A 57671-nucleotide genomic window follows, 5' to 3' on the forward strand; every position below is an offset into this window, starting at 1 on the left:
CTTGATGTTCCGATTGATATTAATGTTCCGCTTGAGCAAAAGGTTCATTTAAAATTTGATGCGCCAGTACGGACGGTATTAAAAGAAAATCTCCATATTCCTCTAAAAGCAAGATTGGATACTAATATTCCAATTGAGGGTAATTTGAATGTTCCTGTTAAAACAGCACTAAATGCTTCGGTCGATGTGAAAAATACATTGCCTGTGAAGATTGCAAATGGTGAGTTGAAAATTCCTCTGTCCACTATGCGATTAAATCGGGTAGTGGGTTCAGAAACATCGCAGACAACAACTGATCAATAGGGTGAATAGTAATGTTTCGTTCACTCAAAAGTATGTTAATCAGTTTTTTCTTAATGATGATCCTTGCTGCTGTTATGTTTTGGGTATATCTCAATATTCAAGCTAATTTAGTTGTTTCGGCTCATAATGCAGATATTACTTTACCTGACTCTTTAGAAACAAAGATTCAAGTTGGCAATACTTTACAGGTCCAATCTATTGGTAAACTTGATACAACATTAGATATAGACCGCCAATTGACTTTACCTTTAAAAGGGAAATATCTGGCAGATTTAAGTTTTGCTGTAGAGACACCAATTACAGTGAGTGTTGACTATTCAACAACTTTAAAAATTGATCAGGTTATGCCTCTTGAAACTACGACTGACCTCGTCTATCAAAGTAAATTTTTGCCAAAATTTCCACTTAAGCTAGATATTCCCATCAAGTTGGATGTTCCTTTTAATTTAAAACGTAGTTATACCATTCCAGTTAAAATTGTTTTTGATGGTCCTGTTTATTTTGAATTTGATGAGCCAGTAAATTTATCGGTTAAACATCGATTTAACCCAAGTCTACAAGTGAATGACCCTATGGAAATGGGGAATGTCTCTTCATTTAATGCGATCATGTATAATTCGGTTCCAAAAACAAAAGCAAATCTTGATATGCAAATGACCTTGCCATTACGTAATGTCCATCCTTAAAAATTAAATAGTTATTCTGCATTTTATGTTGGGTAAAGCCCGTATTTGTAAATCTAAAATGCTTTTGATGACTTAAAGATAAAAACAGACCGTTATAAATGGGAATTGTCCCATTTTCTATTCGAGAATTTTATGAAAATATGGCAGAATAGGCGGTTTTAGAGTTTTTAGAGGATTGGCAGATGCGCTTTGTTGATGAAGCAGTCATTACCGTAGAGGCTGGCGACGGTGGCAATGGCGTAGCCAGTTTTCGCCGTGAAAAATTTGTACCATTTGGTGGCCCAGATGGTGGTGATGGCGGACGTGGTGGAAGTATCTATATTCAAGCTGATGATGATACGAGTACGCTAGTCGATTACCGTTACACACGTAAGTTCCGTGCTGAACGCGGAAAGAATGGTGCAGGCGCTAACTGTACCGGACGTGGTGGTGAAGATGTGGTTTTAAAAGTACCCGTTGGTACAACAATTGTTGATACAGATTCAGGCGATATTATTGGCGATTTGGTTGAAGATGGCCAAAGAATTCTGGTTGCAGGTGGTGGTGATGGTGGTTTAGGGAATACCCACTTTAAATCATCAACTAACCGTGCTCCGCGTAAATGTACGACAGGCATCAAAGGTGAATTTCGTGAAATTCGTCTTGAATTAAAAGTATTGGCAGATGTTGGTTTATTGGGTATGCCAAATGCTGGTAAATCAACCTTTATTCGTGCTGTAAGTGCTGCAAAACCAAAAGTAGCAGATTATCCATTTACAACCATGGTTCCAAACTTGGGTGTTGTAGATGCTGACCGTCATCGTTCATTTGTAATGGCCGATATTCCTGGTTTGATTGAAGGTGCAGCGGAAGGTGCAGGTTTGGGAATTCGTTTCCTTAAACATTTAGCACGTACGCGTATCCTTTTACACATTATTGATGTGCAACCAATTGACGGTTCGGATCCTGCGCATAATGCAAAAGCAATTATGAATGAGTTAGCTAAGTTTTCTCCTACTTTGGCTAAACTTCCGATTGTTTTAGTACTGAATAAACTGGATCAGATTGCTGAAGAAAGTCGTGAAGAGTGGTGTCAGCATATTCTAGATGAACTAGAGTGGACTGGGCCTGTCTTTAAGACATCAGGTCTATTAAGTGAAGGTACAAAAGACGTTGTGTATTACCTCATGGATCAGATTGAACAACAACGTGAACGCGAAGTTGAAGATCCTGAATATGCAGCAGAAGTAAGAGCTTTCCGTGAACAACTAGAAGTTGAAACACGTGAACAAACCATTGCGGCAAAAGAAGCATATCGTGCTATGCGTCGAGCACAACGTCTTGAAGGCATGTTGGGCGATGATGATGATTTTGACGATGATGAAGACGACAATGATGTAGAAAGCATCTACGTTCGTGACTAAAAAACCGAGGAAAACATGATAGAAGTGGTCGATGGGCAACGTCAGCTCAGTGAGTGTAAACGAATCGTTGTTAAAATCGGATCATCTTTACTCACAGCCAATGGGCAAGGTTTAGATTTGAATGCTATTTCGCATTGGGCGAAACAGATTGCAGATCTACACAATGCCGGACACGAAATTATTCTAGTGTCTTCTGGAGCTGTGGCTGAAGGTATGGTTCGTATGAAGCTTGCAAGTCGACCCACCGATCTACCCAGTCTACAAGCCTGTGCTGCGATTGGGCAGATGGGTTTAATTCATACTTGGTCTAGTGTGCTTGAAGAACATGGTATTCGTACTGCTCAGGTTTTACTCACCCATGATGATCTAGCGGACCGCCGTCGTTATTTAAACTCATGTGATGCTTTGCAAAACTTGATTGATTGGCGTGTGATTCCAGTTATTAATGAAAATGATACGGTATCTACCGACGAGATTCGCTTTGGTGATAACGATACTTTAGCTGCGATGGTTGCAGGTCAGGTTCATGCAGAATTGTTGATCATTTTAACTGATCAGCAGGGTATGTTTGATTCAGATCCGCGTCACAATCCCGATGCTAAATTACTCTCTACTGTTCGTGCCATGGACGATGTTTTATTCGAAATGGCTGGCGGTGGTGGTGTGCTCGGCAGAGGTGGTATGGTGACTAAGGTTCGTGCCGCACGTTTAGCTGCTAAATCGGGTTGTCCAACGCTCATTGCGAGTGGTGAAAGTGATAATGTCTTGTCACGTGCGATGGCAGGTGAAATGCTAGGTACGTTGTTTACTACAGATAAAGACCGTATGACTGCTCATCAACAATGGCTCGCTGCTCATTTACAAACGGCAGGCCGTCTTGTAATTGATGATGGCGCTGTTGAAGCGATTAAATTAAAACATCGCAGTTTGCTCCCTGTTGGAGTTAAAACTGTTGAAGGACATTTTGATCGTGGCGATGTGGTTGAATGTGTAGATAAACAAGGTAAACGTATTGCAGTAGGTCGAGTGAATTTCAGTTCACGATCTGCTGAAATTATTAAAGGCTTAGCCTCAGATAAGGTTTATCAAGTGTTAGGTGAAGCTCGTTCACTTGAAATGATTCATCGTGATCATATGGCAATTTATTAAGTTATGTTTAAATAAAAAAGCTCGCTTTATGCGAGCTTTTTTTCTGGCGTTAAACGAGGTAGCACGTGGTCTTCACCCACCATATAGGGGTGTGTCGCGAGACTGAGCATATCTAGGTCTTCTGAGCTATTACCATACGCATAAACTTGATGGTAATGCTGGAGCGTATATTGCTGATGTATTCTTAATTTCTTTTGTTCACTACTACAATCTGGGGTGGAGTAGTAACCTGTCATCATGCCGTTTTTAATTTGAGTTTCAGTACAAATTAATTCGATATTTAGTAGTTTGCAAAGTGGAGCAAGATAGACATCAATTGAAGCTGAAACCAGCACCACTCGATCACCACGTAACTGATGATGTTGTAATTGTGTGAAAAGTTCAGGTGAAAGCGAAGAGACTAACTCTTGTGCATATTCTTCACCTAATCTTTGTAGTTCAATTGCAGGGGTATTTTTGAACATGCTGCGAAATAACTTGGCACGCATAGCATGAGCTGGATAAAAGTTAAGATAGTAGGCTTGAATCCATGGTAGGATTTTCAAACCTTGTTTAACAATATGGCGCTTAGACAAAGCATAAAAGATGAAACCTGTAAAACTATCTTTACTACACAAGGTTCCATCAAAATCGAACAGGGCGAGACTTTTTATAGTCTTATGCGTTTCGCTCGTTGCATACATGATTCATATCGTCCGTTTACGCGGGTTGCATACCAGTTGGTATTATAGTCACGACTTAATTTTGGCCCAGAAATGACCACTTGTGGCATCATTGCATAGATAGGTTCTTTACCTGTCTTTGCTTTATAAAGTTTCGTCAGAGCAATATAGGTTTGAGTACTTTCAAACTTTTTCTCTTTTTCTAATTTAAGGTCATCACGAATTTGACGTGGGGTAACCAATACATTATTTTTTGCAAATACTGTAATCAGTTCTTTTTCTGACTGGCTTTGAGTCGGACGCGGATCACCATCTTTTGTGTAAAGAAGTAGATCACCATCAAGACTGATTTCAGTATCTGTTAGGTCATTTAACATGCTTTGAAAAGCAGCATTACGGCTAGAATACATACCTGAGTTATAGTCTGCAAATCGATAAATGGCTTTATCATAGTCTGCTGGATAAACCATTAAACGATGAATACCATAATATAAACCGCCATATTCAGTATATAAGTCATCACGAAGTGCAGCGGTATTCATGCTTGAGCGTTTATTGGCTTTCGCATAGTTAATATGAACTTGCATAGAACCCAAGGTGGTAATAGGGTTCATTTTCTCGCCAATATCTTGCCCAACCAATTTGGCAGCACCTGTTAATGCACTCACATGGTAATGCTTAGCCATAAAATCGAAAATTTCTCGGTAAAGTAAGTCGAGGTCTTTCTCTGTTTTAACCTTGCGCATTTGACTCATATAGTTGTTATCGGGAGAAGGCTGAGTTCTTAGCACTTCTTCAAAATAACCGGCAATTGTTCCACCAATGGTTTTACCAAGCTTATCTTCAAACTTTTCATTTAAACGTGTGCTAACTTCTTCAACTGCTTTTTGGCCTAATCCCGGTACTTGAGGGTTGGCAACAAAGTTAGATTCTTGATCTACTACAGCCACAATACTACAGACATTTTTCTTGGTTTTAGGAATATCCAAGTCTTTCATAATGTCGTCAATATCTTTAGCCCATGACTCACGATCATGTACACGCGATGGGATTAGACGTTTAATCTGTTGGCTTTCTAATTCAGGCTCATCATTATTTGACCACCAAGCTTTATCTCCACAAGCAGCTAAACTCATGCACACGGCAACCATACCGAATGATTTTAATAAAAAACGGGAAGACAACGGTTTGTTCATGGCGAGGAAAGCACCTGCATAAAAAGATGAGCCGATTAAGCGGATGAAGTATACTATGTTGATCATCAATTGTATGAATATATATGTATATTGGTCCCTATCAACTGTCAAATAATTTAATTGTTGCTCCTATGGCGGGGGTTACTGACCGTCCATTTAGAACGCTCTGCAAGTATTTTGGCGCAGGCCATGCAGTCAGTGAAATGATGACTGCCGATAAGACTTTGCGGATGAGCAAAAAGAGCCTCTACCGTGCAAATTTTGACGGCGAACTCGCTCCAATTTCTGCTCAAATTGCAGGTTCTGATCCTGAGCAATTAGCAGAAGCTGCACGTTATCAAGTGGCAAATGGCGCACAAATTGTTGATATCAATATGGGATGTCCAGCCAAAAAAGTATGTAATAAACTTGCTGGTTCAGCATTATTACAAGATGAAGACTTAGTGGCTCGAATTCTTGATGCAGTGGTTGCTGCTGTTGATATTCCTGTGACTTTGAAAACCCGTTTGGGCTTTTTAAATGGTCAGGAAAATATTTTAAGAGTAGCAAAAAGGGCAGAAGAAGCGGGGATTGCTGCACTGGCCTTACATGGTCGCACCCGTGAAGACATGTATTTAAATACAGCACGTTATGATTTGATCAAACATGTCAAAGAGTTAATCAATATTCCACTTATTGCGAATGGTGATATTGATAGTCCTGAAAAGGCAAAATATGTACTCGATTATACAGGTGCTGACGCAATCATGATTGGTCGTGCTGCTCAAGGTCGACCATGGATTTTCCGTGAAATTGCTCATTATTTAAAAACTGGAGAGCACTTAGCCGCACCTAATATTGAAGAGGTAAAGCATGTGTTACTTGGACATTTATCAGAACTTTATCAATTTTATGGTGAATATTCTGGATGTCGTATTGCACGTAAACACATTGCTTGGTACACAAAAGGATTACGCTCAAGTAACGAATTCCGCCAAAATATGTATAAAGTTGAAAGTACTGCTGAACAAGCATTAGTGGTCGAAAACTATTTTAATCAGCTATTAGCTGAAGGCAATTTGATGAGTGATGTGCAAGTTGAGCAAGTTAACTTATTAGAAACACATTAAAGAAAAAGCCAGTATATGTTTACTGGCTTTTTTTAATTTACTCATCTTCTAGCATTTCTACCACTAACTGATTAACTAAATCGGCAGCAGCTAATTCACGTATTTGTGAGACATTACTACCCGCCCAAAAAGCACCGAAGCCATAGTCTTTATTTTTGCTTGCAATTGCATTGAGTTGCTTGGCCAAATCATAGGTATATGGATATTCGGGTTGAGGAGGGCGATTAGGTAAATCAATTTGTGTGTGCCAATGGTTGAGTAATCCACGGGCCGGACGTCCAGAAAGACTGGCACTAATTTGCGTCACAGACTCATTAAATAAAGCTTTACGATATTCGACAGATGCATTTGAAGATAAACATTGAACGAAAGCAGTTCCGAGTTGAACAGCTGTAGCTCCTAAACTCAACATATGTCGTGCTTGTGCGCCGTTCATAATACCACCAGCGGCTACCACAGGTCGTTTGCAATGTTTGACAATAAGATGTACTAAATCACTCGTTTTAATTGCTGCATCAAAAGTCTTATTAAAGATTCCACGGTGTCCGCCTGCTTCAATCCCTTGAGCAATAATAATATCAATACCAGCCGCTTCAATGGCTTGTGCTTCAACTAAATTGGTAGCAGAAACCATAGTGACAATTCCGGCATCTTTTAATGCCTGAATTTGATGGGGATGGGGAATACCAAAATGAAAACTGACAGCTTTTGGTTTCGTATCTAATACGACATTTAGAAAATCATCGTTATCAAGAAAACTTGGATAAATACAGTTTAAGTTTTGAGGAGGCTGTTCTCCGAACTTTTCAAACTGTGGCCGTAAATATTCAATCCATTGTGCTGAGGTTTGAGGATTAAGTTGTTCGGGTTGATGGCAGAAAAAATTAACCTGAAATGGTTTTTCTGTAAGTGTTTGAGTTTTTAAAATCTGTTCTCGAGCACTTTGCGCGGTATTTGCTCCCAGCCCTAATGACCCAAGTCCCCCTTGATTAGAAACTTCAGCAGCAAGTTCAGGGGTAGACACACCTGCCATAGGGGCAAGAAAAATAGGATGTTTAATTTCAAGTTGTTGTAACAGGGTCATTTTATTCACCTCATTTCTTTCTCTTCACCATAACGTGAAATCAGAACCAAGAGCAAATAATATTGGGCATTTAGTTTTTAAATATTTATTTCTTAAATATTTAAAAGTTCTGGTTTTTTAAAGTGGAGTAACATGAAACAAAGATCCGATCCAGCTTGAAAAAGCCATCGCTAAAATTCCCCACAAGGTAATGCGTAAACTTCCTTTCAGCTTAGAAGTACCTGCAAAATGACTTGATAGCGCCCCTAAAATGGCTAATGAAAGAATTCCTGTAGCTAGGACTGCACGCATAATCCATTGATTCGGGCTCAGTAATATAGCGAGCATAGGGAAAAAAGCCCCAAAAGAAAATGATGCAGCAGATGATAATGCGGCTTGTACAGGATTAGCTGCGGTATTTTCATGGATACCGATTTCATCTCGAGCATGGGCCCCTAATGCATCATGGGTTGTTAACTGCAAAGCAACCTCTTGAGCCAATTCTTTAGACAGGCCTCTAGAAATATAAATTTGGGTGAGCTCATCTAATTCTTTTTGAGGGTGCTTCGAGAGTTCTTTTGCTTCAATCGCTAGATCTGCTTTTTCAATATCTTCTTGAGATTTTACAGAGATATATTCTCCAGCAGCCATTGATGTAGCACCAGAAATTAGTCCGGCAATACATGTAATTAATAGGGTGTGTGAATTAGCTCCACTTGCTGCCATACCCATAATTAAGCTAGTGACGGAAATAATCCCATCGTTGGCTCCTAATACTGAGGCTCTTAACCAACCTGAACGGTGAATTGCATGATGCTCTGTATGATGTGGAAAAGCCATGTGTTTTGCCTTATAAATGTTTTATAGATGCTATGAAATTTTACAATTTATTGATCAAAAAATATGTCATCATTATAGGGAATTTAGGGATGCTAAAGAATAGATCAATAATAAAAATGGAGACTAAATAATTATTTCTAAAAATGCTTAACCTAATTTAACGATGTAAATTATTCTTTTTAATTATAATATTATTGGTCATTCAAAGAACTTGCCCTCCCTAATAAGTCTAATTTACTGTAGAGGTGAAAATGAAGAATAGCAAAACAATAAATTCTATAACTCATTCAATATTAATTATGGGAGCAGTGATTTCTTGTGTAAGCATGCTAAACATAAGCTCGGCTTTTGCACAAGATCAAATAAATCCTGAATATAAACCAGGTAATCCGATTTATGATAAATGGGACCAATTTTATAAAATTGAGAAGACTCAACCGGAAAATGCCGAGAAGTTATTATTAGAACTCGGCGAAATGACACCTCAAGATATTAAAGTATGGAAAAGTTTAACTTATTTGCAGATCAGAATAGGCAAGCAAGAAGCCGCTTTGCAAAGTTTAAGAAAAGCAGAGGCATTAGACCCAGCAGACGATAATTTAAAACTCCAAGAAGCCTATCTACTTAATTCTCAAAAAAATAATAAAGAAGCTTTGGTGGTTTTTAAGGAGCTTACGCAATCTAAAGATGAGGATATTGCCAATAAAGCGACACAGGCTGTAAAGAATTTAAGTGGAGGGGAAGTCAAAACTTATTTCCGAGATGTTTATTTTGCGCCTTCATATGAGTCACGTTATGACGATGTGATTTTTCCTCTGAAAGCCCGTTATGGTAAGAATCTTGATAATGGTCGAGCACAGGTGTATGGCTTTTTAAACCTAAACCGTGATACCCAATCTCAGGGCGGGGTACGACCTGAAATTATTGATGAAAATGCAGTAACTCTAGGTGTTGGCGCTAATTACCAACCTTGGACATCTATACCTGTGCGCATGTATTTAGAAGTAGGCGGAAGTTACGATCTGATTGATCGAAATAGAGATAAATTTCGTGAAAGTGTTGTCGGTGGGGTGACAGGGTATCAAGAATGGTATTCTCAAAATAGTTGTAATCATTCACTTTGCTTTAATGATTACTTCACTGATTTATATGGTAATGCAGCAACTTATTCTAGAGAAGATTATAACGTTATTGGCGATTTACGCTTACGTACGGGTTTGAATGTCTATAAAGGCGAGAATGGAACTGTTCAGGCTTATATGAAATTGCATGGCTTAGCTGACAGTAAAGATGAATATTACAATAATTTATTTGAATATGGCCCTGGCATTTCATGGCAGCCTTTTAATTATCAGCCGATAAAACTACGTGTTGAACGACTATATGGCAATTACTTTAAAGATGTACCAGTAAATACGAAAGATCACTACAACAATACTCGAGTAGAACTCGTCTTTTATAAGGATTTCTAAAATGAAGAAAATATTTATATCTATTGTATTTGGAACTCGTCCTGAATTAATCAAACTTGCCCCTGTTATTTTATTGGCAAAGCTAGATCCTCGTTTTCAAGTTGAGGTAATTTTTACTGGACAACACGATGAATTGGTAAGAGATGCAATAGATTTCTTTGGGGTTGAAATTGACCACCGTCTTAAAATTATGAATGCTGGACAAAGTTTAAATCAGCTACTAATACACGGTTTGAGCCAAATCGAGAATGTATACACGGATGGGCAAAAAAGAGATGCAATTGTTATTCAGGGAGATACAACAACTGTTTTAGCAGCTGGTTTAGTCGCGTTTTCAATGAAAGTTCCTGTTGCACATGTCGAAGCTGGTTTACGTTCTTATGATTTGGATCATCCTTTTCCAGAAGAGGGAAATCGTCAGTTAGTGTCACGTATTACCAAATGGCATTTTGCCCCAACAGAACAATCAAAAAGAAATTTACTCAATGAACAAATTCCACTAGAACTCATTACGGTTACAGGTAATACCGTTGTTGATGCGGTGTATTTAGGACGTAAATTAATTTCTGAAAAATCTGATTTGAAGAACCAGCTTGAACCTTATGGAATTCAATTAAAGCAAGATGATAAAGTTGTGCTTATTACTGCGCATCGTCGTGAAAACTTTGGTGGTGGAATTCAAAATATTTGCAATGCGGTTGAGCATTTAGCCAAAGACCATCCTGATTTACATTTTATTTGGCCAGTCCATTTAAACCCAGCCGTACATGATGTGGTTCATGATAAGTTTAAAAATCATTCGCAGATCCATCTTGTTAAACCATTAGACTATCCTAGTTTATTGGCAGTCATAGACCGATCTACTTTTATTTTGACGGACTCAGGTGGCTTACAAGAAGAGAGTCCATCATTTAATAAGCCAGTTTTAATCTTACGAGATACTACAGAGCGGCCTGAAGTTGTTGAAGTTGGGGCAGGTGTTTTAGTGGGTACAAACCAACAAAAAATTATTGAAGAAGCTGAAAAGCTACTTACTGACCAACAGCACTATGAAAAAATGGCGCACGTAGAAAACCCATTTGGTGACGGGCAAGCCGCTCAACGTATTCTTGATCAAATTGCTAAATCTTATGAATTGGCATAATTATGAGTTAAGAATTTCTTCTCACTTATGGTTTTATTAACACCACCATAAGTGAGGCGATACCACAAGCTCACAATATTGACGCACCAGCGGTTCATGTAATGAGGACCATCAAAAATATAGACAGTTTTTCCTTCATATGCTTTTAGCTGAGAAATAATTTCCCAAGGGTATGCAGCTCTAAATTGCCCATTTTTTTTAACTCTAAAGGCTTCTAGTACTATAATTACTTTATCTTTTCCAAGCTTTTGTTCAAGTTGATCTAAAATATGTTTGGCTTGCTGAGGAGACCGTACACCTACGCCAACGCCGTCTTGGAAGAAAACGCCGTTATTTTCTGGTAACCAGCTTTTAACCCATAAATCATAATGTTCGGGTTCGCGTTCACCACTATAAATACTGACCCAAACTGGTACTGGAAGTTTACTTAAAACCTGACCTAAAGCACTTACTCTTAACCAAGTCGGATCTGCTTCTACCGGAAAATAATAACCTTTAGGTGCAGTTTTTTGCTCTTTTATAATTTGGGCAGATTTTTTCCCTAACTCAGTAACATTTGCCCGAGCTTTAGGTTCATTATATTCGCCGGCTAAACCCAATATTAGATTTTTAGCCCAAGGCTCTTGTTTAATTTTTTCTAAATTAATTGCTTTTTCCCATTGAGGAAAATTTGATTCTTTCCACCATGATTTAGACTCAACAACAGACCATTGGGGAACAAATGTGTCAACACCCAAATAGTGCCAGTTTCCCTCTGGTGGAGTAGTGTTATTGTCGGGCTGCCAGAAAATTCCTTCAATATGCGGGGCTTGTCCTTGATGTTTAAACAACCCCGCATAAGCTATAACACTACAAATAATTAAAATAATAAAAGCAGCTATTTTAATTGGTATCTGTTTTTTCATTATTTCGTCTTAACCAGTACCACAAGAAGATAATTATTATCATGATTGCAGAGATAATCACAACTAATAAGAAGAAAGAAGATTGTTGAACTAAAGGCGCTTTTTGATTTCCGACAATAAGTTTTTGTAAAACATAAATATTTCCATTTTCTGAAACTAACATTTTTGTCACGTTATTTGGAATTTTATGTTGGATTTTTTCCCAAAGATGCATAAAGCTTTGTGCACCACCTTCTGAGTCGGTAATCACGTCAAAGCGATTATTGTTATAACTCACAATAAAACCATTAACAGCAGCAGGCGCATAAATAATATCTTGATGCATTAATACCTGTTGCTGATAAATATCTTTATTCACACGAACATTTACTGATTGTGGTGCACTTGGTGAATACCGGACTAGGTTAAGTGGCATTGGTCCTTGTGTTAAAAGCATTTTTTTCGCAGTTTGGCCTAATACAATCGCGATATTTAGAGCACCCGATTGATCATCAATTGCAATGGTTGGGGTTGTTGCTAAAGTCATTGAAATTGCAGCTACGCCATTTTTGAGTTTATGTGGCAGTTTGAGGGTAGATTTGGCTGTATCAATCCAGAGTGAGCCATGGGCATTGGGTAAACACTGAGAGTTAGCAATCACCGAGTTTTCAAGCTTTAAATTAAAATTGGTAGTATTCGAAATAGCTTTTGCAAAAATGTTGAATTGTCGGTTTACGGGATCGGAAGCAAGGTCAGCTGTTTTCATGCTGCCTGCAAGTCCGCCATCAATCCAAGCCGTAATATTTGAACCTTGCAATAAACCACTTTGAATGCGAAGTGCAATTTGTCCTTGCAAGATATCGGTTGGTTGCCATACTGCTGGGAAATCAAGGAATAAGTTCTTTTCAGCGTGGTTTAATCTGAAGTCTTCAATGCCTAAATCGGCAAGTGTATTAATTTTTTTAAATTGTGCCCAAGCGGGATTGGAGATCGTTGTGGGAAAAATTGCACTCCCCGTATCAAGCTGCTGTACATAAGAGGGATTAATTAAGCCATTTACAGCAGCAGAGAGTTCTTGTGGGGTATGATAAGTAATTGAAAGAGTGGCTACTCCATCTGCTGGTTTTGCAATTTGTACTAAAGCACCTCCTTTGAGGGGCGTAGCTGAGTGAATCACTTCAATAATAAAATTTGTTTCATCATTTAAATTAGTTTGTCCTGAATCAACCCATTCTATCGGCGTGATTGAATTCCATGAACTTGCTAATCTAGCGAGCATAGAAGCTTCTATAATTTCTTTGCGATTATATTTTAAGATGCCAACAAAGGGGGTAGGTCGTCTTGTTTGTGGGTTAAATAATGCATCAGGTAAGTAGTTAAGCTGATAATTATTTCTGATTGAAGTAAAGTCGATTTGAGAATTACTGAAGTAAGTTAAATGATCAATATCTTCTGAACAGAAGGTTTCTTTTGTTTGATTAAGATTGGTAGGCTTAGAATATTGCTGAATAATAAAATCTAAACGGTGGAAGCCACTTTGACTTGGAGGAATATCAAATTTGAATTGACCGTCCCCATTCAGGGTAGTGTTATAAATGAGTTTGTCATCATATTTAACTAATAAGGTTGTATCACTTTCAGTGGAATAATCACTTGAAAATTGAATGTTTTGCCACTGGGCACCTTTTCCAATATAGAAAAAATGTGGCTCGACTGTATATTTGGTTGAGGTACTAATATCGTCGAGTTTCCATGTATACGCATGAGCAGAAATGGCGAGCATAAGACTGGTGCTGGCAAGGAGCACTTGAGCTGTTTTATAAAGATCAAAAGTCTTTTTCATTTATTTTTTCTCCTTGCTACGTTCCGTTTTGTACCATTGAAGGGAATTACCCTGTATTTTATTTTTAAGCATGTCATATGCAGCTTTAAATACAATAAATAGAAATATTTGTGAGTAACTTACGTAAGATAAAACTGAATAAAAGTAGAGTTCCGGTTTAACTTTTTCGAGGGAAAGGGTAAACCACATTTGTGCAACATATAGGCAAAATGAGAGTCCCCACAACGTCGTAAATGGACCTGGAACTGAAATGCCTGCAATACCTAGTAACCCAAGCGTCAAGGTAATATGACTCCAGAATAAAGCGGGTACGAAAAGTATGTAGCACATAATATTGTTAAGAATTTCAATTCCAATAGGAAATGGGGTTCTTAACGCTACTGGTAAATATTTACGAGTCACATAAAAATTACCTTGAGTCCAACGTGAGCGCTGTTTAACAAACACACTTAAAGATGGTGGGTCTTGTTGCCAACCAATTGCATAGGGAACCCATTTAATTCGTTTTTGACCGATAAAAATCCGGAAGCTCATTTCAGTGTCATCGACCAATGACTTTTCATCAAAACCACCCAAGGTTTCTAAAGCATCACGCCAAATGACATAGTTGGTACCCATTAATGTTGATAGCTCAAAACGTTGCCAACGTCCGCCTTGGAAAATCCATTGGAAAAAAATAAATTCGATCGCGATAAATCGGGTCAAAATACTGTCTTGCCAATTACGGGTTCTGACTTTGCCATTTACAGCCACTAATTTTTTATCAGCAATTAGCGTTTGAGCTAAGAGACGGACACAATCAGGCTCAGGCGTACTGTCCGCATCATAGACAACAATCAGTTCACCTTTGGCATGGGGAAGACCATTATTAAGCGTTCTAGATTTGCCTTTGCCCCCCATACCTTTAGGAACATTAACGATTTTTATGCATGGATAAATTTGTGCTAAATTTTCGGCGATTTCGAGTGTGTTATCTTTAGAACCGTCATTTATGAGTAATACTTCGTAAGATTCCGCCGGATAGTCCTGTTGGGCGATTGCATGCAAAGTATCCTCAATTACCACGCCTTCATTATAGGCAGGAATTAATACACTCAATACAGGCCATCTTTCTGGAATAGGGAGGTTCTGTAATTCTTTTTCCGCCGTTTTTGAATATTTCCAAGCTTGATAACTTAGCCATGCCCAAAATGCTTGAGGAATCCAGATACCCAAAAAACCAAATAAGAAGAGAATATCAATGGGAGCCATTTGATTTAACCCTCCTGATAATAGAAGAGATAAGTAATAGTAATAAAATCAATCCAATGACTAAGGAAATCCATGAAATATAGCTACCAAATGTACCAAGAAGATCTGGGTAGGTGCTTGTTAAAATAAGATCTAGAGGAACGACCACTGTGCTTAAGCCAATAAAAATGTAGCCGATAAAACTGGTTTTTACATGTTCAGGCGTACTCACGTAATTAATATTATTGAATTTCCAAGATATTCCGAGTTGGGGATATCGAATATTTGTGGTCGGTAGATCAGCAGGAGGATTAATAATAATTTCATAACCAGAAACATGACCATTAAAATTTTTGGCTGAATAAAATAAGTGCTGCTTTTGTTTAATCTCTCTAGAGGGGAGCGGAAGTTCCTTTGGATTAAACTTAACAATATAGCTGCCAGCGGTCTGGGAAATTAAATTTTCATCCCAACCTGTTGAAACAAAAGCAGCCATAGGCCGCAAGCCAATTGCAGTTGAAAATGTAGCTTTGGCCGCAAAATATTGAGGTTGTTCAGATTTAAAAAGTACAATCGGAATAGCACCTTGGCTCACTGCCTCTTTTAATAAGAAGTAGTGAGAAAAGCTAAAAACCTCATCTGGTAATATGATGCCTGGCTTTATTCCTTTATGAATAAGCCCTTGAAAGCTATCGGAACTGATTTGATCAATTGTAAAAATAGGCCACCATGTGTCCTGTGATGGGAAAAACATGGAAAGATCATCCATACTCTGAACTTCAGTTTTTGTTTGTTCAGATTTAATCTCGCAATGATAATATTGACGATAGAACTGTTGCAAAGTGCCATCTGGATATTGACTAGAGGCTATAATAATTCCACAAATATTAAGAAGATTAGACATTAAGTAACCTCCTCTTCAGGTGGAATCTGGATAACTTTATATTCGACTTCAAGCCGCAAAGTCATAATTTCTTTTAACTTTTTAATAAATTCAGGTTCTTCTTCTGTTTTTTGTTTACGAATAACAATACTGTATATCGTTTCTAGATCATCATCAGCGAACTGGAAAACAATTTCTTGCGGATGATGCTGGCTCAAAATTTTAATCATTTCATTTTGAGTGGTTTTCCATACATCATCACCTAACATTTCTTTAATTAAGCTTCGGTTGAGAATCCTGATTTCAAAGACTTCATAATCTTGTATGTGGTGGTGATCAAGAAGTTTAAAGAAACTACGCTGAAAATACTTAAGTGCGCTAAGCGGGAAAATATCACGGCGATAATTTCGATCATAACTTTGTATATCACGATATTTTTGGACGTTAATTTCAATATTGTGGCGTACAGCACTCAGAAAAAGAGGAATGAGAGGGATAATAAAAAGTAAAAGGAGTTGACGTTCAATATGTGTTTGCGCGCCTAGATCAAGCAGAAAATATACTGCAACACCTACGAAAGCGATTAAACCTACAATTAAAGATGCACCGACTTCTAAAAAAGCACCAGAAATTAAAAGAATAAGAATAAAAATCCAGCTTCCTCTAAAGCTTACAGGCAGCCACTCATATGCCACCATCCCCATAAATAGATGAGCTGCGATAATCCATAAGACGAGTGTTCTTCCTGGGTTCTTTTGTTGCATGCGAGCTCTGGCTACCTTTTTTGTAATGTTAATTTTTATACTTTTATAATGAACTGTGATGATTTTTAAATTTAATTTATTGTTGTGTTTGTCCTTTTATAAATCCCTTTAGTATTATTTTTAGAGTAAAGTCACAATATAGTCAAATTTCTCGTATTTTTTTAATAAAAAATAAACAGATAAGACGTAATTCTTATCTAAATGCTCTTGAAAGTTTCAATTGCTTTCATACGAGTTTCTTTCAAATCAACAATTGGCTTTGGATAACTCAACTGAAGCGGAGTTTTACTTGAGTAGGGTTCATGAATCACTTTATTGTCTAGATGGGCTAACTCATCCACCCATTGACGAATATAGTCTCCGTTTGGATCAAATTTCTTAGATTGAGCAATAGGATTAAAAATTCGGAAATAGGGTACAGCATCAGTTCCAGTTGATGCACACCATTGCCAACCACCATTATTTGCTGCTAAATCACCATCGATTAAGTGTTCCATAAACCATTGTTCACCTATTCGCCAATCGATGAGTAGGTTTTTACATAAAAACATAGCGGTAATCATGCGGACCCGATTATGCATCCATCCTGTTTTTTGGAGCTGACGCATGCCTGCATCAATAATCGGTATACCTGTTTGGCCGGTTTGCCATGCGGTTAGGTGCTCTGGATTATGATTCCACTTAATTTTCTGAGTATCTTTTTTAAACGGAATGTGTTTAGAAACATGTGGAAAATCAAATAAAATATGCTGATAAAATTCTCTCCAAAGCAGTTCATCTAACCAAGTCTGCTGACCTTCGTTTGTCAGATGGAAGTTGCCATGTTCAGCCCTGAAAAGAGCTTGCAGGCACTGGCGGATAGATAAAATTCCAAGGTTTAAATAGGGGGAAAGTTGGCTAGTTCCTTTTATATTTGGAAAGTCACGTTCTAATTTATAATTAGATAAATGATCTTCAATAAATACGTCGAGCTGCTCCAGAGCAAAATCTTCTCCAGTCGGCCACAAGTTTTGTTGGTCTTTAGAAATAGATGAGTCAAAAAATTTTTCTACATCTTCGAGACTTAAAATTTTTATATTTGAATCGGGCTCTGGTTTTGCTTTTTGCTTTTCAGGAATTGGATAGCACTGAGGCAAACCGCTGATATCTAGTTTTGAATAACATGCTTTTTTGAATGCGCCGAAAACTTGATATGGTTGCTGTGACTGGTTGCGAATAGAACGTAAAGGAAAAATCGTACGGTCATGGAACAAAAAGAGTTCTTTACTATGCTGGTTTAAAGCTTGTTGTACGGTTTTATCTCTTTTCAACTCATTCACGCCTACTTCTATATTTGAGTAAACATTTTCGATATGAAGTTGTTGTGTGAGTTCGCAAATATAATCTGCAATATCTTTCCAGTAGGGAATGACTTGAATGATAAGTGGAATATTAAGCTGTTCTAATTCTTTTTTAAGTTGTTGAAGCTGACGTAAATAGAAATTAATTTTTATAGGTGCATCGTGATGTATTTGCCATTGTTTAGGCGACAAAATAACTAACCCAATCGAAGGTCCTTGCTGGCAAGCATGCCATAAAGCAGCATGATCTCGAACTCTCAAATCCTGACGAAACCAAATCAGCTGATTTACGTTTGACATGAAAGATACCCTTATAAAGTTGAGTGAGTTAGAGGTTTATTATCAAGATATTATATAAAAATAAATACATAAAAAAAGCAAAGCCGAAGCTTTGCTCTTATCTTCATCTAAAGATGAATTAGTGGTGGTGACCACCTGCACCGTGTACGTGACCGTGATCTAATTCTTCTTCAGAAGCTTCACGGATTTCTACGATTTCAACTTCAAAAGTTAAATCTTGACCAGCAAGTGGGAAGTTAGCATCTACAACAACGTTGTCGCCTTCAACAGCTTTAACAGTTACGATCTGAACGCCGTCATCTGTTTGAGCTTGGAATTGCATACCAGGTTGAATGTTTTCAACACCTTGGAACATTTGAGCTGGAACTTCTTGTACTAGGTCTGGGTTGTATTCGCCATAACCTTCAGCTGCTGGTACATTAACAGTAAATTTGTCACCAACAATTTTACCTTCTAATGCATTTTCAAGACCAGGAATGATATTGCCTGCACCGTGCAAATAGGCAAGTGGTTCGCCTTGAGATTGATCAAGTGTTTCACCCTCAGCGTTTGTTAATTTGTAGTGGAATGAAACCACGTGGTTATTTGCAATAGCAGTCATGTTTTTGATCCATTCAATCAATTAAAGCGTACATCATAAAGTGAAAAATAAATTTTGTAGACTACAAAATCTTAATCTTTGGCACTTTTTCTAATGCGTTTTTATATAAATAGGGACGAACTTAAAAAATTCAACTTAATACAGCTTAATTTTTGGACGTACACGTCTTGTAAGTAAATCTTTCATTGTGAGTAGTCCAGCTTGAGTGTATCCATGAATCGTTGCTTGATGTAAACGATACAAAGATACGTACATGGTTTTTGCAATATAACCTTGCACACTTACATCGCCAAGTAATTCTCCAACGGCTTTATTACGACTTAAAGACACGAGGGAACCTTTGTCGTTAAACGTGAACATAGGTTGTGAACGATTGTTTAAGCGGGCAGCGATAGCATCGACTAAAAAGCTTGCTTGTTGGCTCGCAACTTGAGCACGCGGAGCAAGTGGAGGATGTCTTGCATCAAGCTGGCAATGAGCACAATCACCAAACGCAAATACATTTGGATCAGAATAGGTTTGCAACGTTGCATAGACCATTAAACGGTTAATGTTATCGCGTTTAAAGTCTGTAAAACTTTCTAATACCTTAGGTGCTTTTACGCCTGCTGCCCAAACGGTAATATCACTTTTGAGTTGGTTGCCATTACTAAAGTAGATGCAATGCTTATCAATTTTTTCAACGCGGTGTTGAGTCAAAATTTCAACGCCCATTTTTCTGAGTTGCTCTGCACTGTGTTCAGCAGTTTTATCTGTCAGAGCAGGTAAAATGCGTTCAGAGGCTTCAATGAGTGTAATTTTGACTTGGTTGGGGTGAATTTTCTTTAAACCATATCGATAAAAATTTTTGGTTGTTTCAATTAACTCAGCTGCAAGTTCTACACCTGTTGCCCCCGCACCGACGATTCCAATATTTAAAGTTCGCTGATTGGGTTGATTTTGAGCTTCAATATAAAGATGTAATAAATCTTGCTGGAAAACATCGGCTTGCTTTCTGCTGTCGAGGAAATGACAGTTTTCACGCACACCCATGGTATTAAAGTCATTAGATACTGAACCAAGCGCTAAAATAAGGGTGTCATAACTGAGCTCTTGCGGATGATTCTGTTGATCCTTAGATACTTGAGGGGGCATTAGTTCAATTAATTTTTTATCTTTATTGACTCCAATTAATGTTCCTAGCACAAATTCATAATGATGTTTTTCTGAGTGTGCGAAATAGTTAGTTTGTTCTTCGTGTGGATTTAAAGATCCAGCAGCAATTTCGTGAAGCAGGGGTTTCCAAATATGAGTGAGGTTTTGGTCAACCAATGTAATCTTTGCTTTATGGTTTTTCCCAAAAGTTTCACCGAGTTGTGTTGCTAGTTCTAAGCCACCAGCACCACCACCAACAATTACAATATGATGTAAATTTTGGGCCATTTTTTTCACCTAATTATTTTTCTATAAAAAAAGATGGCTAAATTATGCCATCTTTTATTTATAAAATTTATTGTGCGTCTGTGCACAATTTGATGTTTTTAGTGCGAATCTACAGGGTAGAGTTTTGCAGCACTATGTTCACTTGATGAAAAAATAGAGAAAAGGCTAGAAAACCACATTGCGATTTTTTGGAAAATATTGGCTTCTTCAATATGTACATTATCTTCGATTTGAAGACTGCGGATCAGTTGATTATTTTGATAAATCGATACTGTTGCCAAACTCATGACTTTCATTAACGGTGCAGTTAATTGTTTTTCATTGAGTTCAATGTTTACACGTGTTTGAGTCGTTTCGAGCGGAGCAATAACCTTTGGCTGAAGGTTGCTATCAATTACTTGAACGCGCTGAGTAATATTATCAAAATTATTTAAGTCAATTGGTGCTGGGTCAGCATATAAAGAAGTCGTTACAATCGTAGGTTGCTTTGTTGCTACCTTGAACATTTTTAAAGTCGACTTTACAACAGGTAGCTCGGCGATTAATTTTTGCTCAGGAATAATGACTTCATCACGTGTATAGGTATAAGCAAGATTCATTAGTTTATCTGCAATCTCAGCACGTTTTACCGCACTCGGTGTACCTAAAACAATAACCAGTAAACGTCTTTGAGCTAAGTCTGATGAAAATGAAGGACGTGAAGCAGTTAATGCCAAATTATAACCCGCTGCTTTAGTGTAGCCAGTTTTTAGACCATCAACAGATGGGTCATATTTCAAAGCAAGGTTAGTCGCATGGTGAAAACGTTGATTGTAGCTAAAGCTTGGCATTTTTGAATAATGCAAATATTCAGGCGTTTCTTTAATTACGGCCTGACCTAATAAGCTTAAATCATGTGCCGTAGTGTAATGATCAGGCATTGTAATTCCAGGAGGGTTACTAAAATGGGTATCTTTCATACCCAAAGCCTGAGCTTCCTGATTCATACGTTGTACGAAATGGGGAACATCACCAGAAATTTTTTCAGCTAAGGTCACGGCTGCATCATTCGCAGACATAACAATTAGACCTGCCAATAACTGATCAACAGAAATTTGTTCACCAGCTTTAAGATACATTTGTGATTCATCCCACTGCACGACACCAACCACTGGTGTTGCAGTAATGATTTCTTCTTTTTTCAGCTTTCCGGCTTTAATCTCTTTTAAAGCAATATAGGCAACCATCATTTTGGTTAAAGATGCTGGCGCGCGTTGCACGTGGCTATTATGCTCGGCAATGATTTGACCCGATTGAGTATCTACAATAGTCCATGCGGCGGCTTCAACACTTTCAGGTGCAATATTGAGTAGCGCAGCATTGGTTAGGGTGGTGCAGAAAAGACTGAAGAGGGTAAAAAGAGATAGAAAAAATTTCACGGATGACCTTAACTTTTACTGGCAAATACGGGACACAGATGCACAGCATGCTATGCCTTTTTTTAATGGAAGGCTAGTGGAAATTGTTGCCAAAAAATACATGTACGCAAGACGATACAAAAAAGTGATAATCTAATGCGAAGCCGTTCTTATTTTTAAATTGAAGAATTTATGTTGCATTATCAAATTGAGTTCGATGATTACAAACAACACCTTGTTCACGTGACAATTCGTTTTTTAGCCAATCCGAATCAGGAACTTTGGCTGCCAACGTGGATTCCGGGTAGTTATCTAATTCGAGAGTTCTCAAAACATATTGAAGCCGTTAAAGCTTATGATGAAGCTGGACGTCTGCTGGATATTAAAAAAACGAGCAAGAATCGTTGGCGTTTATTTAATACCGATCATGAGTTAATGACGATTGAATATGATGTATATGCATATGATTTGTCGGTACGTGGTGCATATGTCGATCAGACCCGCTTATATATTAATCCAGCATGCGTATGTTTAGTTTTAGAAGGCCAAGAACAGTCTGCTTGTGAAGTCGAAGTTTTCTTGCCAGATGAATTAAAACATTTTCAGCTAGCAACAGGTTTGGCTTCAAAAAGTCTAGTCAAAGGTCGCTTTACTTTAAAAGCCGATCATTATGATCAATTGATTGACAGCCCGTTTGAATTGGCTGATCAAACACGTTTTAGTTTTGAAACACATGATATTGAACATGAGTTTGTAATTTCTGGCCCACATAATGCCAATGTTGATCGCTTAAAAGCTGACATTGAAAAGATTTGTGCAGCCGAAATAAATATGTTCGGTTCAGCGCCATTTAAAAACTATACTTTTATGACGATGGCAACAGGGAATAGTTATGGTGGATTAGAACATTGTAATAGCACAAGTCTGATTACACCGCGTGACGATTTGCCAAAATCAAATGAACCAGCTGAACCTTCTAAAGATTATCAACGCTTTTTAGGCTTATGTAGTCACGAATATTTTCATTCATGGTTAGTAAAGTTCATTCGCCCAGAAAACTTTGCAAATTATAATTTGCATCAAGAAGGCTACACCTCTTTACTTTGGATATTTGAAGGCTTTACTTCATATTATGACGACCTGATTTTACTGCGTAGTGGCGTAATTTCTCAGAAGTCTTATCTTGATTTACTCAAAGCACAAATTGATCGCTATTTACAAAACCCAGGCCGTTTTGTTCAAACAGTGGCTGAATCAAGTTTTGATGCTTGGATTAAATTTTATCGTCAAGATGAAAACTCAAATAACGCGGGTACGAGTTACTACAATAAGGGGGCTTTAGTTGCGTTGTGCCTTGATTTAGGTTTACGTCTACGTGGTTCTAGTCTGGATGCTTTAATGCGTCGATTATATGAAAATACTCAAAATGGTATGCAAGTAAACGAAAGAACCATTTTTGATTTATGTAAAGAACTGACGGGTGATAATTGGATTGAACAAATTAATCATCTGATTAACACGACTGATGAATTACCGCTTGATCAATTGTTTCCAGAGTTTGGCTTAAGCTATAGAGTTAAAACCGACAAATCTTTGCCATTAGGCTTAAAACTTGTCGATAAGCCAGAAGGTGTGCTTGTGCAAAGTGCCCGCCGTGATAGTGCAGCAGCGAAAGCAGGTATTTCTGCCAATGATGTGATTATTGCAATTGATGGTTTAAAAGCATCCACTAAGCTTGTCGAGAAGTATGCAAAGCAGGGGGGAACTTATACTGTCTTTGCTTTCCGTCGTGATGAGTTAATCTCTTTTGAAGTCGATTGCGCTACATCTGATTTAACCGAAGTTGAGCTCATCGTTGAAGATCAAGCTAAAACTGAAAAATGGTTAAAAGCTTAGATTAAAGCTAAATAGTTTATAAAAAACCGATGTTTTGCGCATCGGTTTTTACTTTTAAGTACTTCCAGATGGCGAAATCCGTTTTGCCTTTGAGTTTATTTTGAATGAAAAGTATAATAATTGTCAGAACACTGAAAGATATCTCATGTAATTTAATGATGTTTAATGCCTGAAAAGTGATCTGAATGTGCGTATTACAATGACTTAGATATCAGAAAATTATCTATATATTTGAATTATGTATTATTTCGCTGCGAAATGTCGTTATCACTGGATATTTCGTTGACTGGAAGGCAATGAGAGCCGATACTCTCAGGGTTTTATTTAAGCATATCGGTTCGTAGGCACTGGGCCAAAAGCTCGGTCCTCAACACTCAATCAAACGGAAGGGGCTATATATGGCTGGTGAAAAGTCAACTATTATTTACACACTGACTGACGAGGCGCCACTATTGGCGACCTATTCGCTACTGCCGATCATTGAGACCTTTACTAAGCCAGCTGGCATCGAGATTATTAAAAGTGACATCTCTGTAGCTGCACGTGTGCTCGCAGAATTCGCTGATTACCTAAGTGAAGAGCAAAAGGTATCCGACAACCTTGCAGAGCTTGGTCGTCTTACACAAGATCCAGATACTAACATTATCAAACTCCCGAACATTAGTGCGTCTGTTGCGCAATTAACTGCATGTATCAAAGAGCTTCAATCAAAAGGTTATGCAATTCCTGATTATCCGGAAAATCCTGCAACTGAAGAAGAAAAATCAATCAAAGCTCGTTATGGTAAGTGCCTTGGCTCAGCAGTAAACCCTGTCCTTCGTGAAGGTAACTCTGACCGCCGTGCTCCAGCAGCAGTTAAAAACTATGCGAAAAAACACCCTCATTCAATGAGCGAGTGGAAACAGTGGTCACAAACTCACGTTTCACATATGGAAGAAGGTGACTTCTACCATGGTGAAAAATCAATGACACTTGATCGCGCACGTAATGTGAAAATGGAACTTATCACGAACAGTGGTAAGAGCATTGTTCTTAAGCCGAAAGTTGCGTTACAAGACGGCGAAATCATTGATTCAATGTTCATGAGCAAGAAAGCACTTTGTGATTTCTATGAAAAAGAACTTGATGATTGTAAAGAAGCAGGAATTTTATTCTCTTTACACGTTAAAGCGACAATGATGAAAGTTTCACACCCGATCGTTTTCGGTCACTGTGTGAAAATCTACTACAAAGAAGCTTTCGAAAAACACGGTAAGTTATTTGACGAATTAGGCATTAACGTTAATAACGGTATGGCTGGGTTATACGAAAAAATCGAAACTCTTCCTACTTCATTACGTGAAGAAATCATTGAAGACTTACATGCTTGTCAAGAACACCGTCCTGCACTTGCAATGGTTGACTCGGCAAAAGGCATCACAAACTTCCACTCACCAAACGACATTATCGTTGATGCTTCTATGCCAGCAATGATTCGTGCCGGTGGTAAAATGTGGGGTGCTGATGGTAAGCAATATGATGCTAAAGCTGTTATGCCAGAATCAACATTTGCCCGTATTTACCAAGAAATGATCAACTTCTGTAAGTGGCATGGTAACTTCGATCCGAAGACTATGGGTACTGTACCGAACGTTGGCTTGATGGCTCAAAAAGCTGAAGAATACGGTTCTCACGACAAGACTTTTGAAATTTCAGAAGCTGGTATTGCAAATATTACCGATCTTGACACTGGTGAAGTGTTATTGACTCAAAATGTTGAAGAAGGCGATATCTGGCGTATGTGTCAGGTTAAAGATGCTCCGATTCGTGACTGGGTAAAACTTGCAGTAACTCGTGCACGTAACTCAGGCATGCCTGCAATCTTCTGGCTTGACCCGTACCGTCCACACGAAAATGAATTGATCAAGAAAGTACAAACGTATTTAAAAGATCATGACACGACTGGTCTTGATATCCAGATTATGTCTCAAGTTCGTGCAATGCGTTACACACTTGAGCGTGTAGTACGTGGCCTAGACACTATTTCTGTGACTGGTAACATCTTACGTGACTACTTAACTGACTTGTTCCCAATTATGGAACTTGGTACTTCTGCGAAAATGTTATCTATCGTTCCGCTTATGGCGGGTGGTGGTATGTACGAGACTGGTGCGGGTGGTTCAGCGCCAAAACACGTACAACAGCTTGTTGAAGAAAACCACTTACGTTGGGATTCGCTTGGTGAGTTCCTTGCTCTAGCAGCTTCTTTAGAAGAAATGGGCATTAAAGAAAATAATGCTCGTGCTAAGTTACTTGCGAAGACTCTTGATGAAGCGACTGACAAGTTACTTGATAATGGTAAGTCTCCATCACGCCGTACAGGTGAGATTGACAACCGTGGTAGCCATTTCTACTTGTCACTTTACTGGGCAGAAGCACTTGCTGCACAGAACGAAGATGCTGAGTTAAAAGCTAAATTTGCTTCACTTGCAAAAACTTTAGCTGAAGAAGAACCGAAGATTGTTGCTGAACTCGCTCAAGTACAAGGTAAGCCAGCTGACATCGGTGGTTACTATGCAATTGATAAAGCAAAAGTAGATGCTGTAATGCGTCCAAGTGCTACATTTAATGCAGCTCTTGCAACTGTTGGTGCTTAATTACTAACTCGTTAGTGAATAGCTCAAAAGCCGGTGTATAAACACCGGCTTTTTTATTTTAAAAATAAATGGCATTAAAAAAGCCCACCGAAGTGAGCTTTGAAAATTTAGATATTAACGACTATTACGTCCGCGACCACGTGGTGCTTTTGTATTTGGACGAGTTGTACCATTAGTCTTACGACGTGGTTTTTCACTTTCATCCATTTGCCAAATACGTTTTGTACCAGACTTTTTCGCAGAACCATCTTTGTTTTTACGAACCATCGGTTTGCCGCCAGTACCACCTGGTTTTTTCACATATGAACGTGAACGATAAGGCTCTTCCGCAGGAACATCTTTAAAGTCAGGATAAAGCAAAGGTTCGATTTCTTTCACATCACCAGGTCTTAAACCGAGTTGAACTAAATCAATTGAACCAATTTTAGTACGAATTAAACGTAAAGTTGGAAAACCTACCGCAGAAGTCATACGACGAACTTGACGGTTACGGCCTTCGCAAATTGAAATTTCGACCCAAGATGTTGGAATATTTGCACGATAACGTACAGGTGGATTGCGTTCCCATAGCCACTCAGGTTCACTTACTTTAATGGCAGTCGCTGGAAGCGTCATACCATCATTAAGTTCTACACCTTTACGAAGCTGCTCAAGCGCTTCTTCAGTTACATCGCCATCAACTTGAACTAAATACGTTTTGTATTTTTTATTTGCAGGATTGGTAATGAACTGGTTAAGACCACCATGATCGGTTAAAAAGACTAAACCCTCAGAGTCCATATCAAGACGGCCTGCCAAGCGCAAAGTCGGGTCATCAACAAAGTCCGAGACGGTCATATGCGCTTCGTCTTTACGAAACTGGGAGAGAACGTCATAAGGCTTGTTGAGAATGACAATTTTCATAAAAAATGGCTTCTTCTTTCAAATAACTAGAGAAAACATTGAGCTATATTTAAGTGTGAAATTTGCTTATTTCCCACATAAATCTCAAAAAGAATTAAATTCGATTAAGCTATTATGCGTTAATAAAAGTTGAAAGTATTGTTTATCGATAATTATTTTTAGTTAATTAAGTATTATAAAAGGGAGAATTTACACAATGGGTTATCAGAAGATCGTGGTTCCTGCTGACGGCGACAAAATTAAAGTAAATGCAGACCTGTCGCTGAACGTACCAAATCATCCAATCATTCCTTTCATTGAAGGTGATGGTATTGGTGTAGATATTACGCCAACCATGAAAGCAGTCGTGGATGCTGCTATTTTAAAAGCTTACGGTGGCAAGCGTTCAATCGAATGGATGGAAGTGTATTGTGGTGAAAAAGCCAATAAAATTTATGGCAACTACATGCCAGAAGAAACTTTCGAAGCACTTCGAGAATTCGTTGTATCAATCAAAGGCCCGTTAACGACTCCAGTGGGTGGAGGCATTCGTTCACTCAATGTTGCCTTACGCCAAGAATTAGATTTATATGTTTGCGTACGTCCAGTACGTTGGTTTGAAGGTGTTCCTTCACCTGTTCAGCACCCAGAATTAACAGATATGGTGATTTTCCGTGAGAACTCGGAAGATATCTATGCAGGTATTGAATGGAAAGCTGATTCTGAAGAAGCTAAAAAAGTGATTAGGTTTCTTCAAGAAGAAATGGGTGTCACAAAAATCCGTTTTCCTGAAGGATGTGGCATCGGAATTAAACCTGTATCGAAAGAAGGTTCACAGCGTTTAGTCCGTAAAGCCATTCAGTTCGCAATCGAAAATGACAAGCCTTCTGTAACCCTTGTCCACAAGGGCAATATCATGAAATATACCGAAGGAGCATTTAAAGAGTGGGGCTATGAATTGGCTCTAGATCGTTTCGGTGGAGAATTAATTGATGGTGGTCCATGGGTTAAAATTAAAAATCCTAGAACTGGTAAAGACATCATTATTAAAGATGTCATTGCAGATGCCTTTTTACAACAGATCCTCATGCGTCCAGCAGATTACTCGGTTATTGCTACCCTAAATTTAAATGGTGATTATATTTCTGATGCTTTAGCCGCAGAGGTAGGCGGCATTGGTATTGCACCAGGTGCAAATATTGGTGGTGCAATTGCAGTTTATGAAGCAACTCATGGTACTGCGCCTAAATATGCGGGTCAGGATAAAGTAAACCCTGGTTCTATTATTCTTTCCGCAGAAATGATGCTACGTGATATGGGCTGGACAGAAGCTGCAGACCTGATCATTAAAGGAATTGCTGGAGCGATTGCAGCTAAAACCGTAACTTATGATTTTGAGCGTTTAATGCCGGGTGCAACCTTGTTGCGTTGTTCTGAATTCGGTGATGCGATTATCAAACATATGGAAGATTAAATAAATTTTGCATAAGAAAGCCCTCGATTGAGGGCTTTCAACTTATTTCTGAACTATTCGTTAAAGAATAATTCGGTAATACTTATTTAGCGTGATTTTTTTAGTCTAAAGATTCTAACTTATCTCTGTATGCTTTAACTTGTTGCTCTAAGGTTTTGAAATATCCATTAAGTTTTATGTTAGCTGGATTTTTTCTTTCATGTTCAGGGTATTGAGTTGGGTAGGCTAAACTTAGGTACATTTCTGCACGTGATAAGAGATTCATTAAATTTTCAGATAAATAAGATTCTGTAAAATCAACTGTCTTAAAAGACAATAATGCCTGCGGTTCTCCTTCTTTATGAGACTGAGCTAATTCTTCCTGTTTCTCTGTTAGATACGACTCAAAAATCATTGCGGCAATTTGAGAATGTACAATGAAATTTAATAATTCATATAAAGGGGAAGTTTTTAAATTTTTAATTCCTTTATGGTTTTCTTCTCCACCTTGATTTTTGAAAATTGGATGCTTCTCTTTCGTATTATTAAATAGATAAATTTGATTCTCCAAGTTATATAAAGACATAAGTCTCCGTGAAACTTCACCAAAATTTTCATATTGGTCTTTAAAGCAAATACTTAAATTTTGGTCATAGGGCTGGCCCAGCAAAATTTTTGTCAAATTATCATTGGTTCGAACATCCTATAATAAATTTTGGATTTCATCCAAACTCATGAGCATATGAGATAAAATTTTGATCTGTTCGGTAAAACTGTGCTGAGTTTTCCAATTCTGGAATAATCTGGCCGCGATAATGGCAGCGCCGAGTGTTGCTAAGGCTGAAAATAAGCTAATGGTTAGAGAAAATGATTCTTTTAACGGATCATTAATATTATTGTGTGAATACAAGAAAAGAATAAAGAAAAAGAAGATTATTGATATTGAGATAACCCAAAAACATGCATTAATTAAGAATGTACGGATTTCAGTTTTCATAAATTTTTGTTCTGTGAAATTGAGATTAGTTTAAGTATTTATCTGAAAAAAATCATGAAAATTTTATCAATTAAAAAACATTCTCAATTAGAACATTTTATATTAATGGAAAGTTTCGAATGTAACCTTATGCCTTGATCGAAAGAAAGGGGATTAAGTATTCTCAATATAGAACTTTCTGTATATATATTAGATAATTTTCTATATTGCCTGAGTAAATTAGTTCTAAGTAAATACAAAGTTCTACAACAAAAAGAGTCATATACATTTTTAATAAATAAGTAAGGTAATTTTAATGAAGTTCTTAACTGGTGTTCTCCTAAGCACAATGTGCCTAACATTTAGCACAGCATCTTCAGCAAATGAAGGAACTATTTTAGTTGAAAGATGTGCTCAGTCTGAAGGTTTCGTTCCTGGTCCTCAAGTTCAAACAGATATACCACATCCTGATGGTTACACCACTAAATTTTATAAAGGCACGAGTGGCTATTCCTCTGATGAATCAACATATAGAGTAGCCCATTGTATGCAAAATGACTTAATCAGAAGTTTAAATTTGAATTTTGAAAAAATGAGCGGTGGAGAAAAAGAAGCCGAAGCAATCAAGAAAAAATATGAAGAATTTCATACCACATACCGAGTAGCTGGTAATAACATCTTTGATAATAAGAATAAAATAGTATTTAATTTCACGAATCCTGCTGTTAAAACACAAAGTCGTGAAGAACTTTGTGCAGATAAAAAAGGTAAGTTCGATTATGGCTATGATGAATATGCATTCTGTATGGGAACAAAAGTACATCAAGCACCGACTTGTAAAAATTCTCATGGAGATCCATGTGGTACAAAATATGATAAAAGTCGTGCGGGCTATACAATAAAGAAAGACTAGATCGTCGATGAATTTATAATTTTACTCAATAAAAGGCCCTTAATTGGGCCTTTTATATTAATTTACTGTTCAAAAAATGAATCAGGAATAGTCGCTTCAGGAATTGCACCCAGCTCTATCAAAGCAATAGAATTTTCTTGTACTTTCGTTTTTAAGTCGTCAGTCTCAGAAGCCCAATTTTCATCAAAAACAAGAATAGTACCCGTGTTGTATTCGTTATCTATATCTACTTTTTTATATAAATGCGGTAGATAGTCAGCCGCAACATCTAAAGAGACATAGCAAATTGAAGTAGTCGGCAAACGATGTTCAAAGACATTAATATCTCTAAAGAATTTATAATTTACATAGAGATATTCAATTTTTAAATTCTTTAATAACACTTCAAAAATTTGAACAATTTGATCAGCAGTTAGGACCTTTTGAAATGTCATCACTAGGGTAAAGCTTCTAAAGCTTAAACTAGCAGAGTCAATATTTTCCTCTAGGCCATTCCATAAAGAAAAGCTTTCAAATTGGTCAGCACTTTTTTTATTAAATAGATATTTAAAGCCTTGTTCTGAAGGGATTTTATATTCTAAAGGTGCTTCAGGAGCAGTTTCATCATAATTATTGACATACCAATTCGCAAAAATTGGATCAATAACAGAAATTTCATTTACTATATTTTCTAGTGTTTTTAATTGCGCTTCAATGTCAGCTGAAGACTTTCCTAATTCTTTTGGTAGGCGTGTACTAAGGACAAACTCTCTCATTTTAATATCCAAATTTATAAAGGCATAAAAATTGTGTGAATCATATTTGCGATACGTTCATCAAAAAAGTCTTTCGTTTCTTTTTCATAAAAATACCAGTTTAACTTAGCAGTCTTTAACGTTAGGACAACCGCTTTTTGGCTTGCAGCTTCTTTAATCATAAGGTCAAAAACATTATTTCTAATGAATACTTTCATTTTAGGATCTAGAAATTGTGCATAACGTCCTTTCGCTTCGACCAGAATACATTCCATCGGCCATAACCCATCAAAAGAAACACCACCAACCACCCATTCTTGTACCTTTGTCGTTTCCTTCTTATTTCCGGGTTTTAAAAAGGGCTCAGATGTTCTAAAGGTTAAAGGATAGCTAGATAAGTTAGCGATTTTGAACTGATATTGTGTATTAATTTCATTACCCATCGAACGTTCAATTTCGTGCTTATTGCCTAATTGATAGGGTTCACATTTATTACAACGCTGTTGTTTTGTTATATCCTTACTAACTTCTTTAGCCAGAACAATGGTCGCCATCCCTTTAGCTGCTTCAGTCGCAATAACTCTACCACCTTGAGCCGCGACAACTTCCCCCGCAGCGGGTGCAGCAGTTCTCGCACCAGCCATAGCAACACCACGCAAAATTAACGGCCACATACTTAATTCCCCTTCAGCTCGTAATATTCAAAAGTCGATATAAGATCTTTACCGCGAATATTTGAGCTATAAATAAATTCTTGAATACCAGGATCCTGAAGTACATCTTTTTTCATAATCGTATTCCATACGATCAGCTGACAAATGACTTCATTGTCAGTCAATAAAAGCGATACCAATAAATCAAAGCTCTTGTATATCTCTGGCTTTAGTTGATCGTAATTTACGGTATAGGCTCTAAAAGAATCCTTTTTATCTACTAAGTACAGATAAATTTTTTCACAGAGTTCTTCTCTATCTTTTACTTTCTCAAGGCTATCAATCTGATTTTTATCTAACTTAATCATTGTATTTCAACTCATAGCTTAATTCGTTGAGCATAAAAGAAATGGACTCAAAGCCTTCAAGCAACTGCTTTTTTTGTTCACTGGTAAAGATGAGAGAGAGGCGATTTAACACACGTGGATCGTAATAACGAAGAATACCTATTCCGCCGTCATCGAGTTCAATATAGAGCTTTTCTAGAAGCTTATTTTTCAATTGTTTAATGTCTAATTTACTTTTAATCAAAATCATTGAATCCTTGGATTTCATGAGCTTAATTTGGCTTTCAACTTGCTTTAGGTTTAACTGACTTAAATCGAATAATATGGGGCCATATTGGTAGGCTTCTTCTTCATATGTACCTTGAAATAAGTAGAAGCAATCGCCGTACAAGTCTTCTAAATTTGATATATGGCCGTGGTCGATCTGTGCGCCATCTACAAGCAAAAATAATTGTCCATCTTTATGATGATTAGCAATAAAACTTTCTAAATTTTGATTCTTAAAACTCATCTTCTTACAATCCCTGCACCTTCTTTGGCCGCTTTCACAAGGCATTCAATACAAATAGGTTGGGGAAGTGCAATCTGAGGCATTTGTACTTGAGCACCGGGCTTAAAACGATGCTGACCTGCTTTAACCTCGAATTTAGACGGCGTAATAACAGTAATACCGCTTTTATTGATAATGATCTGTGAACCACCAGCCATGATTTAGATTTACCTATTATTTTATTAAAAAGATTTAAAATTAAACTATAATCTGCATAATAATAGTATTTAAACGTGATTAATTCCACTTTCTTTATGACATTTATTGTTGCAATTCAATTAAACGATAGCATTATCATAGCTTCAGATAATAAGAAAATTACAATATCAGAAGATGGATCTTTAAATATATCTAATGAAAATCTCTCAAAAATGTTCCCGTGGAAAAAGGGGATAATTACGGGCACAGGTGAATATTATGTTATCAGTCGTAGCGTGAAAATATTTAATAATTATAAAGGTCTACCACCTGAATATTTATCAGATTGCTTGGATGTTTCCAGAAGATTAAGAGAATTTGAAATAGGTAAGGGATATTATCAAGTAGCAAATACTAAACTTATGTATTCATCCTATACAGAAAAAGGCGCACAGCTTTATCGGGTTGAAGCTTTTGATCCTAATGAGCCGTATCAGGTCACAGCAGCGGAGCCAATGGATATAACAATATGGCTGTTTAATCCTTCTGTTGAAACGATTGCAGTCAATTTGCAAGAGTTATATGATGATTTAAAAGATAGATCCTTTTTTAAAAATAATAATGAATGGGTTGATTATTATATTGTGCGATTATCACTAATCTTTAAGAAACAAAGCCAACAAGATTACCTCATGAGCCAAAGCTTTGATATATTTTTTCAAAGCAAAGACGGTTTTGTTTATGACCAAATATCCAACATATTTGCTGGGTAATTTTTTTACAATTAATATATGTGGTTTATTGACAGCTGTTTAGCCAAACATTATTCTTCACATTCTGGCCACATTGCCAGGCAGTCTTGACGGTCTGCTTATTAAGTCCCGCATCAGAGCTTTCTTCATCTGAGGAATTGTTTTGTGTGGTGTGCCATCCGTTCCCTCCCGTAGCGGTAGGACGGGAGAGGGACACCTTCGGGTGTGCTAGTTTGACTTAATACTAGTCCGTCAACCTTCTTCCGTTCTGCCACCATAATTTATATCTTGGCAGAATCCAATTGTGAGTATTGGAGGTTGTCATGTTCTTAAAAATTCGTTTATTGGTCTCCTTGACCAAAATCCCTATATTTCAACAGCATTTATTATTTTCTTTAAGATTTTAATCTTTTATAGATTTTAATTTTTCAGACTAATATATTTAAAAATTACATTTAGTATTTATATTCGAGATATATCTGATATATATAAACTTGAAGGTGATTTTTACGCCTTTGTTTTTATTCTTCCTATATATTTTATAAAAATTTATCTCGATTTTTAAAATAAAAATGATTGGAATAATAATTTATGCTTGATTTAAAAGTGGGTGGTAAAGCAAGAAAATTGCTTGAAAATTCTAGTTTGTTGTTTGGTGAGCATGGTTTTACGAATGTTGGTGTTGACACTATCGTTAGAGAATCAAAAATAGCTAAAATGACCTTGTATCAATATTTTGAATCTAAAGAAAAATTGGTTGAAATATGTCTGGTTGTACATAAAAACCAATTAGTTGAGAAGATCGAATTTATTTTAGAACAGGTGGGAAACTTAAGCCTAATTGATAAACTTAAGAAAATTTTTTACTTACATGTTGATATAAAAAGCTCATATCGTTTAATTTTTAAAGCCATTGTGGAAATTAAATTAGCCTATCCAATTGCTTATGAGGTTGTGAGAAAATATAGAACATGGTTTGTAAATACCATTTATCAGCTTATGTCTACATATAAAAAAGCCGTGACTTATCAAGAAGCACATATGTTTTTATTTGTTATAGATGGTGCAATGACTCAGTTGTTAAGCCCTAATCATATTGATGATAGAGAAAGCCTGTTTGATTATTATCTTTTAACAGTTTTTGCATCTCGTAATAAGGATTGAATATTAATTAAATTTGAAAGCCCCTGAAATATCGGGGGCTTTTTTTTATTGCATAAATTCGGGATGTTTCGGAGTCTTAATAAAACCAGTTTTCTTTTGATAACTCTGGTCTAGGGCTTGAATAACAAGAACGAAAGCAACTAGAAATAAAGGAAAGAGCAGAGTTTTCACGATTTGGTTTCTCCAAGAGTTGAGGTGAAAGAGGGGCGTACAGGCACTAAAAGGCAAACCGCAAAAAGAAGAACGATTCCGCCCAAAAGAAAGAGATGTGCATAAGACCAATGCAAATGATGCAACGTACTAATGACCACGCCACCTAAGAGTTGAGTGCTAGCAAACCCAATGGTGGCAAGGCTCCAAAGCTTTTGATAACGTTGCTCATAAATCTGTAGCAGACTATAAGAACTAATAAAGACGGTTGCGGGAGTCAGTAAGCCTGTCAGAAGCGAAGACAAAGCCAGTAAAGATGTAGTCTGTGAAAGGAAAGGTAAAACAACGGCTAGGCAGTAAATGCCATATAACCATTTAATGGCTTGTATATAGCCCCCTATTCGGCTTAAGCAATAAGCAACAAATGCACCAATACAGCTTCCGACTCCATAGAGAACCCAAAATAGATTTCTTTGCTGCAATGGAAAATGCAAAGTTCCAGATAAATAATCCATCCAAAACAAAGAATGTGGAATATAGGCAAAGGCACTACACATATAGGCAATAATAATGACAAGGCCTAAACGTGATTTTTGTGAAGTTTGTAAAGTAGTAAATTGCGGTTTAATAATCTGGGCTGTATTACGGCTCAATAATCGATAAAGAGTTAAGCTTCCTAATAGAGAAATACCTGCAAAAATATCCCAAACATAATGCACGGGCATATTTTTAAGTAGGGGAATAATAATGGTGGCAGATAAAACCCCCACACCAATTCCGCTAAATCCTAAAAAATTAACTTTTAATCTTTCTGTGGCTGGAATGTATTTCATCGCAAAGCTAGGCGCTAAAATCATAAGTAAGCCACCAGCAATACCTGAAATTGTGCGCCAGAAAATGAACCACACCAGAGGCATATCCATGAATGAACAGCAAAGTAGGCTAAGGCTACCAGCTATAGCCGAAAGTACGATGAGGGATGGGATGTACTTTTCTTTAACACTCAATAGTGCTAATAAGGCACCCATCAGATATCCCAATAAATTTGCACTGCCTAAGTAACTGGCAAAATCATGGGTCCAGTGGTACTGCTCGATCATGATGGGCATGAGGGCAGTATAGGAAAATCTAAAAACACCAATTCCCAAACAAGTTGCCAAAAAGACAACTGAGCTCATTCGATAAAATGTAGACATGAGAAGACGCTCAATTTTTTTATTATTAAAAGCGAGTTTATCAATCATTAAAAATGATTTAATATGATATTAATTATCTTGTTTTGAGATAGTGGTATGTTGCTTAAGTCTCTAGAGTTTTTTTTAGCGGTTGCAGAGAGTGGAAGTTTTTCATTGGCTGCACAAAAAATGTATACGGTTCAATCGAATATCACGAGCCATATAAAAAAACTTGAAGAAGAGTTGGGGGTTATTCTATTCAATCGTAATAATCCTGTGACTTTAACGAATGCCGGACAACAGCTACATAGTTATGCTGTTCAAATGATTGCATTGCACGATAAAGCTAAGAAAATCTTTCAAGAAGGTGATATTGACCCGAATGAAACCATTCGCTTGGGTAGCATGGAAACAACCGCAGCAATACGTTTGCCACATTTGCTCAATCAATCTATGCAGCAATATCCGACTTTACCTATTGAGCTTCAAACTCATCCAACAGGTTATTTATTAAATGCTGTGCATAGGGGTGAATTAGATTGCGCCTTTGTTGCCTCTAAACATGCGATTCCAGAGCTATATAGTTTTCCTGTGTGGCATGAAGAGCTGGTTTTGGTTTGTCCTAAGCAACAACAGAGTTTTCCAGATAAGGCAACCCTTGCAAAGACCAGATTTATTGCATTTCGGCAAGGTTGTTCATATCGACATGCCATAGAGCTTTTCTTGAATGACTTTAGTATTCCGCCTTCGCAAATTATGGAAATGGGAAGCCTTGACGGAATCGTGAGTTGTGTAGAGTTGGGTGTTGGTTTTGCCTTATTACCGAAATCATATCTCACAAAAGTTGCAGATAAAGTTTTAGTCAATTGTTTTGGACTAAATACGGAATCTGCTTTTTTTACTACATATTTAATTGCCCAGTTACCCGAAACATGGGGAACCAATTTAAAGCAGTTTATTTATTTTATTGAGCAACAATTTGAATTAAAGGTTGCTTAAGTAGAGGCTGATTTTTATACATAAATATCTCACTTAATTTATAAATTAAAAGTGATATATATGTATTTAAAAGTCATTTTATATTCTCACGCAAGTTTGTAATCATCTTGATGCTATAAAATTGTTGAAAAGGGTAGTTTATATAGGCCGGCTATGGTCAAATATGCCCCCTTGAAAGATGACACAAGCAATAATTTGGAGTTTGGGAATGAATATACCCTTAATCATCAATATTGTGGTTTTTGTCGGGTTAATATTTTTACTCGCCCAAACACGTAAAACAGACTGGAGCTTATCGAAAAAAGTTCTGGCTGGCTTAGTTCTAGGTGTAGTGTTTGGTTTAGGACTACATTTGATTTATGGCGGTGGCCATCCGATTCTTGCTGAATCTATTAGCTGGTTTAATATCGTTGGAAACGGCTATGTAAAACTTTTACAAATGGTCGTTATGCCTTTGGTATTTGTGTCTATTTTGGGAGCGGTTGCAAAATTACACCAAGCCTCATCTTTAGGCAAAATCAGTTTTTATACAATCGGTACTTTACTCTTTACAACACTGATTGCCGCACTGGTAGGGGTATTTGTTACAAACCTATTTGGCTTAACTGCAAAAGGTTTGGTGCAAGGTGCGGCTGAAACTGCGCGTTTAACTGCCATTAATACAGAGTATGTAAGTAAAGTTACCGATTTAAGTGTACCGCAATTTATTCTTTCCTTCATTCCAACTAATCCATTTGCTGAATTGACGGGTGCAAACCCGACTTCGATTATTAGTGTGGTTATTTTTGCGGTCTTTTTAGGGATAGCAGCACTCAACCTAATGAAAGATGACGCAGAGAAAGGCCAGCGTATTTTAACTGCAATTCAGACTTTGCAGTCTTGGGTAATGAAGCTGGTTCGTCTAGTGATGACACTTACACCGTATGGTGTTTTTGCACTTATGACAAAAGTTGTAGCAAGTTCGAATGTCGCAGATATCTTAAACCTTGGTGGTTTCTTGGTGGCATCTTATTTAGGTCTAGCGATCATGTTTGTCGTGCATGCCATTATTTTGACCCTGACAGGTGTTTCTCCAGTTAAGTTCTTCAAAAAAGTTGCTCCTGTTTTGACATTTGCATTTACCAGTCGTTCAAGTGCTGCCAGTATTCCGCTCAGTATCGAAACCCAAACTCGTCGTTTAGGTATTCCTGAATCTATTGCAAGTTTTTCTGCTTCTTTTGGGGCAACGATTGGTCAAAATGGCTGTGCAGGTTTATATCCAGCAATGCTCGCGGTGATGGTTGCGCCAACCATGGGGATTAACACTCTAGATCCAATGTGGATTGCATCGTTAGTGGGTATTGTGACTTTAAGTTCAATTGGGGTTGCCGGAGTAGGTGGTGGTGCGACTTTTGCTGCGCTAATCGTGCTTCCTGCCATGGGTTTACCTGTGACTTTAGTTGCACTTCTTATTTCAATTGAACCGTTAATTGATATGGGACGTACTGCATTAAACGTAAATGGTTCAATGACTGCGGGCGTAGTTACGAGTCAATTGATGGGTCAGACTGATAAAGAAATATTAAATAGTGAAGATGAAATTGAGTTAACTCAACATCATTAAAAGCTGATATTAAACGGCTCATCTGCTCTGGATGAGCCGTTTTTTTATATGTGTGAATTGCCACTGTGATGTTAATTTTTAAAAAACTGTATCTGTTTTTCTTTTAAATAATTTTCGAAAATGAGTCTATTACAAAAGAGAGTACTATCATGAAAATGTATCAAGTCGACGCTTTTACAAAAGAGCTATTTCGTGGAAATCCGGCTGCTGTGATTGTTGAAAAAGAATGGCTAGATGCAGATTTAATGCAGAAGATAGCACTTGAAAATAACTTGTCTGAAACTGCTTTTGTAAAAATCATAGACGCTGAAAATTATGAAATCCGTTGGTTTACTCCAACGGTTAAAGTTGATTTCTGTGGACATGCCACACTTGCTAGCGCTTTTGTAATCTTTAAAGATTTTACCGAGAAAAAGACAATTAATTTTCATGTTCGAAACTTAGGTCTTTTTATCGTTCATCAAGATGATGATGGCAAAATCAGAATGGATTTTCCGATTCGCAAGGCTCATCAAGTCGAAGATTACCCAGCTGTTTTACGTGAGGCATTAACCAAACCTTTTAAAGCGGTTTATCAAAATGTTCAAGCTTACATTGTTGAGTATGAATCAGTACAAGATGTGTTAGATGAGCAGCCTGACATGAGTTTGCTCAAAGCTCTAGGTAAGAGAACTGCAATTACAACGACAGGAATGGAGGTTGCAATAACCTCAAAAACAGACCAGCAATACGATTGTGTATCGCGCTATTTTGCACCTGTCGCGGGTATTAATGAGGACCCTGTTACAGGTTCAATTCATACCGCAATAGCGCCGTTATGGGCAGAAAAACTGGGCAAAAATAATATTACGGCTTATCAGGCTTCTAGCCGCGGTGGGGTTTTATATTGCAATATCCTGTCTGAAGAGCGTATTGAAATTTCAGGCTACGGAAAACTTTATATGCAAGCTGAAATTTTTCTTTAAAATATAAGGCCGTTTAAATAAACGGCTTTTTTTTCAAAACTTTACTATTAATGTCAGCTTAAATTTCCTACTATAGTCCCACAACTATTGATTTTTTATTATTCAAATTAATTGGTATTTATATGTTTATGCAGTTTAAACAACTGACTCTCTCCCTATGTATTCTTGGTTTAAGTGCTGCGTCTTTTGCACAAACTACACTAGTAAAAAGCAAGCAAAATATTGAGGAATATAAATTAGATAATGGTTTTCGGGTTGTGCTTGCGCCGAACGACAAAGAAAATAAAATCTTTATTAATACCATTTATTTAACTGGTTCATTAAATGACCCGCAAGGTAAAAGCGGTTTAGCTCATTTGCTTGAACACTTGGCTTTTAAAGGGACAAAAAATGTTAAAGGGGAAGAATTCCAGCGTCGTCTAGATCAATATACATTGATGACGAACGCCAGTACCGATTATTACTCGACCAAATATACCAATATCGTTCGTCCGGAAAAGACTGCGCTCAATGAAGTGTTATATCTTGAATCGGAACGTATGGATAAATTAGTTCTACAAGAAAAATTTGTTCCTTCTGAAATCGAAATCGTAAAACGCGAACGTGAAGTCCGTATGGATCAGCCTTTTGCTGTCCTGATGGATCAAATGTGGAAGTCAGCTTATGGTAACCAATATTTAGGTCGTTTACCGATTGGTGATTTACCTGAACTTAAATCTATTAAAATGCCTGAATTGAATCAGTTCTATCGTAGCTGGTATGCGCCTAATAATGCAGTCATGGTGATTTCAGGTAAGTTCGATAAGACAGATGTCTTAAAAACTATTGATCAATACTTTAGCCCAATCGCGGCGCGTGATGTTCCTAAGCCTGTACAGATTCCTGTGCTCGACTCTACAAAAATAAAAAATCGTCAGTTTGTGGTGAAAAAGGGGAGCGATCTCGCTAAATTTCATATCTATATGAATGGTAAAAATACCAAAATTCAGCCGACACTCGCTTTAGCGCCTTTGTTATATACCATGCAGCCAAGTGGTCACCTATACCAGAACATGGTTGAAACGGGCATTACCACAAATGTTGATGCAAGTACGTGGTTAGACCAAGATTTTAATGTGGTGTTTCTGGGTGCCATTTATGCACCAAGTAATGACCCTAAAAAAGTTGAAAGCTCTCTGCTCGCTGGTATTGAGAAAGGAAAGCCTTTTACTGAAGTTGAATTAAATCGTGTTAAGAGTTTAATGAAAACCCAAGGCGATTTAATTACTAAAGATGCGGTAGCACTTGGGTCACGTTTAAGTGATTACACGGTCGCTGGTGGGCAATGGGATCAATATTTTAAAGATTTAGATTCAGTAGAAAACGTTAAGTTAGACCAAGTGAATCAAACTTTAAAACAGTTCCTTGTGGCTGAGCATCGTATTGACGGTGATATTTTGCCAACACCTGAAGATCAGAAAAAAGCTCAACAACAAAATGCAAAAGAGGCACCTAAAACTCTAGATCAGGTAGAAGCAAAGGCAGAGCCTTTAAAAGATCCAAAGGTGTATCAACAAGAAGTCGCGGAGTTTTTAAAAACTTCTAAGCAATATGTTGAAAGCAATGAGAAAAAGATTATCCGTGGAAAACTAAAAAATGGAATGAAGTACGCTTTATTCCCAGTTGAAACACGTGATGATCGTACTTATGCGACGATTACAATGGACTTCGGAACAGAAAAATCTTTATTTAATAAAGGGACGGTAGTTGATTTAACCTCATACTTACTGCTTCGTGGTTCTGATAAATACAGTTTGCAAGATATTGCCGATAAATCGATTGATGCGGGTGGCGCGGCTTATGCAAGTGCTGACGGCAATGGCATGACCATTAATATTCAGTCTAAATCAGAAAAATTTGATGAGTTTTTCGAGTTTGTTCTGGATGTGATGAAAAATCCAAAATTTGAGCAATCTCAATTTGATTTAATTAAATCACAAAGTTTATCGAGCCTTGATCGCCCTTATACCGAACCAGATGTAGTAGCTGGCTTAACACTTTCACGTTTGCTTGAAGAATATCAACCGGGTGATTTGCGTTATCACTTTGAACCTGAACTGGCAAAACAGCAATTGAAAAATGCAACTCAAGAGCAAGTAAAAGAGTTGTACGAGCGTTTCTTTGCAATGAACCATGCTCAAATTGCCATTACGGGTAAATTTGATGCGAAAAAAATGCAGAAATTACTTAATCAGGAATTTGGTCGTTGGAATGGTAAACAGCCTTATCAAAAAATCTTGATTAATCATGTTGATTTTCCAGCTCAGCAAGTTCATGTTTTGTCTGAGCAGCGCGAATTTGGTAGCTATCAGAGTGTGCTTTCAATTCCAGTTGGGAAAAACCATCCAGATGCATCTGCATTAATTTTACTTAACTATATTTTAGGCGAATCTCAAATTTCATCACGTTTGGCTCAAGAGCTTCGTGAGAAAAATGCACTAGTTTATGGTTTTGGAAGTGGGCTGCAACTTGACCGTGATACGAATGTGGGGGCCTTAAGCATTAGTGCAAATTATACTTCGGGGCGCTCAGCGCAAGTGTCTGCATCAATACATAAAGTGTTGAATGACTTGTTGAAAAATGGCGTGACTGAGCAAGAGCTTGAAGCTGCTAAAGCAGATATCATGAAGAAACGCGTTACGGCATTAGAAGATGAACGTAATATTCATGGGATGTTAAATCTACAGCTTGAAACAGATAAAACATTACAAGACCGTGTTCGACATGATCAAAACTTGACTAAACTGACTGTTGCAGACGTAAATGCAGTAATTAAAAAGTATATTAAACCTGAACATTTAGTCGAAGTGATGGCTGATCAATATGGTCAGGCAGCAAAAAAATAAAGTCTTATCGCAAATAAAAAGCCACTAAATTGTGGCTTTTTATTTGGATGTTTAAATCATCTTAATGGTCATGTTTATGCGCATGAAAATCTTCATTTTTACGGAAACGTAAATAATTTTCGAACTGTTCACAGTACTCATCAAAGTTATCTTCAAGCATCATTTGAAATTGTTGCACAAGATAAGACATCACTTGATCTTTAGCAGCGCGCATTTCTTCGCCATCTTTAAAATTATTTGCTGCTACCCACGTGTTAAAACGGGCACTAGCAAACAACATTGCTGCACTTACTTGACCACGCAGTTCTGCTGGATCTGGCTTTTCACCTTTTGGCGGGCGACAAAAATCATTGGCTTGTTTAATGAATTCATCCGCACGCTCAAAGAAAACAGCATTTAACGCTTCTTCTTCAGTAATATCTGTTGCATTAATCTTTTGAGACATGACTTATTCCCGCAAAAATAGAGCTGCTTATTATAGGCAAACGCTTGCGGAAACAAAACCTTTGACTTAGTCTGTAAATAGCCTAAGTATTGGTTGGAGAGTCTAATATGCAAGATGCGATTGCTATTCAAAGTTTAAAAACAGATATTGCTTTATTACGCCAGCATGTTTTCCCACCTCAATATTTAGAGCATGTTGAAGGATTGCCGATTTATTATGGCTTGCAAGAAGAAGTCGAAAATTATTATCGCCAATGGCAAGGTCTAATTGAAAGGGCACAAGAACTTTTCCAGCCATTTATGGAAGATGAATTACCAGATGCTATTCATTTGCCAAGTCATTTAAATTTACCGCTATTCTTTTTTCATGTAGACAGAATTCGGATTAATAAAACACGCGCAAAAGAATCTAAAACTTTCCGTGGTGTTGCGAGTCTTATTGAAAAATGCGGGCAGTTCGAAACTGATCAGATTTTTACGATGCAAGAATGGTTGCAGAGCGACGATACAGCGGCTTTAGTTGCTCACCGTGAATTTATCGATTTAAGAACCTATGTATTCCAGCACGGGCAAAGTGAATATACCCGTTCACGTTTTTATACTAATGGTATTGTGTTAGGTGTTGAACCGCATTTTAAATTGGTCGATGCCCGTGATAAGCCAAGAAAGCAACGTAGTGATAGCTATAATGACCCGTTAGCAGATAATGGCGTGTGGAAAGTATTTGGTAAATACAGATAAAAAGTCGCTGCTTGTTTACAGCGACTTTTTATAAATTACCAGAAAGTTTCAGTTTGACTAAAAGTTTGCAAAGCTTTTGCTGAGCGCTTTTGTAGGTGAGGTTGTTTGGCTTTTACCCATCCTAATGCAAACCAGAAAGATGAGTCATTTTCGACAACTTTATTGAAAATACCTTCCGCAATAAATAAGTCGTTATATTGACCTAAGGTGTTTTGTACAGGTTGTAGATGTTTTAAATATTGCTGTACTTTTTTGTCAGGATAAAGACTTGAAATAAACTCAACACAATAACGTAACTGCTTAGCTGTCTTTCGTATTTTGTGCTGTTCAGTCACTTCAAGCTCAGAGAAGTGTTCAGCATTGCTAATCACTTTATGATGTAATTTATCTAAACTCTTTTTAATATGTTTTTTTAACCCACCTGTTTTGTTCTTTGAATCTTCTTCTGAATACGCAAATGCTAATAAATCGAGTAATAGCTTAATCGTGTCCGCAGAGGTAAAGATTGTTGAGAGTTCTTTTGAGGGCTGAACTGAAACAGGTAGTAACAGCTCAGGCGAACCATGTTGTTGAATGACAGGTAACACCTCGGTACGAATAGCATCTTCATCACGAGTGTCTCCAAGCTTACGGAAAAGCTCCGCAATTTGTTCTTCCCAAACAGAGTTTAGCTCGCTAGACCAACTAGAGAAATGTTTAAGTGCACTGCGTAAACGACGTAAACTTACACGTGCCTGATGAATATGCTCAGCTTCAGCAACTTCATCGGCAATTGCAGCCATATTTGGTAAAAATTGTCCTAAACAGTTTTCGATAATCTTTTTTAGAGCCTGTTCAGCAGTAATATCTTTATTTAATGTCAGCGCTTTGGCATGTACAGCGGGTGAGGCTGCTTGCCCCAGTGCTAATAAATTCCCACGCTCGGCTTTACTTCTGACATCAAGCCAAAGTGCATAACGATTAATCCATTGCTGTGCAAATTGAATTAGCGTTTTTACTGCGCCTTGTTTGAGTTCAAATTCGACTTCACAAATTATACTTTGCGTATCTGCTGTTTTTACGACGCCGTCATCTAAGCAAACTTCAATAGCTGTATTATCTGCTTCAAACACATGATAAGTGCGCTGTACATCGGTCTCAAACTGCAAACTTAGTTTTTCAGCTTGTGTTCCTAAAACCGCGTTAATTAAATCAGTTACGACTTTATTATCTTGATATAACGCAAGGTTTAAGTCAGGTTCTTGGTCACACGCACCTAAATGAATTTCTTCTTCAACACGGTGCAGGTGGCTTTGACCTGCGGCTTTAAATGTTTGTACCCATTTATCATCTTCTTTACGTAAACGTAAGGCCATACCATTTTTTGCGAGTAATCGATCAGGGGTATCGTAATATTTTGCCTGTAAGTGAATATATTTCGCTTTATGTTTTTTTAAGTATTGCTGGACAGTTTTTTTCTTCGATTCAGGTAACTGAAACTTTAGTTCGACTTCGACCATAATATATCTCCCTGAATCAGGTATTTAAACTATCTTGAATAAGTATAATAGCTTAGCGCTAAAAGTAATGCTTTTGATAGAGAAAGTTACAATCAAACATATGACGCTAGGCTTTTATTTAGGTGTACAATCAGGTGACGTTTTGATCAAATAAAAATCAGGAAGATGATCGTGAATGCACCAGTAAACTTTAGCCATGACGCTCAGCCAGAGTTTGAATTGCCGATTAAAAACTATCAGGAATTTTATCGTTTTTATTTAACTGAACACCGTAACATCATGAGCAGACGCTTACATGTGGTGGGTAGTAGTATTGGTATATACTTTTTTTCAAAAGCAATTCGTAAGAAACAAGCCAAATATGTGCTCTATGGTTTGGTAGCGGGTTACGCAAATGCTTGGGTTGGACATTTTGTGTTTGAAAAAAATAAGCCTGCCAGTTTTAAACAACCTTTCTATAGCTTTATTTCTGATTGGCGAATGCTATCTGATGTTGCACGTGGCCGTTTGAGTTTGGTTGATCGCAAGCACGATAAAATACCAAGTTAATTTTACTTTCTATTCTTAACATACCGATTGGTACTGGTAAGCCTATATCAATCGGTACTTATGATGTCCTATAAATCCGTTATACTAGCGAAGTTTTTTAAAGCGAGAGTAGAGTATGCGCGGTTTATATCTCATTACCAATGATGACCCAATCCAACTATTATTAGAAAAATTAGACGCCGCACTCGCAACTCATCAGGTCGCAATTTTACAGTACCGCCGTAAGAAAGTAGAAAAAGCCGACCAACCCGCAGAAGTTGAACACATCAAACTTTTATGTGAAAAATATCAAGTTCCTTTTGTGATTAATGATGACCTAAAACTGGCCGCTCAGTTTGGATTAGGTGTGCATTTAGGACAAAGTGATGGCGAAATTACTGATGCAAAATCGCAATTACCAGAAGGCGTCATTATTGGTCGTACTTGTCTAAACTCATTAGAACTCGCCCAAAAAGCAATTGCAGATGGCGCGACTTATATTGCATTTGGTGCAGTCTACGCGACCTCTACAAAACCTGAAGCAGGTAATGTAGGTATCGAAGTGATTAAGCAGGCAGCAGCCCAATATGATTTACCCATTTGTGCGATTGGTGGTTTAACTGTTGAAAACTCAAAACCTGTGATTGAAGCTGGGGCTGACCTCTGTGCAGTCATTAGTGATATATTAGGCCGATCAACTGCTGAAATTCCTGCCCGTGTACAGGCCTGGGCACAATTATTTTCTTAAGCTTTCAAAATTATTTTTTAGATATTTAAGACGAGCATTTCCATGAGATTATCTCCAAAGCAAGAACAGTTATTTAAACAAGCCAGTAAACACATTCCAGGTGGTGTGAACTCTCCGGTACGTGCCTTTAATGGCGTTGGAGGAACACCAGTTTTTATCGAGAAAGCCAAAGGTGCTTATTTATGGGATGTAGATGGTAAGCGTTATGTTGACTATGTTGGTTCTTGGGGACCGATGATTTTAGGTCATGCTCATCCAGAAATTATTAAAGCAGTACAAACAGCTGCAGAAGATGGTTTAAGTTTTGGTGCGCCAACCGTACATGAAACAACGTTGGCAGATATTATTTGTGAAATCATGCCATCAATTGAATTGGTACGTATGACCAACTCTGGTACAGAAGCGACCATGACGGCTATTCGTTTAGCGCGTGGTTACACTGGCCGTGACAAGATTGTGAAGTTTGAAGGTTGTTACCATGGCCACTCTGATTCACTTTTAGTAAAAGCAGGTTCAGGCTTACTTACTTTAGGTGAAGGTGAGCCGACTTCAAAGGGGGTTCCTGTTGATTTTGCTAAACACACCTTAACACTGCCTTACAACGATATTGCAGCATTAAAAGAATGCTTTGTTAAATTTGGTCATGAAATTGCTGGTGTTATTATTGAGCCTGTCGCGGGTAACATGAATATGGTGAAACCAATCGACGGTTTCTTACAAGCCATTCGTGATGTGTGTGATGAATATAAATCTGTATTTATTATTGATGAAGTGATGACAGGTTTCCGTGTTGCTTTAGGTGGTGCTCAATCGGTTTATAATGTTAAGCCAGATTTAACGACTTTAGGTAAAATTATTGGTGCAGGCTTACCTGTTGGTGCATTTGGTGGTAAGCGTGAAATCATGGAATGTATCGCGCCTTTAGGTGGCGTATACCAAGCAGGTACATTGTCTGGAAACCCTCTTGCTATGCGCGCGGGTATTGAAATGTTCAAACATCTTCGCCAACCAGAGTTTTACAGCAATTTATCTGTGCAACTTGAAAAGTTACTTGTAGGTTTACAAGCAGCAGCAGATGAAGCGGGTATTCCATTTAAAACTCAGCAAGCTGGTGCAATGTTCGGTTTGTATTTTACTGACCAAGAAGACATTACAAGCTTTGACTCAATGTTGGCGTGTGATATTGAAGCTTTCAAAAAATTCTTCCATGGCATGTTAAAACGTGGAGTAAACTTAGCACCTTCAGCATTTGAAGCAGGTTTTATTTCATCTGCTCACTCTGATGAAGATATTGAATATACGATTCAGGCTGCCAAAGAAACTTTCGCTGAAATGAAGTAAGCAAAAAAGCCCGTGTTAAACGGGCTTTTTAATTTGAGCTATTTTTATATTTGTAGAGAACAATGTTTTATCCTTTACCTCGAAAAATTCAATTAGCAGCAAATACTTCAAATTGGTCAATTGAGTCTACGCAAAGTATTTTGCTCATGGTTGGGCTAAATGAACTTGAAAAATCACCTGACTGGGCGCACCAACCATTAGCTGATCATTTAGAATTGCTAAGTAAAAGAGCACAGGCCCTCGAAATTCCAGTTATTTTTATTGATGCATCTCAGCTTCAACAAACCATGTTGCAGTTGGGGCAGCGACTGTCTTCAAATGCTAAAGCCCAAGTTATGATGACTGGTGATTTGTCACCTCTGTTTAAACAAGTCATGCAGCTTGTTTTATCTATTACCGATTATGTAGCTATTGTAAATGATGCGATCTTGGCGGCTAATCTAGAGCAGCACATTCAATGGGTTGAAAAGATCAGTTTTGACCATATAAAACATTTAAATACACAGACCTTAATGCGTCTATGGTCTTTAAGTGCACCGTCTGAATATATTTTGTCGGATAAAGGAATCTTATTGGCAATTGCTGAACAGGTGGGGCGACACCCCATGGAGATTCATCCTGAAATTGATTTACGAAACTACGGTCTAGATCAGTTTGCTGTAGATTATCTGGTCGAACTGTGGCGTGCGAATGGTGCGAGTGTAAGCGCTGAAGAGGTAATGCAGGCACCGACATTGCAGCATATTATGCAGTTATTGAAGCCTTGACTAACTATAGACTCCAAGTGATCCATAATATTTGCAAATTATGCTGTTAATTTACCCGAACGGCATTGTAATTCGGACGTAAGCTTTTTATTATTGCCCGCTTGTTTTTCATCTTGCCTTGGGAATACAACTTTGAGTGATTTTCTAAGTGAACATCTGATCTATCGTGATGATGATTTTATGGTGATTCATAAACCTTCGGACATCTTGAGTGTTCCTGGTAAAGGTGATTTACATGATAGCGTTTTGACAAGGTTGGTTGCGATTGAACCTAAAACTTTGCTCATTCATCGTCTAGACCGAGATACTTCAGGTATTTTAGTATTTGGTTTATCAAAACGCGGTCAAAGTGCGATTGCTCGTCAATTTCAAGATCGTCAGACTTCAAAAATATATGAAGCACTTGTCGCAGGTCATTTAGAGGGTGAGGGGACTGTAGATATTCCTGTCATCTATGATCCAAGCCGACCACCTTTACATATTGTCGACGCTTCTCACAACAAACCTGCTTTAACACATTGGCAGGCAATAGAACATTTTCAGATTCAGGGACAGCCCGTAACTCGTGTGAAATTAACACCAATTACGGGCCGATCTCATCAACTCCGTGTACACATGCAATATCTTGGGCATCCAATTGTAGGTGACACGCTGTATGCAACACCGGAGCAGCAACTTGTTCCGCGTTTATGTTTGCATGCCAAACAGTTAAGTTTTAATCATCCTGTCACAACAGAAACATTAACTTTTGACTGTCCTGTACCGTTTTAATGTAAAAATTTTAATGCGTGATTTTTTGTAGCAAAGTCATTTAATTGGTTTTTGCTTCAAAATTTTGCTTTAAAGACTACATAAAAAGATGCAAAAATAAGCTAATTTGCATCGTACAATATGTAGTGCGAACTTGAGAGAAAGGTGGAAAAATTGCAGCAGTATGCTATTGGTCAACGTTGGCTATCAGACACAGAAACTGAACTCGGTTTAGGTGTGCTTATTGATGTAGATGAAAGATCTGTCAGCATTTTATTCCCCAAAAGTGATGAGACACGTGTCTATGCACGTAACAATGCTCCACTATCTCGTATCATCTTTAACACAAATGATGAAGTTCAAGATCAAGAAGGCAAGAAGTGGATTGTTGAGTCTGTTGAAGACCGACATGGTGTTTTACGTTACAACGTGGTTCGCACCTTAGAAAATGGCGAGCAAGATCGTAAAGCGCTGAATGAAACACGTATCGGTGCACAAATTCAATTGTCGAAACCTTTGGATCGTTTGCTTGCAAGTCAGGTCGACTATAAAGAGTGGTATGACCTGCGTATTGAAGCGATGCTTATGCAAGCACAAATGCAGAATAGCCCTCTGCGTGGTATGGTTGGGGCGCGTGTTGGTTTAATTCCACATCAGCTTTATATCGCACATGAAGTTGGTAAACGTTTTGCACCTCGTGTTTTACTTGCCGATGAAGTGGGTTTGGGTAAAACAATTGAAGCTGGCTTAATTATCCATCAACAGCTTAAAACCGGTCGCTCAGAACGAATTCTTATTTTAGTCCCTGATTCTTTACAGTATCAGTGGATGATTGAAATGCGCCGTCGTTTTAACTTGCAATTCTCTCTGTTTGATTTAACACGTACCGCATCTATTAAAGAACATGATCCAGAACTTAACCCGTTCTTGACTGAGCAATGCATTATTGCCAGCGTTGACTTAATGGTTGACCATGATGATTTGCGTGAGCAAGCCATAGAAGCTGGCTTCGATTTGCTGGTGGTCGATGAAGCACATCATTTGATGTGGAGCGAAGAAGAAGGCGGTAATGATCGCTACGATTTAATTGAAGAGCTTGCTGAAAATACGGCTGGGGTGTTATTGCTTACCGCAACACCTGAACAGCTTGGTGTGGAAAGTCATTTTGCACGTTTACGTTTACTTGATCCGCAGCGTTTTAGCAGTTTAGAGCGCTTCTTAGATGAAGAAACTCAATACCAGCAGACTGCAAAAATTGCTGAAGTACTCATGTCTGATCAGCCTTTAGCTCCAGAGCATTTATCTGTTTTAGAAGGCTTATTAGGTCATAGTATTGAAGACCAGCCGGACCAACGCTTTAGAGCAATTCACGAATTATTAGACCGTCACGGTACAGGTCGTATTTTATTCCGTAATACGCGTGAAGCAATTCAAGGCTTCCCAGGGCGTGATTGTCAACCAGCACCATTACCAGCACCAGAAGATTGGTCAAAAGATGGGAAACTGCGTGAGCAAATGTGGCCGGAAGAAGCACAACTTGATGGTTCATGGATGCAAAATGACCCACGTGTGCTATGGGTAATGGAAATTCTGCGCAAAGATCTCAAGCATAAAAAAGTGCTTTTAATTGCGCGTAGTGGGCCAGTTGTTGAAGCTCTAGAAAATGTATTGCGTTTGCATGCAGGCATTCGTACTGCAATGTTCCATGAAGGCATGAGCTTACTTGAACGTGACCAAGCGGCTGCGTATTTTGCTGAAGAAAGCTATGGTGCACAAATTCTCTTGTGTTCGGAAATTGGTTCGGAAGGCCGTAATTTCCAATTTGCCAGTGATCTAATTTTATTTGATCTGCCAGCTAATCCAGATGTTTTAGAGCAACGTATCGGACGTCTAGACCGTATTGGTCAAGAAAACCGTATTCAGATTCATGTGCCATATCTTGTTGGAACAGCTCAAGAGCGTATGTTCCGTTGGTACAATGAAGCACTTAATATTTTCAGTAATATTTCTCCAACAGCGCAAACGCTGCAAGAGAATTTTATTGTTGAATTAAAAGACTGTTTGCTTGCAGACCAAGGTCAAACATTTGAAGATTTACTTGAAGAAGTGAATGTTCAACGTCAAGCTTTAGAAGCTGAACTTCAAGCAGGCCGAGATCGTTTACTTGAATATAACTCATGTCGTCCTATCGTGGCGCAAGAGATTGTTCAGGCACTTGAAGATTATGATGACAATACAACGCTACCAATGTTTGTGAAGCGTTTCATGTCTTCAACTAATATTGACTTTGATGAGCAAAGTAACGGTACTGTAATTATTCGTCCAACAGACCAAATGCAAGTGCAAGGTTTGGCGCTAGACGAAGAAGGCATGACCGCTACGTTCTATCGCGATCAGGCTCAGCTTCGTGAAGATGCTCAATATTTAACTTTAGAGCATCCATTCATTGAAAGTGTGATGGAAATGATCCGTACGCAATCATTTGGTAGTACCAATGTTGCTGTACTCAAATCTAATGCGTTAAAGCAGGGTTCAGTATTAATTGAAGTATGGTTTAAAGTCGATGTAGTTGCGCCTAAGGCGTTGAACTTACCATCGAGCTTGCCTAAGCAATTAATTCGTGTGCTATTAAGCGAAACTGGTCAAGATTTGTCTGAAAAAATTGATCCAGCAATTTTGAAACCATATTTACATCACTTAGATGGAAATAGCTGTCGTCAAGTGGTTAAAGCTCGCCGTGATATCATTGAAGAACGTTATAAACAAGCGTTGGATATCGCGAAAGTTGATTTACCTCAGCTTCAACAGCAAGCAAAAGAACACTATGGCAATAAATGGCAATATGAAATTGACCGTTTAACTTATCTAAAACAGTTCAACCCAAGTATTCGTCAAGATGAAATTGACCGTTTACAAAAGCTGCAAAAAGAAGGCTTGAGCTTGCTTGATGGTTTAACTGTTACACCAGAAGCAATTCAAGTATTAGTTGTGGTTAAGCCATAATTAACTTCAAATAAAAAAAGCGCCTAGAGGGCGCTTTTTTTATACATCGATTTTGAATTAGATGAGACCAGCATCTTTAAGTTCTAATTTTAAATATGCATAGAAAATTGGAGCTGCGATTAGACCACCTAAGCCAAAAATTGACTCAAATACCAGCATTGCTAATAAAATTTCCCATGCATTTGCATTGATTTTATGCCCAATAATTTTAGCATTAATAAAATATTCAAGTTTATGAACCAGAACGAGATAAAGTAATGCTGCACCTGCGAGTCCAAGTGAAACAGTAAGAGCAGCAATGAACGTCAATGTATTGGAAATAAGATTACCTAAAATTGGAATCAATCCAAACATGAAGGTCAAAATAGTAAGCGTTTTGGCAAAAGGAAGATGCACTCCCCAAAGCGGTAATAAAACAAAAGCAAATAAAATAAAGAGCAGCGTATTAATTGCTGAAATTTTTATCTGTGCAAAAACAACATTTTTAAATGAAATTGATAGTTTCTGAATACGTTGAATCAGAAGAGATTTAAAAACAGGTTGGGGTGTACGGCGGTGAAAACCATGTATAGCTACCAAAATACCGATAATGAGGCCCATAACCATCGTCACGAAATTATGTAAGATATCTGAACTGGTATTTTTCAATATGGTCACGTTATCTTTCATAAACGCGAAAATTTCATCTTTTAATTCTGTCACGCTATCTGGAATATAACCTGGAAGATATTTGCTAATTTCAGCTTGTAAGTGCAGTAGTGTCTGATCGACTTTACTGTTGATATTATGGATGCCTACACCTTTTAAATCATGAACTACAAAGCTAATTAAACTTGTAAAGAAAAAGGCAATGAGTGAGATCGTAATAATACTTAATAAAATACTAATGAAAATACGGGCTCTTTGACCATCAATGTAACGTTCAACAACCGAACTCAAGCTAATAATAATTTCATAAATAAGGAAGCCTGCAAAAAAACTGGCTAATAGATGTAATGGGATAACCGAAAGCAAAAAGATGCCCATAAGAATGTAGCTTGCAATCAGACTTTGACGATTATTCAAATTTTGCATGTTGATCCCTGAGATCGTTGGGAATATAGGAGAAAGAGCAAATGGAATAATTATTTATACTCTCGCAAGCTATTCGCTTCAATCGGTGAATTATATTTTTATTGGAAAATAGAGGAGTTAGATGTAAAAATGGCCTGTTGATCAACAAGCCATCTATTAGATAATTTTAACGAATCTTGGCTTCATCCAAATGACGAGCACCTTCTAAAATCATTCGAATCATAATCATGGTTTGCTCAGCCACTTCTGCACGCTGATTAATTGGAAGATCAATCACTTTGGCACCCATGTGAAACACAAGTTGAGTAATTGCTTTTGCAACGAGTTCAGGGTGGTACAGATGATTGTTATTTAAACGCTCCAGACGAATTAAATCTTCTTGTAGTTCTTGCTGAAAGAAGTTTAATTGACGATCAACAGCAGCTTTATAAGAAGTAGAACCTGTAAAACCTTCGCGTAGTAATAAACTTAAATTACCTTCATCGGCATCGAGCTGCTGAAGAAAAATATCGACAGAACTGCGAATAATACTTTCTTGCAAGGAAGCACGTAGGCGAGCCTGTCGGATAATTTTACGTAAGACGATACCTGCACGGTCAATTAAAGAAATTGCTAATTCATCAATATCTTTAAAGTGTCGATAGAAACTATTTGGCGCAATGCCAGCTTCTCGTGCTACTTCACGTAAACTTAATGAAGCAATACTCTTTTGTGGGCCAATCAGATTGAGAGCAGCCTGAAAAAGTTCTTCTTTAGTAATTGTCGCTTTTCTTCCCACAGAACGCGTAGCTGTTTTAATTTCAATGACATCTTGTTGTTGAGGTGTGTCATTCAGGTTCTGAGAAAGTGAAGATTGGGTCATGCTGTTCAATATATTTATAAACTCTCAGGATTATAGCCTTAGAAGCTGAACTTGTGAAATTGTAATTAAAAGTACGTGTGTATATACAAATATATATACATGTGTATAATAATTAAAAAAGAGCGACAGAGCCTCAGTTATGCAAGCAATCGAAAAGAGAAATTCTCTATTCAATTCATTGACACAAGCCATCTTTGATAAAGAAATGGCTAATTTCTGGCTACAAAAAGTTAATCCTTTATGGTCTGTAAAACATGGCCTTGTTCAAATTGTAAAAAAAGAATTTGTCGCTCACGACATGGTGAGCTTGACGCTAAAATGTAACCGCTTAGTGAAAATGGGCGTTGCAGGCCAGCATCATCCTGTAATTGTAGAAATTGCTGGTCGTCGCTATGAACGTACTTATAGTTTGACGCAAATTGACGAACAACATTTACGTTTAACGATTAAAAAAGTGGCTGATGGTATTGTCAGTAACTGGTTTATGACTGAAAGCCAAATTGGTGATGTTTTTGAGCTTGGTCAGCCTTATGGCGACATGCAACAAAATATCAAAACACCAAAATTAATTATGCTAGCTGCAGGTAGTGGTATTACCCCAATGTTGAGCTTAATCACTGCAATTAAACAAAGCCAGCAGTTAGATAAAGTTCAAGTACAGCTTTTATATTGGGTAAAGCAACGCTCAGATGCAGCTTTTGTTGAATACTTTGAAAAAGTTGCACAGCAATTTCCAAATTTTAGTTATCAGGTTTTCTATACACAAGAAACACCAAATGATGAACGTTTAAATGCAGAGCATTTAGCATTAGTAGGCGATTTGGAAAATAGCACCATATATGCATGTGGACCTTCTGGTTTCGTTTCAACAGTGGAACAGCTTTTTGAAAAAGCACCGACTGTATTAACGGAAGCTTTTAGCTTAACGCGTGATAGTACGGCTGAAGTTGGTTATGTAAATGTCACATTAACCCAGTCTAATAAGGTTATTGCAATTCCAAAAGGCGAATCAATTTTGGTGAGTCTTGAACATGAAGGACTTAAGCCAACACATGGCTGCCGTATGGGAATTTGTAATAAGTGCGTTTGTAGTAAAGCTCAAGGTTCTACACGTAACTTACTCAACGGTAGTGAAAATACCGAACCAAGCCAATTACTCAAAATTTGTGTGAACTCAGCACAATCTGATCTAGTTATTGATCTTTAAGAGAGAACTTTTATGAATATGCCAGTGAAAGTCGAATATTTTAAAAATCCTAAAAATCGCGATTTGACTCCAGCAGAACTTGACGCATTTGCAAAAGAGCTTGATCAGATCAAACAAGAAGTATTGGATGATTTGGGTGAAAAAGACGCTAAATATATCCGCCGTGTCTATGCAGCAGTTCGCTACAGTAGTTTTTTAGGCCGAGCATGTTTGTTTGCAGGTTGGTTCCCACCAGCATGGATTTTAGGAACAGGTCTATTAGGCTTTTCTAAAATTATGGAAAACATGGAACTTGGTCATAACGTTATGCATGGCCAATACGACTGGATGAACGATCCTAAATTTAATGGTCAAACTTACGAATGGGATACTGTCGGTACTTCTGATAACTGGCGTCAAACGCATAACTATAAACATCACACATATACCAACATTAAAGGTATCGATGATGATATTGGTTATGGTTTACTTCGTTTATTCCCAGAGCAACGTTGGAAGCCTGGTTTCTTGCTTCAACCCGTTTATAGCATTCCATTTTGCTTATTGTTCCAGTGGGGCGTAGCGATTCAGAACCTTGAAATTGGTCGCGTTCTTTATAAGCGTAAGAGCATGGCAAAATTCTTGGAAGAATTAAAACCAGTAAATAAAAAGATTGGTACCCAGCTTTTCAAAGATTACGTTTTTTTCCCATTAATTGCAGGACCAGCGGCATTACCTGTATTGACAGGAAACTTGGTTGCGAATGGTCTTCGTAATATCTGGACGTTTACGATTATTTTCTGTGGTCACTTTACTAAAGATGCAGAAGTATTTCCAAAGTCTGTTTTACAGGAAGAAAGCCGTGGTCACTGGTATATGCGCCAGATTCGTGGTTCTTCAAACTTAAAAGGTTCAGAAGCATTACATATCTTAAGCGGACATTTGAGCCATCAAATCGAGCATCATTTATATCCTGATGTTCCTGCGCGCCGTTATCGCCAAATGGCTCCAAAAGTTGAAGCTGTATGTAAAAAATATGGTCTAAATTATAACAACGCGAGTCTAGCTAAACAGTTTGGACAGGTTGTCGGCCGAATCTTTAAATATGCTTTACCGTTTAAAAAATAAGATATTACTTTAACCCCGAAACGCACTACTGATTTTCAGGAGTGCGTTTTTTTATGGTTAGCACTAGCATGAATAAGTAAGAGGAACATTATTGAATATCCCCCATTGGTCAAACTGCTTTAAAGATAATGAAATTTCTTTTTCTATATCATTTTCATCTAATTGATTTGCATTAAAAACAACATGAGGTGTATGCCAGTTTAATCCGCATCGGCATGCAGTAGCTTTTAAAGGTGCCATGAGCTCATCTAGGGTGAAGCCATTTTGTCCTTGTTTTTGATATGCCGAATTCAAATTGCCAACCGTAACATGTAGGTAAATTGATTTACCTTCAATATTCTGACCTTCCTGTTCATAAAAAAGATAAAACATCCGCGTTAAAACCGCATCCATCCAAGTTTTGAAAATCGGAGGAACTGAATACCAATAGATAGGGAACTGGAAAATGATGTGTGAAGCAGAGATTAGACGTTGGGCTTCAATTGCGCCGTCTTTCATTATATCTAGAGATCCATTATATAACTCTTGAATATCAACAATATCGATTTGGTTTCGAAGCTTTAATGCTTGAACCAAAGCACGATTAACCTTGGACTGATTTAAATCGGGATGAAAGACCAGTAAAAGTGGCTTATTCATAGTATGTCTCCTTAATTTCTAAGATGAGTAATCAGATGCATAAACAATATTCACATCATAAAAAAAGCAGACCTATAATAAAATTAACTAAATTAATTGAGCAGATGAAAGAATTTTGATGAACAAACAGACTTCTTGGGATGATCAGAAATTCTTTTTAGTGGTTTTAGAAGAGGGGAGTTTCTCGGCAGCCGCTCGTAAATTAGGCGTTACTCAACCCACTGTTCGAACACGTATAGAACAGCTTGAAAACCAGTTGGGAACTGTTTTGTTTAGTCGTTCTGTTCATGGCTTGAAACCGACAGAACATGCTCTAGCTCTTGAACTTCCAGTTCGGGCTATGCAACGTGCTTCTGACCATTTTATGCGTACAGCAAGTGCTCCTCTAAATCTAATTGC

55 protein-coding genes (2 of these 55 cut by a window edge) are annotated in these 57671 nt (G+C 37.7%); 27 read left to right on the forward strand and 28 right to left on the reverse strand.

What is annotated here, in order from left to right:
* The 4 genes from F968_RS04530 to proB all read left to right on the forward strand — a co-directional run.
* Nucleotides 1-303, forward strand: the 3' portion of a protein-coding gene (locus F968_RS04530) for a hypothetical protein (RefSeq protein WP_004790761.1). 423 nt of this gene lie to the left of the window's left edge; only the last 303 of its 726 coding nucleotides appear in the window; the start codon falls outside the window, past its left edge; its stop codon occupies nucleotides 301-303.
* A gap of 11 nt (nucleotides 304-314) precedes the next feature.
* Nucleotides 315-989, forward strand: coding sequence for a hypothetical protein (locus tag F968_RS04535; protein ID WP_004790762.1), 675 nt, complete (start codon nucleotides 315-317; stop codon nucleotides 987-989).
* 182 nt (nucleotides 990-1171) lie between these two features.
* Complete coding sequence (cgtA, locus tag F968_RS04540) at nucleotides 1172-2392, forward strand: Obg family GTPase CgtA (protein WP_004790763.1); 1221 nt, start codon at nucleotides 1172-1174, stop codon at nucleotides 2390-2392.
* 15 nt (nucleotides 2393-2407) lie between these two features.
* Nucleotides 2408-3541: a glutamate 5-kinase gene (gene proB / locus F968_RS04545; RefSeq protein WP_004790764.1), complete on the forward strand. Its 1134-nt coding sequence runs from the start codon at nucleotides 2408-2410 to the stop codon at nucleotides 3539-3541.
* Nucleotides 3542-3567: 26 nt separating this feature from the next.
* Here proB and F968_RS04550 read toward each other — a convergent pair whose 3' ends face one another.
* Nucleotides 3568-4224 carry an HAD-IB family hydrolase gene (locus F968_RS04550; protein ID WP_004790765.1) on the reverse strand — a complete coding sequence of 219 codons (657 nt, stop codon included), beginning with the start codon at nucleotides 4222-4224 and terminating at the stop codon, nucleotides 3568-3570.
* Nucleotides 4191-5399 (reverse strand): DUF1615 domain-containing protein, encoded by a 1209-nt coding sequence (locus F968_RS04555; RefSeq protein ID WP_034596550.1) that lies wholly within the window; start codon nucleotides 5397-5399, stop codon nucleotides 4191-4193. The genes F968_RS04550 and F968_RS04555 overlap by 34 nt, the downstream gene beginning before the upstream one ends.
* A gap of 83 nt (nucleotides 5400-5482) precedes the next feature.
* Here F968_RS04555 and dusB point away from each other — a divergent pair, with 83 nt between their 5' ends.
* On the forward strand, nucleotides 5483-6508 hold the full coding sequence (gene dusB, locus F968_RS04560) for a tRNA dihydrouridine synthase DusB (protein ID WP_004790767.1): 1026 nt from the start codon (nucleotides 5483-5485) through the stop codon (nucleotides 6506-6508).
* 37 nt (nucleotides 6509-6545) lie between these two features.
* Here the strand turns inward: dusB and F968_RS04565 are convergent, their stop codons facing one another.
* Together F968_RS04565 and F968_RS04570 are read right to left on the reverse strand one after the other, a co-directional pair.
* Nucleotides 6546-7592, reverse strand: coding sequence for an NAD(P)H-dependent flavin oxidoreductase (locus F968_RS04565; RefSeq protein ID WP_004790768.1), 1047 nt, complete (start codon nucleotides 7590-7592; stop codon nucleotides 6546-6548).
* Between the two features lie 117 nt (nucleotides 7593-7709).
* Nucleotides 7710-8411 (reverse strand): VIT1/CCC1 transporter family protein, encoded by a 702-nt coding sequence (locus F968_RS04570; protein WP_004790769.1) that lies wholly within the window; start codon nucleotides 8409-8411, stop codon nucleotides 7710-7712.
* Between the two features lie 251 nt (nucleotides 8412-8662).
* Here F968_RS04570 and F968_RS04575 point away from each other — a divergent pair, with 251 nt between their 5' ends.
* Both F968_RS04575 and wecB read left to right on the forward strand, forming a co-directional pair.
* Nucleotides 8663-9883 (forward strand): tetratricopeptide repeat protein, encoded by a 1221-nt coding sequence (locus tag F968_RS04575; protein WP_004790770.1) that lies wholly within the window; start codon nucleotides 8663-8665, stop codon nucleotides 9881-9883.
* A gap of 1 nt (nucleotide 9884) precedes the next feature.
* Nucleotides 9885-11027, forward strand: a complete 1143-nt coding sequence (gene wecB / locus F968_RS04580) for a non-hydrolyzing UDP-N-acetylglucosamine 2-epimerase (RefSeq protein ID WP_004790771.1) — start codon at nucleotides 9885-9887, stop codon at nucleotides 11025-11027.
* Here wecB and F968_RS04585 read toward each other — a convergent pair.
* The 9 genes from F968_RS04585 to F968_RS04625 all read right to left on the reverse strand — a co-directional run bounded on the left by F968_RS04585 (nucleotide 11012) and on the right by F968_RS04625 (nucleotide 21712).
* Complete coding sequence (locus F968_RS04585) at nucleotides 11012-11932, reverse strand: alpha-amylase family protein (protein ID WP_004790772.1); 921 nt, start codon at nucleotides 11930-11932, stop codon at nucleotides 11012-11014. The two genes, wecB and F968_RS04585, sit on opposite strands and share 16 nt — an antisense overlap.
* Nucleotides 11910-13754 carry a hypothetical protein gene (locus tag F968_RS04590; RefSeq protein WP_004790773.1) on the reverse strand — a complete coding sequence of 615 codons (1845 nt, stop codon included), beginning with the start codon at nucleotides 13752-13754 and terminating at the stop codon, nucleotides 11910-11912. Before F968_RS04590 ends, F968_RS04585 begins: the two co-directional genes overlap by 23 nt.
* Nucleotides 13755-15005, reverse strand: coding sequence for a glycosyltransferase family 2 protein (locus F968_RS04595; protein ID WP_004790774.1), 1251 nt, complete (start codon nucleotides 15003-15005; stop codon nucleotides 13755-13757).
* Nucleotides 14992-15888, reverse strand: a complete 897-nt coding sequence (locus F968_RS04600; protein WP_004790775.1) for a hypothetical protein — start codon at nucleotides 15886-15888, stop codon at nucleotides 14992-14994. The genes F968_RS04595 and F968_RS04600 overlap by 14 nt, the downstream gene beginning before the upstream one ends.
* Complete coding sequence (locus tag F968_RS04605) at nucleotides 15888-16631, reverse strand: hypothetical protein (RefSeq protein WP_004790776.1); 744 nt, start codon at nucleotides 16629-16631, stop codon at nucleotides 15888-15890. The genes F968_RS04600 and F968_RS04605 overlap by 1 nt, the downstream gene beginning before the upstream one ends.
* 197 nt (nucleotides 16632-16828) lie before the next feature.
* Nucleotides 16829-18271 (reverse strand): cryptochrome/photolyase family protein, encoded by a 1443-nt coding sequence (locus tag F968_RS04610; protein ID WP_004790779.1) that lies wholly within the window; start codon nucleotides 18269-18271, stop codon nucleotides 16829-16831.
* 118 nt (nucleotides 18272-18389) lie between these two features.
* The gene (slyD, locus tag F968_RS04615; RefSeq protein WP_004790780.1) at nucleotides 18390-18872 is read right to left on the reverse strand and encodes a peptidylprolyl isomerase; all 483 of its coding nucleotides are present in this window, start codon (nucleotides 18870-18872) and stop codon (nucleotides 18390-18392) included.
* Between the two features lie 135 nt (nucleotides 18873-19007).
* On the reverse strand, nucleotides 19008-20294 hold the full coding sequence (locus F968_RS04620; RefSeq protein WP_004790783.1) for an NAD(P)/FAD-dependent oxidoreductase: 1287 nt from the start codon (nucleotides 20292-20294) through the stop codon (nucleotides 19008-19010).
* Between the two features lie 98 nt (nucleotides 20295-20392).
* Nucleotides 20393-21712: a D-alanyl-D-alanine carboxypeptidase PBP6B gene (locus tag F968_RS04625; RefSeq protein ID WP_004790784.1), complete on the reverse strand. Its 1320-nt coding sequence runs from the start codon at nucleotides 21710-21712 to the stop codon at nucleotides 20393-20395.
* Nucleotides 21713-21883: 171 nt separating this feature from the next.
* On the opposite strand from F968_RS04625, the gene F968_RS04630 reads away from it, so the two are divergent.
* Nucleotides 21884-23587 carry a M61 family metallopeptidase gene (locus tag F968_RS04630; RefSeq protein ID WP_004790787.1) on the forward strand — a complete coding sequence of 568 codons (1704 nt, stop codon included), beginning with the start codon at nucleotides 21884-21886 and terminating at the stop codon, nucleotides 23585-23587.
* Between the two features lie 398 nt (nucleotides 23588-23985).
* Nucleotides 23986-26223, forward strand: a complete 2238-nt coding sequence (locus tag F968_RS04635; protein WP_004790788.1) for an NADP-dependent isocitrate dehydrogenase — start codon at nucleotides 23986-23988, stop codon at nucleotides 26221-26223.
* A gap of 114 nt (nucleotides 26224-26337) precedes the next feature.
* On the opposite strand, the gene F968_RS04640 is transcribed toward F968_RS04635, so the two are convergent.
* Nucleotides 26338-27126: an rRNA large subunit pseudouridine synthase E gene (locus tag F968_RS04640; protein WP_004790791.1), complete on the reverse strand. Its 789-nt coding sequence runs from the start codon at nucleotides 27124-27126 to the stop codon at nucleotides 26338-26340.
* A gap of 196 nt (nucleotides 27127-27322) precedes the next feature.
* Between F968_RS04640 and icd the strand changes: the two genes are divergently transcribed.
* Nucleotides 27323-28579: an NADP-dependent isocitrate dehydrogenase gene (gene icd / locus F968_RS04645; RefSeq protein WP_004790792.1), complete on the forward strand. Its 1257-nt coding sequence runs from the start codon at nucleotides 27323-27325 to the stop codon at nucleotides 28577-28579.
* 100 nt (nucleotides 28580-28679) lie between these two features.
* Here icd and F968_RS04650 read toward each other — a convergent pair whose 3' ends face one another.
* Complete coding sequence (locus tag F968_RS04650) at nucleotides 28680-29144, reverse strand: hypothetical protein (RefSeq protein WP_004790794.1); 465 nt, start codon at nucleotides 29142-29144, stop codon at nucleotides 28680-28682.
* Nucleotides 29145-29261: 117 nt separating this feature from the next.
* Complete coding sequence (locus F968_RS20200; protein ID WP_004790795.1) at nucleotides 29262-29555, reverse strand: hypothetical protein; 294 nt, start codon at nucleotides 29553-29555, stop codon at nucleotides 29262-29264.
* A gap of 295 nt (nucleotides 29556-29850) precedes the next feature.
* On the opposite strand from F968_RS20200, the gene F968_RS04660 reads away from it, so the two are divergent.
* Nucleotides 29851-30447: a hypothetical protein gene (locus F968_RS04660; RefSeq protein WP_004790798.1), complete on the forward strand. Its 597-nt coding sequence runs from the start codon at nucleotides 29851-29853 to the stop codon at nucleotides 30445-30447.
* Nucleotides 30448-30509: 62 nt separating this feature from the next.
* Here the strand turns inward: F968_RS04660 and F968_RS04665 are convergent, their stop codons facing one another.
* From F968_RS04665 to F968_RS04685, 5 genes are read right to left on the reverse strand one after another with little or no spacing between them, the layout of a single operon-like run.
* On the reverse strand, nucleotides 30510-31202 hold the full coding sequence (locus F968_RS04665; protein WP_004790799.1) for a hypothetical protein: 693 nt from the start codon (nucleotides 31200-31202) through the stop codon (nucleotides 30510-30512).
* Between the two features lie 14 nt (nucleotides 31203-31216).
* Nucleotides 31217-31855 (reverse strand): Tox-REase-5 domain-containing protein, encoded by a 639-nt coding sequence (locus F968_RS04670; RefSeq protein WP_004790801.1) that lies wholly within the window; start codon nucleotides 31853-31855, stop codon nucleotides 31217-31219.
* A 2-nt stretch (nucleotides 31856-31857) separates the two neighbouring features.
* A complete protein-coding gene (locus tag F968_RS04675) occupies nucleotides 31858-32202 on the reverse strand; it encodes a hypothetical protein (protein WP_004790803.1) in 345 nt (114 codons plus the stop codon).
* Complete coding sequence (locus tag F968_RS04680; protein ID WP_004790805.1) at nucleotides 32195-32692, reverse strand: DUF4123 domain-containing protein; 498 nt, start codon at nucleotides 32690-32692, stop codon at nucleotides 32195-32197. The genes F968_RS04675 and F968_RS04680 overlap by 8 nt, the downstream gene beginning before the upstream one ends.
* Nucleotides 32689-32889 carry a hypothetical protein gene (locus F968_RS04685; RefSeq protein WP_004790807.1) on the reverse strand — a complete coding sequence of 67 codons (201 nt, stop codon included), beginning with the start codon at nucleotides 32887-32889 and terminating at the stop codon, nucleotides 32689-32691. Before F968_RS04685 ends, F968_RS04680 begins: the two co-directional genes overlap by 4 nt.
* Nucleotides 32890-32985: 96 nt before the next feature.
* Between F968_RS04685 and F968_RS04690 the strand changes: the two genes are divergently transcribed.
* Nucleotides 32986-33642, forward strand: coding sequence for a hypothetical protein (locus F968_RS04690; protein ID WP_004790809.1), 657 nt, complete (start codon nucleotides 32986-32988; stop codon nucleotides 33640-33642).
* A gap of 570 nt (nucleotides 33643-34212) precedes the next feature.
* Complete coding sequence (locus F968_RS04695) at nucleotides 34213-34785, forward strand: TetR/AcrR family transcriptional regulator (protein WP_004790811.1); 573 nt, start codon at nucleotides 34213-34215, stop codon at nucleotides 34783-34785.
* Between the two features lie 45 nt (nucleotides 34786-34830).
* Here F968_RS04695 and F968_RS19575 read toward each other — a convergent pair whose 3' ends face one another.
* Together F968_RS19575 and F968_RS04700 are read right to left on the reverse strand one after the other, a co-directional pair.
* Nucleotides 34831-34956, reverse strand: coding sequence for a hypothetical protein (locus F968_RS19575; RefSeq protein WP_013197121.1), 126 nt, complete (start codon nucleotides 34954-34956; stop codon nucleotides 34831-34833).
* Nucleotides 34953-36131, reverse strand: coding sequence for a YbfB/YjiJ family MFS transporter (locus tag F968_RS04700; RefSeq protein ID WP_228128896.1), 1179 nt, complete (start codon nucleotides 36129-36131; stop codon nucleotides 34953-34955). Before F968_RS04700 ends, F968_RS19575 begins: the two co-directional genes overlap by 4 nt.
* 96 nt (nucleotides 36132-36227) lie before the next feature.
* Here F968_RS04700 and F968_RS04705 point away from each other — a divergent pair, with 96 nt between their 5' ends.
* The 4 genes from F968_RS04705 to F968_RS04720 all read left to right on the forward strand — a co-directional run bounded on the left by F968_RS04705 (nucleotide 36228) and on the right by F968_RS04720 (nucleotide 42562).
* Nucleotides 36228-37109, forward strand: coding sequence for a LysR family transcriptional regulator (locus F968_RS04705; protein WP_004790815.1), 882 nt, complete (start codon nucleotides 36228-36230; stop codon nucleotides 37107-37109).
* Nucleotides 37110-37317: 208 nt separating this feature from the next.
* The gene (locus F968_RS04710) at nucleotides 37318-38712 is read left to right on the forward strand and encodes an L-cystine transporter (RefSeq protein ID WP_004790817.1); all 1395 of its coding nucleotides are present in this window, start codon (nucleotides 37318-37320) and stop codon (nucleotides 38710-38712) included.
* Nucleotides 38713-38861: 149 nt separating this feature from the next.
* Nucleotides 38862-39677, forward strand: a complete 816-nt coding sequence (locus F968_RS04715; RefSeq protein ID WP_004790818.1) for a PhzF family phenazine biosynthesis protein — start codon at nucleotides 38862-38864, stop codon at nucleotides 39675-39677.
* 122 nt (nucleotides 39678-39799) lie between these two features.
* Nucleotides 39800-42562 (forward strand): M16 family metallopeptidase, encoded by a 2763-nt coding sequence (locus tag F968_RS04720; protein WP_004790820.1) that lies wholly within the window; start codon nucleotides 39800-39802, stop codon nucleotides 42560-42562.
* Between the two features lie 61 nt (nucleotides 42563-42623).
* On the opposite strand, the gene F968_RS04725 is transcribed toward F968_RS04720, so the two are convergent.
* Nucleotides 42624-43007, reverse strand: a complete 384-nt coding sequence (locus F968_RS04725; RefSeq protein WP_004790823.1) for a DUF3144 domain-containing protein — start codon at nucleotides 43005-43007, stop codon at nucleotides 42624-42626.
* Between the two features lie 107 nt (nucleotides 43008-43114).
* Between F968_RS04725 and F968_RS04730 the strand changes: the two genes are divergently transcribed.
* Nucleotides 43115-43747 carry a hypothetical protein gene (locus F968_RS04730; protein WP_004790825.1) on the forward strand — a complete coding sequence of 211 codons (633 nt, stop codon included), beginning with the start codon at nucleotides 43115-43117 and terminating at the stop codon, nucleotides 43745-43747.
* 35 nt (nucleotides 43748-43782) lie between these two features.
* On the opposite strand, the gene F968_RS20810 is transcribed toward F968_RS04730, so the two are convergent.
* Nucleotides 43783-45246 (reverse strand): CYTH and CHAD domain-containing protein, encoded by a 1464-nt coding sequence (locus F968_RS20810; RefSeq protein ID WP_004790827.1) that lies wholly within the window; start codon nucleotides 45244-45246, stop codon nucleotides 43783-43785.
* A gap of 165 nt (nucleotides 45247-45411) precedes the next feature.
* Between F968_RS20810 and F968_RS04740 the strand changes: the two genes are divergently transcribed.
* From F968_RS04740 to rapA, 6 genes are all read left to right on the forward strand, one after another.
* Entirely contained in the window at nucleotides 45412-45795 is a 384-nt protein-coding gene (locus tag F968_RS04740; protein WP_081399479.1) for an Mpo1-like protein, read from the forward strand.
* 115 nt (nucleotides 45796-45910) lie between these two features.
* Entirely contained in the window at nucleotides 45911-46522 is a 612-nt protein-coding gene (thiE, locus tag F968_RS04745; protein ID WP_004790830.1) for a thiamine phosphate synthase, read from the forward strand.
* 42 nt (nucleotides 46523-46564) lie between these two features.
* Nucleotides 46565-47863, forward strand: a complete 1299-nt coding sequence (gene hemL / locus F968_RS04750; protein WP_004790831.1) for a glutamate-1-semialdehyde 2,1-aminomutase — start codon at nucleotides 46565-46567, stop codon at nucleotides 47861-47863.
* Nucleotides 47864-47925: 62 nt separating this feature from the next.
* The gene (locus F968_RS04755; protein WP_004790832.1) at nucleotides 47926-48630 is read left to right on the forward strand and encodes a hypothetical protein; all 705 of its coding nucleotides are present in this window, start codon (nucleotides 47926-47928) and stop codon (nucleotides 48628-48630) included.
* A gap of 132 nt (nucleotides 48631-48762) precedes the next feature.
* Complete coding sequence (locus F968_RS04760; RefSeq protein WP_004790835.1) at nucleotides 48763-49401, forward strand: RluA family pseudouridine synthase; 639 nt, start codon at nucleotides 48763-48765, stop codon at nucleotides 49399-49401.
* 144 nt (nucleotides 49402-49545) lie between these two features.
* Nucleotides 49546-52383: an RNA polymerase-associated protein RapA gene (rapA, locus tag F968_RS04765; RefSeq protein ID WP_004790837.1), complete on the forward strand. Its 2838-nt coding sequence runs from the start codon at nucleotides 49546-49548 to the stop codon at nucleotides 52381-52383.
* Between the two features lie 57 nt (nucleotides 52384-52440).
* Here the strand turns inward: rapA and F968_RS04770 are convergent, their stop codons facing one another.
* The gene (locus F968_RS04770; RefSeq protein ID WP_004790840.1) at nucleotides 52441-53457 is read right to left on the reverse strand and encodes an AI-2E family transporter; all 1017 of its coding nucleotides are present in this window, start codon (nucleotides 53455-53457) and stop codon (nucleotides 52441-52443) included.
* Nucleotides 53458-53623: 166 nt separating this feature from the next.
* A complete protein-coding gene (gene fabR / locus F968_RS04775; RefSeq protein ID WP_004790842.1) occupies nucleotides 53624-54319 on the reverse strand; it encodes an HTH-type transcriptional repressor FabR in 696 nt (231 codons plus the stop codon).
* A gap of 139 nt (nucleotides 54320-54458) precedes the next feature.
* On the opposite strand from fabR, the gene F968_RS04780 reads away from it, so the two are divergent.
* Nucleotides 54459-55526 (forward strand): ferredoxin reductase, encoded by a 1068-nt coding sequence (locus F968_RS04780; RefSeq protein ID WP_004790844.1) that lies wholly within the window; start codon nucleotides 54459-54461, stop codon nucleotides 55524-55526.
* 12 nt (nucleotides 55527-55538) lie between these two features.
* The gene (locus F968_RS04785) at nucleotides 55539-56633 is read left to right on the forward strand and encodes a fatty acid desaturase family protein (RefSeq protein ID WP_004790847.1); all 1095 of its coding nucleotides are present in this window, start codon (nucleotides 55539-55541) and stop codon (nucleotides 56631-56633) included.
* Between the two features lie 63 nt (nucleotides 56634-56696).
* Here F968_RS04785 and F968_RS04790 read toward each other — a convergent pair whose 3' ends face one another.
* Nucleotides 56697-57272, reverse strand: coding sequence for an NAD(P)H-dependent oxidoreductase (locus F968_RS04790; protein WP_004790848.1), 576 nt, complete (start codon nucleotides 57270-57272; stop codon nucleotides 56697-56699).
* A gap of 118 nt (nucleotides 57273-57390) precedes the next feature.
* Here F968_RS04790 and F968_RS04795 point away from each other — a divergent pair, with 118 nt between their 5' ends.
* A protein-coding gene (locus F968_RS04795; protein ID WP_004790850.1) for a LysR family transcriptional regulator crosses the window boundary here: on the forward strand, nucleotides 57391-57671 show its beginning. 616 nt of this gene lie beyond the right edge of the window; the window shows 281 of its 897 coding nt (coding positions 1-281); the start codon lies at nucleotides 57391-57393; its stop codon lies beyond the right edge, outside the window.

This window comes from Acinetobacter sp. NIPH 817 (assembly GCF_000368405.1).
Lineage (GTDB): Bacteria > Pseudomonadota > Gammaproteobacteria > Pseudomonadales > Moraxellaceae > Acinetobacter.

Bases quoted from the DNA above. Each gene is read 5' to 3' on its own strand.
- F968_RS04535 (WP_004790762.1), top strand. From the start codon at position 315: ATGTTTCGTTCACTCAAAAGTATGTTAATCAGTTTTTTCTTAATGATG.
- cgtA (WP_004790763.1), top strand. From the start codon at position 1,172: ATGCGCTTTGTTGATGAAGCAGTCATTACCGTAGAGGCTGGCGACGGT.
- proB (WP_004790764.1), top strand. From the start codon at position 2,408: ATGATAGAAGTGGTCGATGGGCAACGTCAGCTCAGTGAGTGTAAACGA.
- F968_RS04550 (WP_004790765.1), bottom strand. From the start codon at position 4,224: ATGTATGCAACGAGCGAAACGCATAAGACTATAAAAAGTCTCGCCCTG.
- F968_RS04555 (WP_034596550.1), bottom strand. From the start codon at position 5,399: ATGAACAAACCGTTGTCTTCCCGTTTTTTATTAAAATCATTCGGTATG.
- dusB (WP_004790767.1), top strand. From the start codon at position 5,483: ATGTATATTGGTCCCTATCAACTGTCAAATAATTTAATTGTTGCTCCT.
- F968_RS04565 (WP_004790768.1), bottom strand. From the start codon at position 7,592: ATGACCCTGTTACAACAACTTGAAATTAAACATCCTATTTTTCTTGCC.
- F968_RS04570 (WP_004790769.1), bottom strand. From the start codon at position 8,411: ATGGCTTTTCCACATCATACAGAGCATCATGCAATTCACCGTTCAGGT.
- F968_RS04575 (WP_004790770.1), top strand. From the start codon at position 8,663: ATGAAGAATAGCAAAACAATAAATTCTATAACTCATTCAATATTAATT.
- wecB (WP_004790771.1), top strand. From the start codon at position 9,885: ATGAAGAAAATATTTATATCTATTGTATTTGGAACTCGTCCTGAATTA.
- F968_RS04585 (WP_004790772.1), bottom strand. From the start codon at position 11,932: ATGAAAAAACAGATACCAATTAAAATAGCTGCTTTTATTATTTTAATT.
- F968_RS04590 (WP_004790773.1), bottom strand. From the start codon at position 13,754: ATGAAAAAGACTTTTGATCTTTATAAAACAGCTCAAGTGCTCCTTGCC.
- F968_RS04595 (WP_004790774.1), bottom strand. From the start codon at position 15,005: ATGGCTCCCATTGATATTCTCTTCTTATTTGGTTTTTTGGGTATCTGG.
- F968_RS04600 (WP_004790775.1), bottom strand. From the start codon at position 15,888: ATGTCTAATCTTCTTAATATTTGTGGAATTATTATAGCCTCTAGTCAA.
- F968_RS04605 (WP_004790776.1), bottom strand. From the start codon at position 16,631: ATGCAACAAAAGAACCCAGGAAGAACACTCGTCTTATGGATTATCGCA.
- F968_RS04610 (WP_004790779.1), bottom strand. From the start codon at position 18,271: ATGTCAAACGTAAATCAGCTGATTTGGTTTCGTCAGGATTTGAGAGTT.
- slyD (WP_004790780.1), bottom strand. From the start codon at position 18,872: ATGACTGCTATTGCAAATAACCACGTGGTTTCATTCCACTACAAATTA.
- F968_RS04620 (WP_004790783.1), bottom strand. From the start codon at position 20,294: ATGGCCCAAAATTTACATCATATTGTAATTGTTGGTGGTGGTGCTGGT.
- F968_RS04630 (WP_004790787.1), top strand. From the start codon at position 21,884: ATGTTGCATTATCAAATTGAGTTCGATGATTACAAACAACACCTTGTT.
- F968_RS04635 (WP_004790788.1), top strand. From the start codon at position 23,986: ATGGCTGGTGAAAAGTCAACTATTATTTACACACTGACTGACGAGGCG.
- F968_RS04640 (WP_004790791.1), bottom strand. From the start codon at position 27,126: ATGAAAATTGTCATTCTCAACAAGCCTTATGACGTTCTCTCCCAGTTT.
- icd (WP_004790792.1), top strand. From the start codon at position 27,323: ATGGGTTATCAGAAGATCGTGGTTCCTGCTGACGGCGACAAAATTAAA.
- F968_RS04650 (WP_004790794.1), bottom strand. From the start codon at position 29,144: ATGTCTTTATATAACTTGGAGAATCAAATTTATCTATTTAATAATACG.
- F968_RS20200 (WP_004790795.1), bottom strand. From the start codon at position 29,555: ATGAAAACTGAAATCCGTACATTCTTAATTAATGCATGTTTTTGGGTT.
- F968_RS04660 (WP_004790798.1), top strand. From the start codon at position 29,851: ATGAAGTTCTTAACTGGTGTTCTCCTAAGCACAATGTGCCTAACATTT.
- F968_RS04665 (WP_004790799.1), bottom strand. From the start codon at position 31,202: ATGAGAGAGTTTGTCCTTAGTACACGCCTACCAAAAGAATTAGGAAAG.
- F968_RS04670 (WP_004790801.1), bottom strand. From the start codon at position 31,855: ATGTGGCCGTTAATTTTGCGTGGTGTTGCTATGGCTGGTGCGAGAACT.
- F968_RS04675 (WP_004790803.1), bottom strand. From the start codon at position 32,202: ATGATTAAGTTAGATAAAAATCAGATTGATAGCCTTGAGAAAGTAAAA.
- F968_RS04680 (WP_004790805.1), bottom strand. From the start codon at position 32,692: ATGAGTTTTAAGAATCAAAATTTAGAAAGTTTTATTGCTAATCATCAT.
- F968_RS04685 (WP_004790807.1), bottom strand. From the start codon at position 32,889: ATGGCTGGTGGTTCACAGATCATTATCAATAAAAGCGGTATTACTGTT.
- F968_RS04690 (WP_004790809.1), top strand. From the start codon at position 32,986: ATGACATTTATTGTTGCAATTCAATTAAACGATAGCATTATCATAGCT.
- F968_RS04695 (WP_004790811.1), top strand. From the start codon at position 34,213: ATGCTTGATTTAAAAGTGGGTGGTAAAGCAAGAAAATTGCTTGAAAAT.
- F968_RS04700 (WP_228128896.1), bottom strand. From the start codon at position 36,131: ATGTCTACATTTTATCGAATGAGCTCAGTTGTCTTTTTGGCAACTTGT.
- F968_RS04705 (WP_004790815.1), top strand. From the start codon at position 36,228: ATGTTGCTTAAGTCTCTAGAGTTTTTTTTAGCGGTTGCAGAGAGTGGA.
- F968_RS04710 (WP_004790817.1), top strand. From the start codon at position 37,318: ATGAATATACCCTTAATCATCAATATTGTGGTTTTTGTCGGGTTAATA.
- F968_RS04715 (WP_004790818.1), top strand. From the start codon at position 38,862: ATGAAAATGTATCAAGTCGACGCTTTTACAAAAGAGCTATTTCGTGGA.
- F968_RS04720 (WP_004790820.1), top strand. From the start codon at position 39,800: ATGTTTATGCAGTTTAAACAACTGACTCTCTCCCTATGTATTCTTGGT.
- F968_RS04725 (WP_004790823.1), bottom strand. From the start codon at position 43,007: ATGTCTCAAAAGATTAATGCAACAGATATTACTGAAGAAGAAGCGTTA.
- F968_RS04730 (WP_004790825.1), top strand. From the start codon at position 43,115: ATGCAAGATGCGATTGCTATTCAAAGTTTAAAAACAGATATTGCTTTA.
- F968_RS20810 (WP_004790827.1), bottom strand. From the start codon at position 45,246: ATGGTCGAAGTCGAACTAAAGTTTCAGTTACCTGAATCGAAGAAAAAA.
- F968_RS04740 (WP_081399479.1), top strand. From the start codon at position 45,412: ATGATCGTGAATGCACCAGTAAACTTTAGCCATGACGCTCAGCCAGAG.
- thiE (WP_004790830.1), top strand. From the start codon at position 45,911: ATGCGCGGTTTATATCTCATTACCAATGATGACCCAATCCAACTATTA.
- hemL (WP_004790831.1), top strand. From the start codon at position 46,565: ATGAGATTATCTCCAAAGCAAGAACAGTTATTTAAACAAGCCAGTAAA.
- F968_RS04755 (WP_004790832.1), top strand. From the start codon at position 47,926: ATGTTTTATCCTTTACCTCGAAAAATTCAATTAGCAGCAAATACTTCA.
- F968_RS04770 (WP_004790840.1), bottom strand. From the start codon at position 53,457: ATGCAAAATTTGAATAATCGTCAAAGTCTGATTGCAAGCTACATTCTT.
- fabR (WP_004790842.1), bottom strand. From the start codon at position 54,319: ATGACCCAATCTTCACTTTCTCAGAACCTGAATGACACACCTCAACAA.
- F968_RS04780 (WP_004790844.1), top strand. From the start codon at position 54,459: ATGCAAGCAATCGAAAAGAGAAATTCTCTATTCAATTCATTGACACAA.
- F968_RS04785 (WP_004790847.1), top strand. From the start codon at position 55,539: ATGAATATGCCAGTGAAAGTCGAATATTTTAAAAATCCTAAAAATCGC.
- F968_RS04790 (WP_004790848.1), bottom strand. From the start codon at position 57,272: ATGAATAAGCCACTTTTACTGGTCTTTCATCCCGATTTAAATCAGTCC.